The organism is Acinetobacter minutum, assembly GCF_035916735.1.
GTDB lineage: Bacteria > Pseudomonadota > Gammaproteobacteria > Pseudomonadales > Moraxellaceae > Acinetobacter.
In genome coordinates this window covers 1-57,671 of sequence record NZ_JAQIHG010000006.1, presented here as the reverse complement: position 1 = coordinate 57,671, position 57,671 = coordinate 1, and the positions used below count along the sequence as shown (strand labels likewise).

Below are 57,671 nucleotides of genomic sequence, written 5' to 3'. Positions count from 1 at the left end.
GGCCAGGTTTCTTTCACCCCACGCCAGCCATCCATGATCGCCATAATCCAGAACAGCACAATTGGCACCATAAACGGCAACTGACGGCCGACCATCTGGCTGATTTCCATGGTCTCCACACCGGACACCTGCCCCGCCACAATAATCGGAATCCCCATGGCACCAAAGGCCACCGGTGCGGTATTCACAATCAGACACAGACCTGCTGCATACAGCGGTTTAAAGCCTAAACCAACCAACAATGCGGCGGTAATCGCCACCGGTGCACCAAAACCTGCCGCGCCTTCCAAAAATGTTCCGAAAGCAAAGCCCACCAACAGCATTTGCAAACGCTGGTCTTCGGTAATCGATAAAATCGAGGAACGAATAATGTCAAACTGTCCGGTTTTTACCGAAATCTTGTAGAGAAATACCGCACCGATAATGATCCAGGCGATTGGCCATAGCCCATAAAAGAAGCCATAGATCAGGGAAGCAAAGGCCATCATCGATGGCATCTGGTAAGCAAAGAGTGAAACCAGCAAGGCCAGTACCACGGTAATCGTCCCTGCCACGCTGCCTTTTAAGCGAAAAACGGCCAGCGCCAGAAAGAAAAAGATAATCGGAATCAGGGCGACCAAACTGGAAATCCAGATATTGCCCATCGGATCATAAATCTGCTGCCAATGTTGAAGCATTGTCATCTCCTTGAAATGCTCACTAAGACGGTGATAGTGGTCTGCGCCTTCATAGAAATCGCCATTTTGGTCAGACCAATATAAGTTTTGATTTGAATTAAACCTGTTGGAAACGTTTTTATAGTAGAATTAGCCAAATAAAAGATCAATATTGGTCTGATTAATTTATTATTGGTCTTACCGATTATCAAGAAATTATTCATATAAAATCTTGCAGCAGTCGAAAAACCTTGAAAATTAATTCTTGTTTTTATTTGTTTTTTTCGCTGATCAATCTTCATAGATCGGCAAATTACAACTTTAGTCGAATAAACCTCAGTATTCGATCTTTTCAAATCAACCTTTGTGAAATTAAGTCCTAAACATTTCTTCTAGCAATTGTGCTTATGTGAGTGAATTCTCATTTCGAGTGACTGGTTTTCTTCTTTTTATTTGAGTTTCATAAGCCGATCTGGATTTCAGCGTATACTTGGCACCCCCACAAATCGTGCCTTTGAATGGCACACTATCCTTTGTGGCTTCGACTGTTCGTTTGCTTGAGAATTACTATGCTCATCCGTTTTGCACTTAAACTCAGCCTGGCTACGTTGATTTGTCTCTCCCCTGAACTATTTGCAAATACGACGGTCAATCAGGCAACACTCAGCAGTTATGACTATGACAATGAGATTTTCCACCCAGTTCGGGCTGAACATGGCATGGTGGCCTCCGAACATGAAATCGCCAGCCAGGTCGGCCTGGACATTCTGAAACGCGGTGGCAATGCGGTCGATGCCGCCGTTGCCGTTGGCTTTGCCCTGGCAGTGGTCTTACCGCATGCTGGTAATCTGGGCGGTGGCGGTTTTCTGGTGCTGCATGATGTCAAGTCTGGTCAAAATATTGCGCTGGATTTTCGTGAAATGGCTCCGCGTCATGCGTCACGGAATATGTTTCTCGATGAAAATGGCAATATTATTGCCGGAAAATCGCTGTATTCACATGACGCCATTGGCGTACCTGGTACAGTCGCGGGCCTGGAATATGCCCTGAAAAAATGGGGTAGTCTGCCCCTCTCGGAAGTGATCTCCCCAGCAATTCAACTGGCAGAACATGGCATTCCGGTCAGCCATTCTTTGGCCAAAATGCTGAATGCAGCTCAAGAGAAATTAGGCAAATGGCCCAGTTCACGCGCTATTTTCTTTCAGGAGGATCGGCCTTTACACTATGGCGAACGTTTAGTTCAGCAGGATTTGGCGCATTCCTTGCGATTGATTAGCCAACAGGGTAGCCGTGTGTTTTATCGCGGAGAAATTGGCGGCAAAATCATTGCACAAATCCAAGACCATCAGGGCATCATGCAAAAAAGTGACCTGCGTGCCTATAAAGTGGTCGAACGTCAGCCCATCATGGGCAATTATAAAGGCTATCAAATTGTCACCATGCCGCCGCCAAGTTCCGGCGGTATACATGTAGTGCAGATGCTGAACATTCTGGAACAGTTTCCGCTACAGCAATGGGGTGCAAATAGTGCCCAGACCCTGCATTATCAGACCGAAAGCATGAAACTGGCCTATGCCGACCGGTCTCAATATCTGGGAGACCCTGATTTTGTGCATGTGCCTGTGAAAGGCCTCAGTTCAAAGCGCTATGCCCAGACTTTAGCGAAACGCATTTCAGCTGAATATGCCACACCATCGAGTCGCATTCGCCCGGCCAATCCTCTGCCTTATGAAAGTGACCAAACCACCCATTATTCTGTGGTCGATCAACAAGGCAATGCGGTTTCGGTGACCTATACCCTGAATTTTAATTTTGGCAGTGGCATTGTCGCGGCCGGTACCGGCATTTTACTCAACAATGAAATGGATGATTTTTCAGCCAAAAATGGTGAGCCAAATGCCTTTGGCCTGATTGGCGGAGATGCCAATGCAATTGCACCACGTAAACGTCCACTGTCTTCAATGACCCCCACCATCGTGTTAAAAGACCAAAAAGCCTGGCTGGTCACCGGCAGTCCGGGAGGCTCCCGAATTATCAGTACCGTGTTACAAACCCTGATCAATACGATTGATTTTCAGATGAATCCGGCTGAAGCAGCAGCTACACCTCGGATTCATCATCAGTGGTTACCTGATGAAATTCGTGTGGAAAAAGGCATCAGTGCCGACACCCTCGAATTATTAAAACAAAAAGGTCATAAGATTGTGCAGAAGTCCACCATGGGCAGAACCCAGACCATCCAAATTCTGCCAGATGGCATCTATGGCTATTCTGATCCGCGTAATCCGGATGGGGCAACACTCGGATATTAAGGCTGAACAGTAACAAACCTCATTGGTTTGTTCTGAGCCAAAAATATATTCACAGAAATTTGACTGCTCCCTTTCTAAGATGCGAACCTGCATAAAAAATGGAAGGGTTAGATCATCATGCGCTTTGGTTTAATTCTCGGTGATCAACTCAGTCATCAACTGGCGACCTTAAAACATCTGGACCGCAGTCAGGATGTGATTTTAATGGCCGAGGTGCTGGAAGAAGCGAGTTACGTACCACACCATCCGCAAAAAATCGCCCTGATTTTTAGTGTAATGCGCCATTTTGCCAAGGAACTCAGAGCACAAGGCTGGAAAATCCGTTATCAGGTCTTTAACCGACAAAGTCCAATACAAAGCCTGCTGGATTTTGTCCAGCATCAACAGCAACGCTATGCCGCTGATGCCTTGCTGATCACCCACAGCGGAGAATACCGTTTACAACAACAGATCGAACAGCACTGGAGCAAGACTTTAGGCATTCCGGTGCACTGCCTAGAGGATGATCGTTTTTTTTGCAGCTTGCAGCAATTCCAAACTTGGGCCAGCAAATATAAAAGCCTGCGCATGGAATACTTTTACCGTGAGATGCGCAAGCAGAGCGGCTATCTGATGCAGAATGGTCAGCCGATCGGAGAAAAATGGAACTATGACAGTGAAAATCGCAAACGCTGGTCGGGTCAACCCGCTCTCCCACCATCACTGACCTTTATACAAGACCAGATTGATCGTGACGTGATGCAGTTGGTCAAAACAGAATTTTCCCATCATCCCGGGCAGATCGAAACTTTTCGTTGGGCCACCACGCGTGAACAGGCGTTGCAGGCACTGGCGCATTTTATTCAACACGCTTTACCTTCTTTTGGTGATCATCAGGATGCCATGGTTTACGGTGAGGACGATCTGTTCCATAGTCGCCTTTCGCCTTATCTGAATTGTGGTCTGCTCACCCCACGTGAAGTCTGTGATGCTGCTGAGACAGCGTATTTGCAGGGGCATGCGCCGTTAAATGCGGTTGAAGGTTTTATCCGGCAAATTTTAGGCTGGCGTGAATATGTGCGTGGCATTTACTGGCTGAAAATGCCGGAATACGCCCAGCTCAACGCGTTACAGTCTTCACGGTCTTTGCCTGGCTATTATTGGACTGGAAAAACCAAAATGGCCTGCATGGCAGAAGCTGTACGCAATACCTTGCAGCATGCCTATGCTCACCATATCCAGCGGCTGATGGTGACGGGTAATTTTGCCTTGCTCAGCGGATTGGATCCCGAAGAAGTCTGTCAATGGTATCTGTCTGTGTATGCCGATGCTTATGAATGGGTCGAGCTCCCCAATACTTTAGGCATGGTGCTCTATGCTGATGCGGGCGTGATGGCCAGTAAACCTTATGCTGCTTCTGGCAATTACATTCATAAAATGTCGGATTATTGCCGACATTGTCATTACAACGTAAAGACAAAGACAGCACAAGACAGTTGTCCTTTTAACAGCTTGTACTGGCATTTTCTGAACACCCATGCCGCACAACTGAATTCAAATCCGCGCATGCGCATGATTTACCAAGGTTTCGAGCGAATGCCACCCGAGGAAAAACAGGCCATTTTGCAGCATGCCGAACAGCTTTTAGCAAATCTTGAAGATTTATAGGCGACCACATTGCTTCCGGCATAAAAATGCCACCCGAAAAGGTGGCATATGATCTATTCTTTACCCATACGGTGCGCTAGGCTTTCACCGCCATAAAACCCTGATAGTTCATCACCTGCATATACGGCTGCACCCGATCAAATCCGGCTGCGCTGAGCTGCGCAGCATATTCTGCTGAAGAGACCAGCGCAAAATCATCTTCCAGACGTTCCAGCATTTTGCTGGTTTGTGCACTGGTTAAACCATTATGCTGACACAGTAACTGCAAGGCACGTAACTGGTCTTGATGCTCTACCTCAGTCAGATCATAGGTCATCAGCAGCGCATTTTTTTTCAGAGTTTTGGCAATATCCTGAAAAAATTTCGGCTTTTCTTGATGCGGAACAAAATGTGCGACCAGAATGGCAATCGCGGCGTCAAACTGCATGCCTTCGTGTAGCACGGAGGTATCGCCATGCAGAAAACGCACATGCTTCAGTTCATGCTGTTTGGCGATATCGTGTTTGGCTTTTTCCAGCATAGTGAGCGAAGGATCAATCGCAGTGAAACGCCAGCAAGGATGCTTTTGCAGCAAATACTGCAATTCATAACCGGTCCCACAGCCCACCACTAAAATATGCGGATGCATTTTATCTTCAAGGCGACTTTCCAAAATCGCGTTGACCTGCTGGTGAATCAGTTCATAGCCTGGGATCAGTTTACGGATATGCTCATCATAGCTGTCCACCACTTTAGGATTCACAAAATCTTTTGCCATTTTTATTGCTCTGTTGCATGGGTGTTTTTAGATAAGTGTTTAAAAAATAATATCTTGTATCTAAGCCATGGCGTCAACAGCAAGCTGAGAAATGGTCGTTCTAGCTTTTTCTACTTGCAATCCTAATTTTTTGAATAATTGCTGGTCCTGGCCTGCACCACTGTTTGGTGTGGTTAGCAGTTTTTCTCCCGAAAATAGAGAATTGGCACCGGCCATAAAGGCCAGGGCCTGATCTGAATCACTCAGGGATTCACGCCCAGCCGATAAGCGGATATAACTCTGCGGCATCAGGATACGCGCTACAGCAATGGTACGAATCCATTCTGTCACATCGAGTTTTTCAACATCGGCCAATGGTGTGCCTTCAATCGGAACCAGCATGTTGATCGGCACGGACTCCGGATGAATCGGCAGTGTTGCAAGTTCATGTAACAGACCAATACGGTCCTGACGGTTTTCACCCAAGCCCACAATGCCACCACTACAAACTTTCAGTCCAGCCTGACGCACATGTTCCAAAGTATTGAGGCGGTCATCAAAACTGCGGGTACTGATGATATGGGAATAATACTCACGCGAAGTATCCAGATTATGGTTGTAATAATCCAGTCCGGCATCTTTCAGGCGCTCAGCCTGTGAGGCATTCAGCATACCCAGGGTCATGCAGGTTTCCAGTCCAAGGGCTTTGACCTCTTTGACCATTTCCAGCACATACGGCATATCACGTTCATGCGGATTGCGCCAGGCTGCACCCATACAAAAACGCGATGAACCGGAAGCTTTGGCGGCCTGGGCTTCTTGAATAACTTTTTCCACCGCAATACGTTTTTCAGCTTCTAGCTGGGAGTCATAATGCGCAGATTGCGAACAGTATTTGCAGTCTTCCGGGCATTTTCCGGTTTTAATGGAAAGCAAGGTGCTGACCTGGATCTGATTGGGCTGGAAATGTGCACGATGGATTGTTTGGGCCTGAAACACCAGGTCCAGAAAAGGCTGTTCATATAACTGCTGGATTTCATCACGTGTCCAGTCATTTTTTTGCTGCATATTCTTTCCTTGAATATCTATGGTGCTGATTAAAATTTGGACTCCCCCTTTATTCTGTAGCGGTCACTACAAAAATAAAGGGATCGTTCAAGAACGCTGGAGGCCGAGTTATGCAACCTCTTCCAGATTCAGTTCCTTGCGCATCAATTCACGTAATTTGAATTTTTGTGCCTTACCGGAAGTGGTCATTGGAAACTCGGTAAAGAAACGTACATAGCGTGGTACCTTGTTGTGTGAGATATGCTCGGCACAATAACGGCGGATGCTTTCTTCAGTGCAGTTATGATGTTCATGCAAGATAATGCAGGCACAGAGTTCTTCTCCATAACGTGCATCTGGTACACCCACGACCTGTACATCGCTGACATCCGGATGGGTATAGAGGAAATCTTCGATTTCTTTCGGGAACAGGTTTTCACCGCCACGAATCACAATATCCTTGATCCGCCCTTTGATTTTGACAAAGCCTGCTTCATCCATTTCAGCGATATCACCGGTATGCATCCATTTCGCAACGTCGATAACTTCTTTGGTTTTGTCTTCGTCTTCCCAGTAACCCAACATCACCGAATAGCCACGTACACAGAGTTCGCCGAGTGTGCCCCGTGGCACCACTTTACCCTGCTCATCCACAATCTTGATTTCCAGATGCGGATGAACCCGTCCGACCGTACCGACACGACATTCTACTGAATCATCGATATGCGTCTGTGCACTCACTGGCGCGGTTTCAGTCATGCCATAGCAGATAGTAATTTCTGACATATGCATGCGTTCCATCACGCGCTGCATGATTTCACGTGGGCATGGGCTACCGGCCATAATACCGGTACGCAGGCTGGACAGATCGAACTCGTCAAAGCGTTCCTGCTCCAAAATGGCAATAAACATGGTCGGAACGCCATAGGCCGCCGTACATTTTTCCTGCTGAATGGTTTTCAGGGTTTCCAACGGATTAAACACTGCCGCTGGATAGACCATGGTCGAACCATGGGTCAGACAAGCCAAGTTGCCCATCACCATACCAAAGCAGTGGAATAGCGGCACAGAAATACAGACACGATCCTGTGGGCTAAGATGGATCGCTTCACCGACAAAATAACCATTATTCAAAATGTTATTGTGGGTGAGCATGGTGCCTTTCGGATTACCAGTGGTGCCGGAAGTGAACTGGATATTGATGGTTTCATCAAATTGCAATTCATCGGCAATACTGGCCAGATCATCAAGCTGCTTCTGGTTTGGGGTGACCAGCAGGTCATCAAAGCGATGGATACCTGGATGTTCCTGCTGGTCAATCTTGATCACATGTTTGAGATGCGGAAGGCGTTCTGAAAACAGTACTTTATTGGCTGCATGTGGCAACTCGGGTGCCAGTTTGGTCAGAATCGCCTGATAATCGGTGCTTTTAAATTGCGAATCAATGACCAGGCCTTTACACGACACTTTGTTCAGCACATATTCCAGCTCATTGCTTTTATAAGCCGGATTCAGGTTGACCAAAATAATACCGGCTTTGAAAGCCGCAAACTGGGTAATCGTCCATTCCACACAATTGGGAGACCAAATCGCCAGACGGTCTCCTTTACGTAGTCCTAATTTAAGCAGACTACAAGCAAAGGCATTCACCTGTGCCTGCAACTCCTGATAGGTCAAACGCTTATTCTGGTGCACGCTCACCACTGCATCGTTTTGCGCGTACTGCTGACAAGCCTGATCGAACTTCTCACCAATGGTCATACCCAATAAAGGCTGACTGCTTGCACCGTAGGCGTAACTTAAGCGTAATTGTGTCATTGAATCACTCTCCTTGATTCTTTGTAATTCTGTTTTTTTACTGCACTTTAATTTTTTTGTTGTCGTGACTATCTTCCAAACAGTCGCAAATCCCTTTTGTGCTGGTTAAATCGAATTTTCCTCCTGTACGCTGACTGCATTTACACAAAAATCGGCGATCTGTTTTACAAAATAATCCCTGTAAGACGGATCAAACATGACATTACGAGAAGGATTTAAAGGTTCAATCACCACAAAAGTCATGGCACCGACCACGCATAAAGCTGCGGTGTTTAAATCCTCAAATCCGAACTCACCGGTCACTTTCCCTTCGGCAAGAATCTCTTTAATGCTCTGCTTAATGATCTGCTTACTACGAAAACGCTCATGTTCAATTGCCGGATCAACTGGCTCGAACATGAGTGAATACGATAGTTGAGGGCTATTCAATGCACGTTTCACAAACGCCGTTACTGCCTTGTGCAATTTTTGTTTCGGTGCCAGCGGCCCCGTCGCGATAGCATTAATAATCTGCACCTCGAGGGTAATCGCATCCGATAACACTTCAATCAGCACTTGGCTTTTGTTTTCAAAGTAACGGTATACCAAACCACTGGAGACTCCAGCACGTTCAGCAATCGCTTGGATCTGTGCATCCTTGAATCCTCCTTGAGCAATCAATTCACGCGCAGACTGCAAAATAGCTTTGCGATTCTGCTCCATTCTTTCTTGCATCAATGACGATCGTTTATAGCTGCTCATAGCTTATTCTCAACTAGCTAAAATGAATTGTAAATCATTTTGTGAATTTTAGTTCACTTTTTCAAAAAAAATATGTATTGTAAAAATCAAGCACAACAAAAATGCTTATGGACAACAAATATAACCCCCAGGATGAATCAAGAAATGAATCTAAAAAGCTTAAATTTCGGTCTCGATGAAACATTAATCGCGCTTCGTGATTCGGTTTCTGCTTTCTGCGCAAAGGAAATTGCACCGATCGCCCGCCAAGTGGATCATGACAACCTGTTCCCGGCTCACCTCTGGAAAAAATTTGGTGACATGGGATTACTCGGTATGACTGTCAGCGAAGAGTATGGTGGCACCAACCTAGGTTATTTGGCCCATATTATTGTGATGCAGGAAATTTCCCGTGCATCTGCTGCGATTGCCTTGTCTTACGGTGCGCATTCTAACCTATGTGTGAACCAAATTAACCGAAATGGTAATGAAGAACAGAAACAACGTTTCCTGCCGAAACTGGTTTCTGGTGAATACGTGGGTGCACTTGCGATGTCTGAACCGAATGCCGGTTCAGATGTGGTCAGCATGAAACTGCGTGCCGAGCAAAAAGGCGACAAATTTATCCTTAACGGCTCAAAAATGTGGATCACCAATGGCGGTGATGCCGATGTATTGGTGGTGTATGCGAAAACTGACATCAATGCGGGACCGAAAGGCATTACTGCCTTCCTGATCGAAAAAGACATGCCGGGCTTTAGCCACGGTTCACACCTCGACAAACTCGGCATGCGTGGTTCGAATACCTATCCCCTGTTCTTCGATAATGTTGAAGTGCCAATGGAAAACGTCCTTGGTGGTATCGGTAATGGCGTGAAAGTGCTGATGAGTGGTCTGGATTATGAACGTGCCGTATTAAGTGCAGGTCCACTGGGCATCATGGATGCCTGTATGGATGAAGTGATTCCGTACATTCATGACCGCAAACAGTTTGGTCAAGCCCTCGGTGAATTCCAGTTGATGCAAGGCAAGATTGCCGACATGTACTCGACCTGGTTGGCGTGTAAAGCCTTGGTTTATGCGGTGGGTGCAGCCTGTGACCAGGTCGATCATGACCGTGGTCTGCGTAAAGATGCGGCCAGTGCCATCTTGTATGCAGCTGAAAAAGCCACTTGGATGGCAGGTGAAGCGATTCAGACCTTGGGCGGTAATGGTTATATCAATGAATACAATACCGGCCGTCTCTGGCGTGATGCCAAACTGTACGAAATTGGTGCCGGCACTTCCGAGATTCGTCGTATGCTGATTGGCCGTGAAATTTTCAATGAAACTGCTTAATTCCAGATAATAACGAACATAACAAGGAAGTTTCTCTATGAATCAATTACAAAGCAAAATAAATATTCGAAGCGAAGACTTCAAAACCAACCAGCAGGCCATGCAGACGCTGGTGGATGATCTGAAAAATGTCGCGCAAAAAGTCGCTTTAGGTGGTGGCGAAGTCGCGCGTGAAAAACATCTAGCACGTGGCAAACTGTTACCGCGTGAGCGTATTGATCATTTAATCGACCCAGGCACGGCATTTCTGGAAATTGGTCAACTGGCGGCTTATAAAGTGTATCAGGATGATGTGCCTGCTGCTGGCGTAATCGCCGGTGTCGGACAAGTGCACGGGATCACCTGCATGATCGTAGCGAATGATGCCACGGTTAAAGGCGGTACTTACTACCCGATGACCGTAAAAAAGCATTTACGTGCGCAAGAAATTGCCGAACAGAACCACCTACCCTGTATTTATCTGGTGGATTCGGGCGGTGCTTACCTGCCACTGCAGGACGAAGTATTCCCGGATCGTGATCACTTCGGCCGCATTTTCTACAATCAGGCGCGCATGTCAAGCCAAGGCATCGCTCAGATTGCTGTCGTAATGGGCAGCTGTACCGCGGGTGGCGCTTATGTTCCTGCAATGTCGGACGAAACCATTATTGTGCGCAATCAGGGCACGATTTTCCTTGGTGGCCCGCCTTTGGTAAAAGCCGCGACCGGTGAAGTGGTGAGCAGTGAAGACCTCGGTGGTGGCGATGTACATACCCGTCTGTCCGGTGTAGCGGATTATCTGGCGGAAAATGACCAACATGCGATTGCGATTGCGCGTAATGTGGTGGCCAATCTGAATAAGAAACGTCAGCAACTGGATGAAAACATCGAAGCACCGCTTTATGATGCCAAAGAATTGTATGGTGTGGTGCCAAGCGATGCCCGTAAACCGTTTGATGTACGTGAAGTGATTGCCCGTATTGTGGATGGTTCACGATTTGACGAATTTAAGGCACGCTTTGGCTCAACCCTAGTGACTGGCTTTGCCTCTTTATATGGCATGCCGGTGGGGATTATTGCCAACAATGGCATCCTGTTCGCGGAATCGGCACAAAAAGGCGCGCATTTTATTGAACTGTGCACCCAGCGCAATATTCCATTGCTATTCATTCAGAACATTACCGGCTTTATGGTCGGACGCCAGTACGAAAATGAAGGCATCGCCAAGCATGGCGCCAAACTGGTGATGGCCGTCGCTAATGCTAATGTGCCAAAGCTGACCCTAATCATTGGTGGTTCGTTTGGTGCCGGAAACTATGGCATGTGCGGTCGCGCCTACTCTCCACGTTTCTTGTGGACCTGGCCAAACTCGCGTATTTCGGTGATGGGGGGCGAACAGGCGGCGAGCGTACTGTCCACCTTAAAACGCGATCAGATTGAGCAGCGCGGTGAAAGCTGGTCGGCTGAGCAAGAAGACCAGTTTAAACAGCCGTTCCGTGACCAGTTTGAAAAGCAAGGCCATCCGTATTATGCCTCTGCCCGCCTGTGGGATGACGGCGTGATCGACCCGGCACAAACCCGTCAGGTACTCGGTTTAAGTCTGGCAGCAGCCTTGAATGCGCCAATCCAGCCAACCAAATTCGGCGTGTTCCGCATGTAAGAGGTGCAAGATGAGCTATCAATTTTTACAACTCGAACAGCGCGACCAAGTAGTCTATGTCTGGCTGAACCGTCCGGAACTGCACAATGCCTTCAATACCCAGGTAATTGAAGAACTATATGACTGTTTTACCCAGTTGAATGAGCGTGATGATGTGCGTGTGGTGATTCTGGCGGGTCGTGGTAAAAGTTTCTCTGCGGGCGCTGATCTGAACTGGATGAAACAAGCCGGCCAAGCCTCACAGGCAGAAAATGAAGCGGATGCCTTAAAACTGGCCAACATGCTGCACAGTTTGGCGACCCTGAAACAGCCGACCATCGCCCGCGTGCAAGGTATTGCCTTTGGTGGTGGCATGGGTTTGGCTTCTGCCTGTGATATCTGTATCGCCAGTAGCGATGTCAAGTTTGCCACGTCAGAAGTACGCTTAGGTCTAGCGCCTTCAACTATCAGCCCGTATGTGATCCGTGCCATTGGTGCGCGTCAGGCCTCGCGTTATTTCCTGACAGCTGAACGTATTTCAGCACAACAGGCACTGAATATCGGTTTGGCACATGAAATCGCGCCAGCGGAAGAGCTGGACCAGAAAGTCGATGAAATGGTGCAGGCATTGCTACTGGGTGGCCCGGATGCACAGGCAGCTTCAAAACAGCTGATCCAGCTGGTTGATCAAAACGAATTGACACCGGAACTGCGTCTACAGACTGCACAACATATTGCCCATGTACGCCAAGGATCTGAGGCGAAAGATGGCTTGAATGCCTTTTTAAACAAACACAGCCCGGCGTGGATTCGTCCATCGGCATAACAACAATAAGGAATAAGGATATGTTTGAGAAAATTTTAATTGCCAACCGTGGTGAAATTGCCTGCCGTGTCATCCGTACCGCGAAAAAGCTCGGCATTGCTACAGTGGCTGTGTATTCCGATGCCGATGTGCAATCACAACATGTCAAACTGGCCGATGAAGCCGTGCATATTGGACAGGCACCTGCGGCACAAAGTTACCTGCAAATGGATCGCATCATTCAGGCCGCACTGGATACCGGTGCCCAAGCGATCCATCCGGGTTACGGCTTTCTGTCTGAAAATGACCAGTTCGCTTTGGCTTGTGAAAAGAACAACATTGTCTTTATTGGCCCACCTGTAGAAGCCATTTTGGCCATGGGTCTGAAAGCCACTTCCAAAGCCCTGATGGAAAAAGCCGGTGTGCCGTTAACCCCAGGTTATCACGGCGAAAATCAGGATACAGCTTTCCTGAAAGCACAGGCGGATCAGATCGGCTATCCGGTTCTGATCAAAGCCAGTGCCGGTGGTGGTGGTAAAGGCATGCGTCTGGTCGAACGCGCCGAAGATTTTCTCAGCTCCCTGTCCTCTTGTAAGAGTGAAGCAAAATCCAGCTTTGGTAATGATGACGTTTTAATTGAACGTTATGTGATTCAGCCACGCCATATTGAAGTACAGGTGTTTGGTGACACGCACGGCAACTATGTGCATCTGTTTGAACGTGATTGTTCTGTGCAGCGCCGTCACCAGAAAGTGCTGGAAGAAGCCCCTGCACCACAAATGCCCGCGCATAAACTAGACGCCATGCGTCAGGCCGCGATTGATGCTGCGCGTGCGGTGAATTATGTCGGTGCCGGTACGGTCGAATTTATTGTCGAGCAAGATGGCACTGCTTATTTCATGGAAATGAATACCCGCTTGCAAGTCGAGCATCCAGTGACTGAAATGATCACTGGTGAGGATTTGGTAGAGTGGCAATTGCGTGTGGCCTTTGGTGAACCATTACCAAAACAGCAGGATGAATTGCAGATTCACGGCCATGCCATTGAAGCGCGGGTCTATGCCGAAGAACCGGAAAAAGGTTTCTTGCCAGCCATTGGCAAAATCAGTTATCTGCACTATCCGGCTCAGAATGCTGCGGTGCGTGTCGATAGCGGCATTGTTGAAGGGGATGAAATCAGCACCTATTATGACCCGATGATTGCCAAGTTGATTGTCTGGGGCAAAAACCGTGAAGCTGCACTGGTTCAGATGCACCATGCGCTAGGCCAGTTCCATGTCGAAGGTTTGGGCAATAACATTGCCTTCCTGGATCGTCTGGTGCTTTGCGATTCATTCAAACAGGCCAAACTTGATACCAATCTGATCCAGCGCGAACATGATTTCCTGTTCCAGAGCGAACAGCAGCTGGATGCCAAACTGGTGGTGTCTGCGGCGTTTATCGAACTATTGACCCTGCTTAAGAAAAATACCCAGCAAGTTTCCGCAGTTTGGCAGGCACAACCGCTATGGCGTTTGAATATTCGCAGCCAGTACAGTATCGAGCTGACATATGGTGCCGAGCTGCTCAAGGTACAGTTCACCGCTGAAGAATACGGCTTTAGCGCCCAGTATCAGGAAAAGACCTATCGTGTTGCAGGCGAGTTGCTGGATCAAAATACCGCACATGTCCATCTGGATGCACAGCAGCAGAAACTGGCCTTCAGCCAGCAGCAACAGCGCATTACCCTGTTCCAGTCTGGGCAAAGCTACAAGTTTGACTATATCGATCCAGACTACGCTCAGGAAGACAGCAGCGCTGCCGACAGCAACCTGAAAGCGCCAATGCCGGGCGTGATCACCCAAGTGCTGTTTGCGCCAAACGCCCAAGTGAAAAAAGATGAAGTGTTGATGACCCTGGAAGCCATGAAAATCGAATACTCGATTCGTGCACCGAGTGACGGCATCATCGCTTCTTCTTACTTCCAGGCCGGTGACCAGGTCAAAGCCGGTGATGAACTGGTGGAATTCCAGCCTTTTGAGGAGGCGGTGGCATGAGTGAATTTGTCAAAATTGTCGAAGTCGGGCCACGTGATGGCCTGCAAAATGAAAAACAGCCGTTGACCATCAGTCAGCGCCGTGACCTGATTCTGGACTTGATGAAAACCGGTCTGCGTTCCATTGAAGTCGGCTCCTGTGTTTCTGCCAAATGGGTACCGCAGATGGCACACAGTGATGAACTGTATGCCATGTTGCCGAAAGACCCGGAAATCAGCTTTAGCCTGCTCACACCGAATATCAAGGGCTTCGAGGCAGCCAAAGCGGTCGGCTGTCAGGAAGTTGCGGTATTTACTGCAGCTTCCGAAAGCTTTACCCGTAAAAATATCAACTGTTCCATTGCGGAAAGTTTTGACAAGTTTGCCGATGTGTTACAGGAAGCCAAAGCCAGCAATATCCGCGTACGTGGCTATGTGTCCTGTATTGTTGATTGTCCTTATGAGGGCGCGATTGATCCTCGTCAGGTTGCACAGGTGGTAAAAAAACTCTATGAGATGGGCTGTTATGAAGTCTCTCTCGGCGAAACCATTGGCACAGCCACCCCAGACCGGGTTAAAAAGGTATGGCAGGCTTGTCTGGCTGAACTCGATCCTTCTGTATTGGCCGGCCATTTCCATAATACCTATGGCATGGCGATCGCCAACATTTATCAATCCTTGCAGCATGGCATCCGGGTGTTTGATTCCTCGATTGCCGGACTGGGCGGCTGTCCTTATGCCAAAGGTGCGTCAGGCAATGTCTCTACTGAAGACCTGTATTACCTGCTCTCGCATATGGGTTTTGCAACCGGTCTGAATCTGGATGCGCTAATGCAGGCCAGCCAGAACATTAGCCAGATCCTGCAACGTGACAATCCGTCCAATTATGCCAATGCCTACTGGCAAACCCGCTGTGCATAAACCCGATGGCTCGCTGATCAGCTGAATCAGCCGCCATCATAAAACATGACCAGCCTCCTGATGGAACGACAGAATAAATAGAGAGAACAGCATGTCCAATAAAGTATTTCAAAGTGCAGCCGATGCACTGCAAGACATTGTGAAAGATGGCCAAACCCTCGCCGTGGGAGGATTTGGACTCTGCGGTATTCCTGAAGCCCTGATTGCCGCCTTAAAAGAGATCGGTGTCAAACAACTGACCTGTATTTCCAATAATGCCGGTGTCGATGGTTTTGGTTTGGGACTGTTGCTGGAAACCAAACAGATTAAAAAAATGATCTCGTCTTATGTCGGTGAGAATAAAGAGTTTGAACGTCAATATTTAAGCGGCGAACTTGAAGTCGAACTGACACCACAAGGCACCTTGGCAGAAAAACTGCGTGCCGGCGGTGCGGGCATCCCGGCCTTTTTTACCCAAACCGGTGTAGGCACATTGATTGCCGAAGGCAAAGAAGTGCGTGAATTCGAGGGTAAAGACTATATTCTGGAAAATTCACTGACCGCTGATGTTGCACTGGTGAAAGCCTATAAAGCAGACAAAGCCGGCAATCTGGTATTCCGTAAAACTGCACGTAACTTCAATCCAATGTGTGCCATGGCCGGCAAAGTGACGGTGGCTGAAGTCGAGCAGCTGGTCGAAATTGGTGAACTGGATCCAGATGACATCCATTTACCGGGCATTTATGTCAATCGCATCATCGTGAATGCGCATCCTGAAAAACGCATCGAACAAATGACTTTAAAAGCGGAGGTTGTGTAATTATGGCTTGGACTCGTAATGAAATGGCGCAACGTGCCGCACAAGAATTGCAAGACGGTTTCTATGTCAATCTGGGCATTGGCCTGCCAACGCTGGTCGCCAACTATATCCCGGAAAATATCAATGTCTGGTTGCAATCAGAAAATGGTTTACTCGGTATTGGCGAGTTCCCGACTGCCGAAACCGTGGATGCTGACCTGATCAATGCCGGCAAACAAACTGTGACGGCGCGTCCGGGCGCTGCATTTTTCTCAAGTGCTGAATCTTTCGCCATGATTCGTGGTGGCCATGTCAATATTGCCATTTTAGGGGCTATGGAAGTCTCTGAAACTGGTGATCTGGCCAACTGGATGATTCCCGGTAAAAAGGTCAAAGGCATGGGTGGCGCGATGGATCTGGTTGCCGGCGTACAGAAAGTCGTGGTGCTGATGGAACACTGTGCCAAAGATGGTACACCAAAGATCGTCCCGCAATGCAGCCTGCCACTCACGGGTAAGGCTGTAGTGAATCGAATCATTACCGACTTGGGTGTGATGGATATTACGCCTCAAGGTGTGGAGCTGATTGAGCTGGCGGATGGTGTCAGCTTTGAACAGATTCAGCAGGTGACTGGCGTACCATTGATCAATAAATGTCATGTACAGCAAGCACATGCACAGGCTGTCTGTGTTTAAATGATTGCTGTAACAAAAAATTATAAAATGCTGGAAAGCCATCTTCAGATGGCTTTTTACAGCACAACAAACAACTAAAATAATTAGGGACAGAAAATGCAGAATATTGTGATCGTTGCCGGTAGCCGTACCCCGATGGGTGGTTTTCAAGGCAGTTTATCCGACCTAACAGCACCTGAACTTGGCGCGGTGGTGATCCGTGAAACTGTCAAACGTGCAGGTGTAGCACCGGAACAGGTCGATGAAGTGATTATGGGCTGTGTTTTACCTGCCGGCCTGAAGCAGGGGCCGGCACGTCAGGCCATGCGTCAGGCGGGTTTGCCAGATTCTACCGGGGCCGTCACCATCAACAAACTCTGCGGTTCCGCCATGAAAGCGGTGTTGCAGGCGTCCGATGCCCTCAAAGCCGGCAGTGCCAATATAATCGTTGCGGGTGGTATGGAATCCATGAGCAATGCCCCTTACCTGTTGCCAAAAGCACGCGGTGGCTACCGCATGGGACATGGTGACATCAAGGATCATATGTTCCTCGATGGCTTGGAAGATGCGGAAACCGGCCGTTTGATGGGCAGCTTCGCGCAGGATGCAGCTAATCAGAAAGGCTTTAGCCGTGAACAGATGGACAATTTTGCCATCAATTCGCTGAAAAAAGCCCAAACCGCCATTACCGAAGGCTATTTTATTGATGAAATTGCACCGGTTGAAATTCAGGGACGCAAAGGCACTGAAATAGTCAGTCAAGACGAACAGCCCCTAAAGGCCAATCTGGACAAGATTCCCACCCTGCGCCCTGCTTTTGCCAAAGATGGCACCATCACCGCAGCCAATTCGAGTTCAATTTCAGACGGTGCAGCCGCCTTATTACTTAGCACTGAACAGCATGCACAGCAGATGGGCTTGCCGGTTCTAGCTAAAATTGTCGCGACTTCTTGCCATTCACAACATCCAAGCGAATTTACCATTGCACCGATTGGGGCAATTAAAAAAGTGTTAGATCGAGCGGGCTGGCTGGTCGAGGAAGTCGATTTGTGGGAAATCAATGAAGCTTTCGCTATGGTGGCGATGGCTCCGATCCATGATTTGGGTATTGATGAAGCCAAAGTTAATATTCACGGCGGCGCTTGTGCCCTCGGTCATCCGATTGGTGCCACGGGAGCACGGATTATTCTGTCTTTGATTTATGCCCTAAAACGTCTTGGAAAAACCAAAGGAGTTGCCACCTTGTGTATTGGCGGTGGTGAAGCAACTGCGGTAGCGATCGAAATATAGTCTGGATTAGACAGCGATTGTATTGGGTAAAACCGTGATTGAGTCACGGTTTTTTTATTGGCTTTAGTTCACTGATATTGCCATTTTCAACTCACATACTTTTATGAACGATAGGTAAAAAAGACGTATTTAGATTCTCATTCAATGATGAAATTTTCATAACCTTATGAAATAAAATGCTAAGGAAAAATTACTTACAAAAAAACTCGCAAAATCATAAGGATACTTGATTATTCAACTATTTGGTTTTTCTTGAGTGAATTCATCAGATTACAGAAGCATTTCAATGCCCGGATGCCGAATCTCTTATAATGGCGCGGTGAAAAATAAAGGGGGCCAGAATGAATAAACCAAGCGAAATTCTCGAAATGAGAGCAGCCGCCGACCAGGTTGTTGGGGTGTTAAAGGCAATGGCGAATACAGATCGTTTGCTTATTCTTTGTCATCTGGCACTCGAAGAACTGAATGTTTCCGAGATCGAACAAAAAACCGGAATTTTGCAGCCGACCTTATCCCAGCAACTGATGATGCTGCGTAAAAGTGATGTGGTAAATACCCGTCGTGATGGCAAACAGATTTTTTATTCAATTAAAGACCCCCATCTGACCTCAGTACTCAGCTTGATGTACGAACTCTATTGCCCGAAGACGTCTGACTGAACTTCTCTTAAATCGAGATAACCTGACTGGATTCAGGCTATTTGCACAGGAATTAACTTCGCATTTTCTGCATAATAGCTCAGAAATGATTTAAAACATGTGATGCCTGTGTCCCGCATAAACCTGAAACAGCTGATCCCCGCCAGCCAATGGTTGCGTCATTATGATGCACAAAGCTTTAGGGCTGATTTACTTTCGGCCCTGATCGTGATCGCCATGCTGGTGCCGCAAGGCATGGCTTATGCCATGTTGGCGGGACTTCCTCCGGTCATGGGCTTATATGCCAGTGTTTTCCCAATGCTGGTTTACGCCTTGTTTGGCGGTAGCCCGACCTTGTCGATTGGTCCGGTTGCCCTGATTTCCATGATGACCTATGCAGCGCTGAGTCCTTTTTATAGTGTTGGTTCCGTGGCCTATATTGAAGCAGCAATGCTGCTGGCCCTACTGACCGGTGGCATTTCAGTATTATTGGGTGTATTGCGTTTTGGTTTTTTGATTCAACTGATCAGCCATCCCGTAATTAAAAGTTTTGTGATCGCCTCAGCCGTACTGATTGCGTTGGGACAGCTCAAGTTTCTGTTTGATATCCCCTTACAGGGTGACAATCTGATCAAATTTGCCATGAGTGCTTGGCAACATTGGCCAGCGACGAACATAGAAAGCGTATTGTCCAGCTTGGCCGGCCTGACCTTTTTATTATTTACTCCGCTATTGTTACGCCGTTTTCTGCCATTTTCCGGACACACGCTTGACTTCATGATCAAGTCATTGCCCCTCGTTATGGTGTTATTGTCGATTGCGGTGGTTCAGTTCCACTGGATTGACTTGCAACAACTCAAAACCGTAGGTCCTATTCCTCAAGGCTTTCCGCCGTTGCACATGCCAGAATGGTCTTTATCCATGCTGCTACAACTGCTGCCAGGTGCATTTATGATTGCCATGATCAGCTTTGTCGAGTCTTTATCGATTGCACAGGCCACGGCTTTACAAAAACGTAGCAACCTGAATAACAATCAGGAGTTAATCGCCTTGGGACTGGCCAATCTCAGTGCGGGGATCAGTTCAGCATTCCCGGTCACCGGCAGTTTGTCGCGGACTGTGGTGAATGCTGAAGCAGGTGCCAAAACACCCATGGCCGGTGTTCTATCTTCGCTGTTTATTGTCATTGTCGGACTGTTTTTCACCAGTATTTTTACTCACTTGCCGCTGGCTATTTTGGCAGCGACCATTCTGGTCTCGATTTGGAAACTGGTGCAATTTCAGACTTTTTTTGATACTTGGCGTTATTCCAAAGCTGATGGTCTGGCCATGTGGATCACTTTTTTTGCGGTATTGTTGATTGATCTAAGCACCGGTTTGCTGCTCGGCATCATTTCCACTTTTATCCTTATGCTCTGGCGTATTAGTCGTCCCCACGTCGCTACACTGGGGCTGGTGGAAGGCACCCAGCATTTTCGTAATATTTCCCGTCATGAAGTACGGACGAGCCCCAAAATTTTTTCCATGCGGATTGATGAGAACCTGAATTTTCTCAATGCCAACAGCATTAAAGGCTATATTATTACCGAAGTGAGCCAAAACCCTGAGCTGCAGCATGTGATTATTAACTGTTCCAGTATATCTGCGATTGATCTGAGCGCTCTTGAAATGCTGGAAGAAGTCAATGATGAACTGGAGAAACTCGGTATCCAACTGCATTTATCCGAGGTTAAAGGACCAGTGATTGACAAGCTCAACAGTGCAGAATTTCCCCAGCATTTATCCGGACAGATTTTTCTTTCGCATTATTTGGCTGTCCAGGCGCTGGATCCTGAAATATATGGACTGCAGCCAAAAGTCCGCTGATTACAGCGATGGCATTTCGCTAAAAGCATTTTGACTTTAGACTTCTTGGTATAAAATGCCGCCTTTGTTTTTCTCCCTCAGGGCCTCGTTATGTCTGCTCTCTTCTCCCGATTGGGTCTGGTGCAACGCATTATGCTTGCGATTGTGCTCGGTATTGCGGTTGCATGGCTGTTTCCACAATTCACACCTTACCTCAGCTTATTGGGCGACATTTTTATCAAGGCCTTAAAATCGGTCGCACCGATTCTGGTTTTTGTATTGGTGATGTCTTCCATCGCTAATTTTAAAGTTGGTCATGGTACACACATCAGACCCGTGCTCATACTGTATGTGATTGGCATGTTACTGGCCGCCATCAGTGCGGTCTCTGCCAGTATTTTATTTCCAAGTACCCTGTTTTTAGACATTCCGGCACAAAGTAACCTGCAACCGCCAGAAAACCTGAGTGAAATCCTGAAGAACTTGTTACTCAGCTTTGTAACTAATCCCATCACCGCGCTTTCTGAAGCAAACTTTATTGGCATTTTGGCTTGGGCTGTGGGTTTAGGTATTGGTTTACGTCATGCCAGTGATCAGACCAAAACGACTTTACAAGATTTTGCTTTGGCGATTAATCAGGTTATCCGTTGGGTGATTGCTTTTGCACCTGTGGGAATTTTTGGTCTGGTAGCCGTGACATTTGCCGATGCTGGACTGGCAACCCTGAGTAGCTATGCTCATCTTCTTGCTGTTTTGCTGGGCACCATGCTATTTGTTGCACTGGTGATCAACCCGCTCATTGTCTGGATCACGATCCGTCAAAATCCCTATCCACTGGTTTTCACCTGCTTGCGTGAAAGTGGCCTCACTGCCTTTTTTACCCGTAGTTCGGCAGCCAATATTCCGGTCAATCTGGATTTGGCCAAACGTCTGGGGGTAAATCCATCCCTGTCTGGGATTGCGATTCCACTCGGTGCAACCGTAAATATGGGAGGCGCGGCCGTGACCATTACTGTACTCACCTTGGCTGCTGCACATACTTTAGCTATTGAAGTGAGTCTGGTGAGTATGCTGATCCTTTCAGTAGTGGCGACTATTTCTGCCTGTGGTGCATCAGGGGTAGCCGGGGGTTCCTTACTGCTGATTCCGGTCGCATGTGGCCTGTTTGGCATTCCGTCTGAAATCGCCATGCAGGTCGTTGCGATTGGTATGGTCATTTCAATTTTACAAGACTCAACAGAAACTGCCATTAACTCCTCAACTGATGTATTATTCACCTGTGCTGTTGATTTGATTAGCAAAAAATAATTTACGCGACATCAGTGAGTTGCTTATGCCATTACAACATTTGCCGAAATGGGTTCAGGCGGGAGCCTTCATGCTTGCTTTAAATGCGGGCATGGTCAATGTAATGGGCTTATTAACGGTATTGCATCAGTCCATTTCGCATATGACTGGTAATGTCAGCAATATCGCGATGGCGTTGATCAAGGCCGATTATGCTCATGTGCTCTATCTGGCATTGGTATTGTTCTGTTATGTACTTGGATCTTTCTATAGCGGAGTGATCCTGGGCAATAGCCATTTTCAGTTTGGGCACCGCTACGGAATTCCGTTGACACTGGTGGGGCTATTCCTGTTGTTCTGCTGGGTTTTTGTGCCCTATTTCCCCGCCTACTCCCTGCTTTGGGCCAGTGCTGCAATGGGGGTACAAAATGCCATGGTCAGCCACTATAAAGGCACCATTATTCGAACCACGCATTTATCCGGCGTACTGACCGACTTGGGACTGGCCTTTGGCTATCTGGCGCGTGGTTTACATGTAGATCATCGCAGGATTATTTTACATTTTCTGATTTTACTGGGCTTCTTGGTGGGCGGTATCATTGCGGCAGTGCTCTATCCCCTTCTCGGCCTAGATTCGTTTTTAGTGCCTGTGGCGTTAAGCATGTTGCTGAGCCTTGGCTATTGGGCTGTTTATTATTTCTATTTTCACTATCGTTCGGATGTTTAGAGAGTTGTTATGGTTAAAAATGCGCTTCAGGCTCAACTGTTAAAAGCTGGTTTAGTGGACAATAAAAAAGCAAAAAAACTGAGCAAACAGGCTCAACATGAACAACGCACTGGACAAAACAATGAAGCCGAACTGAAAGCCGAGCTGGAAAAGGCCCAGCAGGAAAAACTGGCCAAAGATCAGGCTCTCAACCAGGAAAAACAGCGCCAACTTGAAGAAAAAGCGCTCAAGGCCTCAATTGTGCAAATGATTAACCAGCACAAAATTCGGGATACCGATGGTGAGATCAGCTATCAGTTTATCGATGAAGATAAAATCAAAAAAGTGTATATCAACCAGCAAATTTACAATGCACTGGTCGCTGGCAGTCTAGTGATTGCAAAAGATCAGGATCGTTATGCCTGCTTGCCTAAAGCATTGGCTGAACGCATCAATGAAAAAATGCAGGGTTTTATTATCGTCGACAATTCTGAAAAGAATGAGCAGACCACAGATGAAGAAGACCCATATGCGGCTTATGTCATTCCGGATGATTTAATGTGGTAAAAAGTAGTTCATTATTCTGATGATTTTTTTCTAAGCATTGAAAAGTCGAGAAAACGAACGGTTTGGGTATCTGCTTAAACCGTTTCATTCGTTTTTATACATGAGTTTGGATTGTTCTATACTGAAAAATAAGGCTTTTTAGATCAATCACTTTTGTCTATCTGCTATTTTTAGCAGAGAATTGAGTATTGCATGATGGCTAAAAGGTAAGCCATACCGACGTTTACTTGTTGCAAGACTGAGACAATTCTCTGATTCAGGATAAGAACATACGTTGTTTCTGATTCGATGTACAACAGCCGTTTATTCATCCATCAATGATGCCGCATCCGGCGGAATTCTTGAATACTTTTTATATTGTGAGTTTATTATGCTGAAATGGTTCGAAAAGCGAGTTGATGCGTATCCCTCGAAACGTCTTTACGAACCCTTACCTAAGCGTTTTTTTGCGTTTATTTGGCAAGCAGCCGAGGGGGTTCGCCCGTATCTGCTGGCCTTAGTGATTTGTACTGCGGGTGCGGCAGCCTTTGAAGCCATCCTGTTTTCTCAGATCGGACAACTGGTGGACTGGCTCAATACTTCCAAGCCCGAGCATTTCTATGAAAATCACCGGCTCAACCTGATAATGCTCAGCGTGATTTTGTTTGCCAATATTTTCTTTGCCAGTTTGCAGTCCATCGTCAAGCATCAGATTCTGTACAGCACTTTTCCCATGCGTTTACGCTGGCGCTTTCATAATTTGTTGCTGCGTCAGAGCCTGGATTTTTTCCATAATGATTTTGCCGGACGTCTGTCGGCCAAAGTCATGCAAACCGCTCTTGCCGTACGCGAATTCTGGGTCATCTTGGGGGATATCTTTGCCTATGTGATTGTGTATTTCATTACCATTTCTGTGGTCTTGGGCGCAATTTCTACGCAACTGATCTTGCCCCTGCTCATCTGGTTAGCGCTGTTTATTGTGGCCGCGACCTATTTTATTCCACGTTTGGGCAAAGTTTCTCAGGAACAGGCTGATGCGCGCGCCGTAATGACGGGTCGTGTAACCGATTCTTATACCAATATCCAGACTGTTAAACTGTTTGCCCACGCTGGACGTGAAAGCCAATATGCCAAACAATCCATGAAAGAATTCATGGTAACGGTGTACAAGCAAATGCGTTTGGGTACGCAGTTTGACATCAGCATCCACATCCTCAGCGCGGTTTTGTTTATCGGTGTAATTGGCGTGGCAATTCATCTCTGGGTCAATGGACAGGTGGGTGTTGGTGTTATTGCCGCAACTACAGCCATGATTTTAAAACTCAACAGTATGGCTTTTTTCATCATGTGGCAGATTGCAGCCCTGTTTGAAAATATTGGAACCATTCAGGATGGCATGCACACGCTAGCCAAGCCTATTACAATTACGGACAAGCCTGAAGCAAAACCATTACAGGTTTCACATGGTGAGATTGAGTTTCGTAATTTGCAGTTTGCTTACAATACAAAACCTGTCATTGAGAACTTCAACCTGCATATTCGTCCGGGTGAAAAAATTGGCATTGTCGGCCGTTCGGGTGCAGGAAAATCCACGCTGATTCAGTTACTACTGCATTTCTATGAATTGAAACAGGGTGAAATCCTGATTGATGGACAGAATATTGCAGACGTTACGCAAGACAGCTTACGCGCCAACATTGCTTTAGTCACTCAGGACACCTCTCTGTTGCATCGTACCGTGGCAGAAAATATTAAATATGGCCGTCCCGATGCAACCGATGAAGAGATGCAAATTGCCGTAGCCAAGGCCAAAGCGGATGAATTTATTCCACAATTGTTGGATGGCCGAGGACAGAGCGGTTATGATGCTTATGTGGGAGAACGTGGTGTGAAATTGTCCGGTGGTCAGCGTCAGCGTATCGCAATTGCCCGGGTATTCCTGAAAGATGCACCGATTCTGATTCTGGATGAAGCAACCAGTGCACTGGACTCAGAAGTTGAAGCGGCCATTCAATCCAGTTTAAATGGTTTAATGCAGGACAAAACAGTGATTGCAATTGCTCACCGCTTATCGACGATTGCGCAGATGGACCGATTGATCGTACTCGACCAGGGTCAAATTGCCGAGCAAGGCACACACGAACAACTGATCGCACAAAATGGAATTTATGCCCAGCTTTGGCAACGTCAAACGGGTGGTTTTTTGCTAGAACAATAATCAAGGGGACATAAAATGCTGTATCTGGAAGATTTACAGGTGGGTGATCGCTTTGTCAGCCGCAAATATGAAATGAAACTGGACGAAATTCTGCAATTCGCTCAGATGTATGATCCTCAACCTTTCCATCTTGATGAAGAGGAAGCTCAGCAGCACCCTATTTTTCAGGGGCTTGCTGCTAGCGGCTGGCATACATCCGCTGTCGTGATGCGATTATGGACGGAATGTTTTCCTGTCGTGCATGGCCTGATCGGTGCTGAATCTAGTGTGCGCTGGCCTCGACCGACACGCCCAGGAGATCAGATCCATGTAGAAGTGGAAATTAGTGAAATCCAGCCGTCCAAAAACAAAGCTGACCGAGGTTTGGTTAGCTATAACAGTCAGGCATTTAACCAGAATGGTGAAATCCTGATGAATTCAACCACCAAAATTCTGGTGTTCCGACGTGGCTTGGCTGAAACGGTAAATTGATATGCCTTTCGCCGTCAGACACTTGCAGGAAAGCAAGTCACTGGCAAGGTCAAGTAAAGTCATAATAGAACTTTTGTTTTAAGACAAAACCATGTATAAAACAATGCAAAAATTGTGGAATGCTTTTAAGGAGTCCTCATGCATCATCCTTCAGATTTGAAGTATGCAAATACACATGAATGGGTAAAAATTGAAGGTGATCTTGTGATTACGGGTATCTCAGACCACGCGCAGGATGCTTTAGGTGATCTGGTCTATGTTGAAACCCCGGAAGTCGGTAGCCGTGTGACTGCAGGTGAACAGGCCGGTGTTGTGGAATCTGTTAAAACGGCTTCTGATATTCATGCACCGGTATCTGGTGTCGTGGTTGAGGTCAATACTGCGCTTGAAGATGACCCGGATTTTGTCAATGAAGATCCGTATGGCAAGGGCTGGATTTATAAAATTAAAGCAGACAACCTGGCAGATATTGAACAGCTACTTTCAAACCAGGATTATGAAGCGGGCTTATAATTCAGCTGCAACATAATTCAAAAGGCATATCAATAGATATGCCTTTTTTGTGCTCATGAAATGATTAGCCAAATGATCAGGAAATCAGTGCGGAATGACCACTGTTTGGATCACGGAAATAACGTAGCCAGAACGCTTCACGACAACTTGAGTTAAATTGAATCCGCTTCGGTCGAATGTCAGGTAATGTTTGGTTCTGCTGCATCACCATATACATAATCCAGCCTTCAGCACAATTTTCCAACTCGACAGGTTCATGGTTTTGCTCTACCACCCGCTTGATTACTGCGCCGTTAGTAAAATGATAAGTGGAAATCTCTTGTGTGACTTCCACTTCATCTTCATTCCACTGTTTAACGCGGGTTTTGACATCATCGATCACATAATCACAATTGAGTTCAGGATGCAAAATGGCCTCGACATATTTTGATAAATGCGACATTTCCCGGCGCTCCAGAGAACAAAATCGCATAAATCCTATCATTTTTCTGCATCTTTGCGGAATTTTTATTGTGAACAGATCAACGTCTCACACGATTAATCACGCAGTCTTAGTCCTTGAATATTTTATAAAGTCTAGCTTTTAAACAGATGAATCCACTTAAAACAGCAAAAATAATTTTTTGTAGTGCGTGCTGTTGCAAGCAAATATGCTAGCCTTAAAAATGATAGGAATAACACGCTAGATTCCATAACAATAAGGAGAACATCATGACCTTTCAACATATCCTTGTACCTGTAGATGATTCAGATATTTCTCAGGCAGCAATCAAACAGGCCATTCAGATGGCGAAAGCCTTTAACAGTAAAATTACGGCTGTGTGTGTCATTGCAGTGGATCCATTTGTAGGTGTCGATTTTTATAATGTCACCCCTGTCATTACAGAATATTTTATTCAGGCTGAAGCTCATGCCAAAAAAGTGCTAGCCCGAATTGAAAGTATTTGTGCGCAAGCTGGAATTGCTTCAGAGATCCGAATTATTAAAGGTGAGCCGACTGAAACCGGTATTGTGCATGTTGCGCATGAGATTGGTGCCGATTTGATCGTGATTGGTTCACATGGTCGTACGGGCTTGAAAAAATTAATGTTGGGTAGTGTTGCTCAGGATGTTTTAAATAAAACGCATATTCCGGTTTTAGTTGTTAAATAATTTCTTTTTTTGCTTAGGCTATTTTAATAGTGAAATAAAATATACCGGAAATGACCCTAAAGATCGTTGTTTTTTATTAAAAAACCGGATGGAATCATCCGGTTTTTTTCTTTTGCTACGGTTACGCTGACATCTTTCTCAAGGTAAGGATTTGTTCACTGCGTCCAAAGGGTCCATGCACATCATGCAGCACGGCGCTCGTCAGACCAATACCATCTTGTCCATATTGCTGTACAGCTTGAATACCCAGCCATTCACCTTGTGGCCAGCGATAAAGATGAATCTGTAGATCCAAATTCGGGAACATCCATTCAAATTCGTTTTGTTGTCTTGGTACAACCCCATTTGCCGTATCCACCAAGCCCATCAGGCGGACAAAATCACTAGTTTGCTGCCCTTCAATCATTTGGGTTTGAGTATGTAACCATACAATTCCCTTACCCGGCCGGTGCTGGTCAGTTCTTGCTTCAACGCTTTGAATAAAACCGCCTGGCCAGCGTTTAATCCCCTGCCATACTGGCAGGTTTTCCGGATGTTCGACAGGATGGTCTTCCAGACCGGCAATACTGGTCGAGTCTTGAATCAACATACGCCATGCGCGTGCGATAATGCAGGTTTTTCCATTCGCCTGCATCTCAGCTTCAATCAATTCAATGGTTTTACCGGGGCGAATAATTCGCGTCTGGATGCTAAAATCACCAAAGGCAATCAGACCAAAAATATCCAGACTGATCCGGCCAATGCGCATATCCGAACGTGGCATAAATTGTTCCAGCTCAGCACAAACAATGCCGGTGGCTGGAGCCATATGCTGTTCATGGGTATTCCATGCACCTTGTGCATGAAGAGTGGAACGGTAATGGGCGGTCACTTGACCGTTGCTGTCTTGATCACGTTGGATCAGTTGATAATATGCTGACATAAATTCCCTGGTCTTTTTTTCATTAGCGTGCTGCAAACACTTTTTTAAATTTCCTGATTTAATACTTAATATTCATGCAGGATGAACGCTCAATGTCCGATTCTATCTAACCTGTTTAAATTGCGGTTGCATCCGTTGCTGAATCACAACATTTTTAAATCTGTTTTACGTAAGATAAAATCGGAACTCCGATCAAAACTGTTTTCATTTTTCATAGATTTAGACCCTCTGCGTCAATGAAATTAACTGACTGAATCGTCGCTTTTCTTTTATGATCACAATCGATTTTGAAGCAGTTCACTTCAACCAAGCATTAAGTGATTTGATTACTCCTGGTTTTTCTCTTCTGCCTATAAGCACAGCACAACTGATGTATCTTATTGTCATTCAGTTATTTTTTGATATTTGAGCAATCATTTTCATTGATTCAGATGCAAGATATGCTAAGTTAAAATCTCTATGCAATCCTGAGCCTGGATGACTGGATATGGCACATAACTCTATGATTCGCGTGAATGATGACCTGTCGGTGGCAACGATTGTACATGCTCGCCAACAACCGTGGATCGATAGTCCTGCACAAGGTGTGAAACGCCGAATTCTCTATCGGGTAGGTAATGAAAAAGCGCGTGCCACCTCGATCGTTGAATATGCAGCAGGCAGCCAATTCCCTCAACATATTCATAGTGGAGGTGAGGAGTTTTTGGTATTAAAAGGGATTTTTCAGGATGAACATGGAGATTATCCCGCAGGCAGTTATGTACGAAATCCTCCAGGTTCAATGCATACACCACGCTCGGATCAAGGCTGCACTATTTTAGTCAAATTATGGCAATTTCGGCAGGATGATCATCAGCGTATAAGCATCCTCCCTTCAAATGACATGATTTTCTCCACGCAACACGACCACTCCATGGTGCTTTTTAACCAGTTTGATGAAGAAGTACGTCTGGAAAGCTGGTGTGCGAATACCACACGTACAATTATCAATCCATCGGGCTTAGAAGTGTTTGTGGTCTCTGGCTCATTTCAGTCCGGTCCGGAAATCATGGAAACCTGGTCATGGATCCGTCTACCCGCAGGAATGCCACTGGAGTTAAAAGTCGGCGCACAAGGGGCTTGTGTCTGGATTAAAAGCGCACCTTTAGAACATATCAATGTATGCCGCTTTGAAATTGAATAATGCAATGGTTTTAAATCATTCTTCGATTTAATCCAAAAAAGAAATGCTATCTAAGCGGATAAACTCTGATATATCTCATATTGGCAAGCTTTCATTCGTCTAAAGCAGGCTAGCTTAATCATCGAAAAATCATTACATTATTCATATAACAATATGCATCTGTTATTTCTTGACCACTGATGAGAGAGCGCTGAACCGATCATGTAAAAAAGTAAATTTATCCGGCTTGGATGCGACCTTGGTACCGCCAATAAAATCTTAGATTTCAGAGCGAATATGCTGCAAAAGAACAAATCGATTTTCGTCTTTCTTTTTCTTACCGTCGCGATCATGAATATTTTTATGATCGCTCTGTTAGTCTATACCCTTCAGACTTCACGTGAACGCAAAGAAAGTGAGATTCGTACCAGCGTTGAAAATCTAACCTTGCTGCTGGAAAAAAGTGTTAGCAGCAGCGCTAGAGAAATCGATTTATCTTTACATATTTTGCAGACTTTTTTAGATAAAGAATTACGTGAAAAACAACAGCTGAATCCTGTAGAGATTAATCAGCTCATTCAAAAACAAGAAAACTGGATTCATTCCATTGCAAACATTCATGTCACAGATGCTCAAGGTCAGATCAGATATGGAAATAGCAGTTTAGCCAATACTTTCAGTTATGCTCACTATCCTTTCTTTAAAAAAGCTCAACAAGCTAAAGACCCGTTATTGGTGACCAAACTGATTCAGGAGCCAAATGGTAAAGATTGGGTCAATGTATTTGCTCGGCCTTATCATGATGCAAATGGAAATTTTGCGGGGATAATAACCGCTACATTGCCTGCCAGTTACTTTAATACCCTCATTTCAGATTTGGATGTCGGCCCTAAAGGTGTAGTTCTGGTTCAGGATCTGAATTTCCGGATTATCGCCCGTCATCCTACTCTGCAAACACCGAATGGCAGGGTCGGTTATGTGGGCGGCCCACCGGAACTGATTCAGCTGGTTCGTGCTGGCGCCCAGTCGGGTACCCTTTACACGCGAAAAACAACCGATAAAATTCCACGAATTGGCAACTTTCGCCGGCTCAGCAGTATGCCGGTGTTTGTCATTGTGGGGTTGGGTGAAGATGACTATCTTGCTCAATGGTACGATGACATTACCAAAGCCATATTGCTGGAATTACTCTTTCTGATCGTGACCAGCGTTGCTGCTTGGCAACTCTGGCGGCAGATCCAGGCGAGTGTCTTAGCCAACCGTCGCAGCCAGATGTTGTTACGCAATGCAAAAGACGGCATTCATGTACTTGATATGCAAGGTAAGCTTCTGGAAGCGAGCGACTCATTTTTTCAGATGATTGGTCACCCTCCCGAAGATGTCATTGGGAAAACCCCATGTTATTGGGACGTCTGTTATAACAAACAAGAAATTCAGGACCTGATCAAGGAGAACATTCACAAACCTGAAGGTATCCGTTTTGAAACGCTTTATCAAAATGCTCAAGGTGAACGCTATCCGGTAGAAGTCAGTTCTGTGATGGTTCATCTTGATGACTATCAAGTTTTCTTCGGTTCAGCACGTGATATTACGGAACGAAAAAAGGCTGAAGAGAACCAGCGGATTGCAGCGACAGCATTTGAATCTCAGGTCGGGATGTTAATTACAGATCCCAATCTGGTGATTTTACGTATCAACAAAGCATTTTCCGAAATCACCGGTTATAGCCAGCAAGAACTGATTGGACATACGCCTCACATCCTGCAATCCGGCATGCACGATAAAAATTTTTATGCCACCATGTGGGACCACATTCGTACCACAGGCTCCTGGCAAGGAGAAATCTGGAATAAACGCAAAAATGGAGATCTCTACCCGCAACACATCTCAATTGCCAGTGTTCGCGATGAAAATGGTCAAATCACCCATTATGTTGCCTCGATTACAGATCTCTCTGCCTATAAAGCCTCGGAAGAAAAAGTCCGTTTGCTTGCCTTTTATGATTCTTTAACTAAATTACCTAATCGCCGCTTATTTTTAGAACGTCTTGAACAGAGCATACGCGATGCAGAATCTAACAAGCAAACTGGCGTAATTCTGTGTATTGATCTAGATAACTTCAAGGCTTTGAACGATACAGAAGGTCACGAAACTGGTGATCGTTTACTTCAGCAAGTAGCCACTCGCCTATTAGAATGTGTTGGCACAAATCATATGATTGCCCGTCTCGGCAGTGATGAATTTGTTGTATTACTGGATCCGCTAAGCACGTCCGAAGCCAGCGCAATCCAGCAGGCTGAGAGTACGGCGAAGCGTATTCTACAAGCTCTAACTCAACCCTATTTCTTTGGAAATTCGGAATATCGTAGTTCAGCGAGTATTGGGATTAGCCTGTTCGGCTTACAAGCCGATGAGAATGTACAAGATCCGATTAAAAGAGCGGATATCGCCATGAGTGATGCCAAAACTTATGGTCGTAATACCTATCGTTTTTTTGATCCGCAAATCCAATCCCAGGTGCAACAGCGTGCTGATATTGATGCGGGCTTACGTCAAGCACTGGAAAAAAATCAGTTCATCCTGTACTACCAACCTCAAGTGAACGGAGCAAAACAGGTCACGGGTGTGGAAGCACTGTTACGTTGGCAGCATCCAACGCAAGGGATGATTTCACCGGCCCGCTTTATCCCGGTAGCAGAAGAAAATGGTCTGATTATTTCATTGGGGCGTTGGGTATTGGAAACGGCCTGTCGCCAGTTAACGGTATGGTCCAAACAGCCACAAACAGCCAATCTTAGTATTGCTGTAAATGTGAGTGCCAGTCAGTTTGCACGTGATGAGTTTGTACAAGACATCCTTGATATTCTAGAACGTACTCAAGCTCCAGCACATCTCTTGAAATTGGAACTCACTGAAAGTGCATTGGTGATGAAGATTGAAGACATCATTGAAAAAATGACGGTGCTGAAACGTTATGGTGTCATGTTTTCGCTGGATGATTTTGGTACGGGATATTCTTCGCTTACCTACCTGAAACGGATTCCGATTGATCAGCTCAAAATTGACCAAGGTTTTGTCCGCGATATTGAGGTGAGTACGAATGATGCAGAAATCGCAAAAATGATTATTGTACTGGCAAAAACTCTCGGTATTTCCGTTTTGGCAGAAGGTGTAGAAACTGAAGCTCAACGCGATATATTAGAAAAACAGGGTTGTTATCATTATCAAGGTTATTTATTTGCTAAGCCAATGCCGATTGATGAATTGGAGCATTATTTATTTCTGCAACAGACCCCTCGGAAGGTATTGAAAACTCATTTATGAGTTCAATTATATTTAAATATTTGGATTACTTAGGCTATTTTTTTTAATACGCTTCCGAAATAAAAAGCCCACTGCGAAACTCAATGGGCTTTTTTGTTGTCTAAACTTGAGTGATTAAGGTGCAGATTTATATTTCCCGTGGACCGGATCAAAGCGTAAATTCTCGCTATAGTTCACATGCCGAATCGTGTCATCTGCCATCGGTTTCTCACCTGTATAAGTCACACGAACTGGGTAATAAGCTGTACCATTCGGAATTATTTTTAAAGTACTCGTATAATTGTAAAATAACGGCGAATCGGGCTCATAATTGCCGGCATTATCTGCACCACCATCCGCAATTTCATAACTGCGAATATAGTCATTCTCGGATAAAAATAAGGCTTGCCAGCTACTCATGGTTGTTCCGGTACTGGTATAACCAATTTTGAAATAACTTCCAGTAAGCTGTTTACCGAAGGGCTGGAGATTCTGTTGAATCTGTTTAAGATCCAGATCAACTCGTCCCCATGAGCCACCAAATTGTGCTTTAGGAGCACTCCGGCTGACCAGCTGGAATCGCCCATTCGGCAATTGTTTAAACAGATAAAGATCTGCATCAGCACTACAAGCATGACAACTTTGTACTGCTCCATCACTGACTTGCAGCTTTTCAATCATCACCAGATAGCGCTTCTGTTGTGAGGTATTTGGATAGCCGAGCACGGGATGCATCACGGCAACCGTTTGATTATTGTCACGGTCGGGTCTTTCTAATCCAATGTGGGGCATCTGCGCAATGCTCTCATCCTGCACATCAACATTGACCATTTGTCCTGGATATAAAGTGCGCATCAGGTTTTTAAAACTTAATGATTCGAGCTGAGTCTTGGCGATTGTAGTCGCATTAAATACAACTGCTTTTGCTAAAACCATCGGCGAGAACATGAAGCTACAAGCCAATACACCGCACAACATTATTTTTTTCATTGTTACCCTTCTATCAATTTTTCAGGTCAAAATTTAAAGCGAGTTTGCTGTTTATTTCAGCTATTCATAAGTAGTGAATATCTTAACAAAATGTGATTTAAATCACATTTAAACCTTTTATACAAAAATTTTCATGTGCCAGTCAGCGCTCTGGCTTCACCGTCAATTACCTTTCATTGCTTAATTTTTTCTATTAAAACAGTTGTGAAGTTAAATATAAGAGGAATCATTCTAAATGCACAAAAATAGAGCATTTTCTATCATGTAGTAAAAGTACACAATCTCTGGATATTTCACATTTCTGTCATATAAATTTTATAATTCTGTCACGATTGCGAAATTTAAATTAAAAGTAAAACTAAGTTTATATTTTATATTCATTTTTCTTATATATTTAAAAATTTAATGTAACATTACTGTCATATATAAAACCTAGCATGGCTATACATTAAAAATCTTTCTCCCCTCTTGTATAGTGAATTTCCACGATATGGACGATTTTCAGCACTCCTCAAAAACCTATTTTAACCGTGAACTTTCATTATTCGAGTTTAACCGTCGTGTCCTCGCACAAGCCAAAAATCTGGAATTACCTTTATTGGAAAGACTCAATTTCTTGATGATTTTTTCACGAAATCTGGATGAATTTTTTGAAATCCGCGTTGCGGGTTTAATGAAACAATTTGATTTAAATAATGCTACCCGAACACCAGATGGTCTTCCGACAGAACGTGTGCTGAGTGAGCTTTCACAGAATGTGCATCAAGCGGTGCAGGAACAGTACAATATTTTGAATTATGCCATTCTGCCGCAATTGCAGGGTTTAGGCATTCATTTTATTCAACACAAAGATATTCTGGCTAAGCATAAAAACTGGATCGCAGCTTACTTCGCTAAACAGGTTCAACCGGTTGTTACGCCTATTAGCCTGGACCCTTCTCATCCTTTTCCACGCTTAGTGAACAAAAGCCTGAACTTTATTGTCAGTCTAGAAGGTAAAGATGCATTCGGAAGGGAAATCAGTATGGCGATTGTACCTGCTCCACGCTCATTACCACGATTGATCAAATTACCCCCAGACGTTGCAGGTGGAGCCGAAGAACATATTTTCCTTTCGGCGATCATTCAAGAGCATATCAATGACCTGTTCCCTGGCATGAAAGCAACGGGATGTTATGCTTTCCGGGTGACACGTAATGCTGACTTGACTCTCGCAGAAGATATTGATGATTTAGCTGTTGCCTTGAAAGATGAATTGTCTTCACGGCGTTTTGGACGTGCGGTACGTCTGGAAGTCAATCAGGAATGTCCAAAGGAAATTGTTGCTTACTTACTGGATCAATTCGATCTGGATGAGCAACAGCTTTATCTGATTGATGGCCCGATTAATTTGTCGCGCTTGACGACTGATTTTCCCTATCCAGAGCTGAAGCACACAAAGTTTACTCCCACGATTCCTAAAGCCATCTATAAGGCCAAATCGATTTTTGAATTGCTAAAAAAAGAAGATGTCCTGCTGCATCATCCTTTTGACTCTTTTAACCCAGTTATTAACCTGTTAAAAGAAGCAGCCAAAGATCCGAATGTTCTAGCCATCAAACAAACCCTGTATCGTAGCGGACCGGATTCGGAAATTGTTCAGGTCTTGGCAGAAGCAGCACGCAATGGAAAAGAAGTCACTGCCGTGATTGAGCTACGCGCACGTTTTGATGAAGAATCCAATATTACTGTCGCGAACATTTTGCAGGAAGCGGGAGCCGTTGTCGTGTATGGCATTGTCGGTTATAAGACACATGCCAAAATGATCCTGATCGTGCGTCGCGAAGAACATCATTTGGCGCGTTATGTCCATCTTGGCACCGGAAACTATCACGCCGGTAATGCCAAAATGTATACGGATTATGGCCTGATGACGACAGAAGCCGACATTTGTGAAGATGTGCATAAGATGTTCCAGGAACTGACCGGTATGGGGCGCATGGCAAAACTCAATAAATTGTTCCATGCCCCATTTACGCTGCACAATGAGCTGCTTAAGCTGATTGAACAGGAAATTGCTTTTGCACAGGCTGGTGAAAGTGCTCACATTATTATTAAAGTCAATGCCTTAACGGAACCACAACTGATCACAGCGTTATATAAGGCGTCCAATGCAGGTGTCAAAATTGACCTGATCATCCGCTCGATTTGCTGCCTGATCCCGCAAGTCAAAGGTCTATCAGAAAATATTCATGTGCGTTCAATTGTCGGGCGTTTTTTAGAACATACCCGGGTTTATTATTTTAAGCATGGCGGTGAAGATAAACTGTTTTGTGCCAGTGCAGACTGGATGGGACGTAACCTGTTTTCTCGGGTGGAAACCTGTTTTCCAATCCTCAACAAGAAGGTCAAGAAAAAAATCTTTGAAGATGGCCTGATTAATTATCTGCATGATAACCAAGGTGCATGGGAACTCAGTGCAACAGGAGAATGGCATGAAGCCCAGCCTGTCGCAGGACAGAGTCCTCACAGCGCCCAGCAATATTTACTCAATCAGAAGTTGCTGAAAATATAATTCTAGGGCGTTAAACAGCATCTGCTCAAAGTAAAAAAGTCTGCCCGATGGCAGACTTTTTTACTTTACCTATATTTATCCATAACTGTTATGCGATTAATTGCAGTACAGCTTTGATCAGCATATATAGCGCAACACCAATCACCGTAAAGGCAAAGATTTTTTGTACCAAACCTGCAGGAATTTTACTGATCGCCACACGTCCGATTAACATCCCGGTCACACAAGCTGCGACAAAGGTCAGTGTAACCGATACCGGATAATCAAACCCTTCGAGCACGTTAATCGCGATACTCATGCCCCCGATCAGGAAAATGATCATCAACGAAGTCGCCACGATACTGTGCATACTCAAATTGGTGGCTTTACGTAAGGCGGGTACAATCACAAATCCACCACCCACTCCGAGCATCCCGGTCAGTAACCCGGCAATGACACCAATCATACCCAGCACACCTGCTGTTTTCACATTCCAGATCAGCTTACCGGTTTCAGGGTTGATCTTGCACGGCGGATTGGAAAACTCCGAACTGCCATGAGCGAACAATCGGTAAGCCACAATAAACATCACGCCACTGAATGCCAAAGCCAGCCAGACTGCAGGAATCTGCTGGGCCAAACGCACCCCAACATAAGCCATCGGTGATGAAATCAGCGCAATCCACATGGCTGCACGATAACGTACAATTCTCTTCATCAGGCCCTGTATGGTTCCGATCAGTGCTGAAAACGTTACAGCCAGCAAACCTACTGGCGCCGCCTGAGAAACAGTCCAGCCCTGGCTAACCATCAAGGCAGGTACAGCCAGAATTCCGCCGCCTGCTCCAGTCAAACCTAGCAGTAAACCAATGAGAATGCCTTCAATCACCAATAGCATCATGAAAATTCTTCCTAAGCCTGGTGACTCTCCTGAGAGAAACCACCGTCTTATTGAATTGGCTACAGAGCGCCAAGTTGTATTGCAAAAACAGCAGATTAAACAGTTTCAACCTGTTTTTTGGGCTTGACCATCCACTCGCGGCCTTTAAGCATCCCTTGCCAGTAAATTGGTGGCAGGATTTGCTCTTTCAGCAGCCAAGCCATTCGTGATGGCTGAGTCCCATCGATGAACCATTTTGGAAAACTTGGTAACAACTTGCCACCATAACCGAATTCAGCCAATACGATCTTGCCACGCTCTACCGTAAGTGGACATGAACCATAACCGTTATATTCAAAGAATTTCTGACGGCCCTGAAGCTGGGCCAAAACATTTTCAGCCACAATCGGAGCCTGTGCACGCGCAGCAGCAGCTGTTTTCGCATTCGGGGTATTGCTGACATCCCCCAACGCAAAAATGTCTGGATAACGGGTGTGCTGTAAAGTTGCAGGATTCACACTGACCCAGCCTGCCTCATCGGTTAAGGTACTGGCACGAATAAAATCAGGTGCCTGCTGTGGTGGAACCACATGCAAGAAATCAAAATCAGTTTCAACAGTAGAAATCTGATCACCATCCGTCACTTTAAACCAGGCTTTTTTATTCGGACCATCCACTTTCACCAGTTGATGATTAAAATGCAGATTGGCCTGATAACGTTTTACGTATTCCATTAATGCCGGGACATACTCTTTCACACCAAACAGCACGGCACCCGTATTATAGAAATCGATGGAAATGTCTTTCAAAACCCCTTGTTTTAACCAGTAATCCGCAGACAGATACATTGCCTTTTGTGGTGCACCGGCACATTTGATCGGCATCGGCGGTTGGGTAAAGATCGCTTTACCCTTTTTCAGGTTTTGTACTAACTTCCAAGTATAAGGTGCCAGATCATAACGATAATTTGAAGTGACTCCATTTTGACCCAGCGTTTCGACCAGACCATCAATACCATGCCAGTTCAGTTTTAATCCTGGACACACCACCAAGGTACGGTAATTAAGCGGCATGCAACCTTCCAGAATCACTTGGCGTTGTTCAGGATCAAACGCAGCGACTGCAGCCTGAATCCACTTCACCTGTTTCGGCAACACACTCTGCATTGGTCGTGCGGTTGTCTGAGGAGAAAATATCCCTCCACCCACCATGGTCCAGCCTGGCTGATAATAATGCACGTCAGCCGGATCAATAATGGCAATATCCAGATTCGGTTGGCGGCTAAGCAGACTGGCCGCAACCGAAATCCCCGCGGCTCCCGCCCCAACAATCACCACCGAATAACAGGCAATTTCTTGACTTGGAAAATTCTTTTTCATCAAACGCGGTACAATGGCACGTAAGTCATAACCTGCTGCACTACTACGAGCCAACATCTCGTCATAAGATTGCGGCTGTACCTCAGATAAAGCCCACAATGAAATCGAGCGTGTTCCCGAACGGCAATAGGCCAATACGGGTTTCTCTGCAGTACGATAATTTGCAGCAAATTCCTGTGCCTGTGTATCGGTAATTTTGCCACTCAGCACTGGCTGATATTGAATCGCGATACCATATTGCTCAGCCATTTTCTGAATTTCGATAAAGTTTGGCTGATCACTACCTTCACCATCCGGGCGGTTACAGAAAATGGTTTTAATCCCTTTTTCTGCGAGCTCAGCAACATCTTGAATGCTAATTTGGTCTGCGACCCAAAACTCAGCGTTGATCTGTTTCAATTTCATCGATTTACTCCTAATCGCTTACTTGCTTGCGCCACACGCTTTATTTGCAGGTAAGGCAATATCAATCTTGGCTGGATACGGTAGATTCAGGTTATTCATAATTTCAATGAATTCTTCACGGCTGCGATGCTGTCCCAAACGTGAATTGTATTGACGCTCATGGCCAATCGTAGACGATAAACGCCCTTTATAATCATGTCCTGGATAAACGATCGTTTCGTCAGGCAAAGTAAACAGCTGTTGATGAATACTGTCATATAGAGTATTGGCATTGCCTTCCTGAAAATCGGTACGGCCACAACCATCAATTAACAGCGCATCTCCAGTAAACACCATGTTATCGACCACATAACTGGTACAGGCATTGGTATGGCCTGGGGTATAACGTGCTTCAATCAGGAACGTGCCCACCCGTACTGCACTGCGATCTGTAATATAGATATCCCCACACTCAACGCCACTGTTACGATGCAAGATTGAACGTGAACCACAAATCTCTCTTAACGCATTCGCAGCCGTCACGTGGTCAGCATGTACATGGGTATCCAAGGTATAGAGCAGCTTTAATCCATGCTGTTCCAGCTCAGCCAAATAATGCTCGACTTCCGAAGTAACCGGATCAATCAGTACAGCTTCTTTCGTCTGTTCACATGCCAGTAAATAGGTATATGTTGAACTTTCCTTTTCAAAAAATTGCTTAAATAACATTGTCTTGAATCCATTTAATTTGAAAACCTACTCTTATAATGCAAAGGATGTGCCATATTTTTAATAATATAATTTATTTTTATATTTCAATATCTTATAAATTTTAGAAAGATATATTTGAAAGTAGCACCATGATTTTTGTTTCAATTAATGTTTCACCGATATACTATGAAACAATAGTTGAAACATTAATCACATTTTATATGACAAAACTCCTTTTAACCTCATTAGCACAACTCAAAGAACGCTCTGCACAAAATCTGCAATTATTTCCCCAAAGCATCCTGTTGCTTTGTGATCTCACGCATCAGGTCATTTGGCTGACACAAGGGGCTGATTCCCCAACAATAGACGTGCAAAATCTGCTTGATCAGCTCAAATCTGAATCGCCCTTATCTCCTGTCATTCAACTACAGGATAAACAACAGCATGTTATGCAGTTATTACACTATCGGCAGCAAGTGCAGCTTATTCAAGAAAAACAAGAAGGCTGGCTGTATCTGATTTTGCCCTACACCCCACCAGCAAAACAGACTGTCTCTACGACGTCATCAGTCCAAGTGAGTGAACAATTTGCTCAACGCTTCCATAGTAGCTCACCCAAAATGCAACAGATGTTTTCTATCATCCAACGTGTTGCGGTTACAGAGTTTCCGGTACTTGTACGTGGAGAATCTGGTAGTGGCAAAGAACTGGTGGCAAAAGCAATTCATGATTTTAGCCTGCGTAAGGATCGGGTTTTTATCGCGATCAACTGTGCAGCACTCAATGTGAATATTCTAGAAAGTGAGTTATTTGGCCATGTAAAAGGTGCATTCACAGGGGCTATTCGTGATCATAAAGGCGTATTTGAGCAAGCTGCAGGCGGCACACTCTTTCTAGATGAAATTGCAGAAATTCCACTTGAGTTGCAAGCCAAGCTATTAAGGGTGCTGGAAACTGGGGAATTCACGCCTTTAGGGGGGGAAAAACCCATTCGTGCCAATGTACGAATTATCGCCGCCACCCATCGTGCCTTACGTGAAGAAGCGCGTCAGGGACGCTTCCGCCAAGACCTATTATACCGTTTACGTGTGATTCCTATTTTTATCCCACCGTTAAGAGAACGTAAAGAAGATCTTCCTTTACTCACTCAATTTATCCTTTCAGAAAATACCGCTGCAGAACGTACAAATCCGATCAGGATTTCTAAAGCCGCCATGCAAAGCCTGATGGCTTATGACTGGCCGGGAAATGTACGAGAACTCAGAAACACCCTGCTGTATGCCCTGATTATGGCACATGATAAAGAACAGATTGATCTTGAGGATTTACCCCAGGAAATTATGGAAAATGTCCCTCTTCAGAATCCGAATGTAACAAATACATCCGTGATTACCGCAGAAAAGCTGCGCTTAGTCTTAGCAAAATATCACAATGATCAACAACAGGCTGCCGATGAATTAGGCATCAGCCGAACCACTTTATGGCGTTATCGCAAAAAGTATCATTTATAAATGTTTTAACTACAGCTCAGGCTAAACAGCTATTTGAAAGATTGCTCAACACTGCAAAATATAGATAAAAAAATACCCATTCGGGGGGATGGGTATTAGCTGCACCTTACTGCAGTGTGGAGGGAGCTTTTCGCTCTTCTTGTTGTTTAATTAATATACACACATCAACTTCACTTAATCAATAAATCCCACACAAAAAATAAGGATTTACTCCTATAAAATGTATCAAAATATATATCAATCAATTAATATTGATATTTTTTCTTTATATTATTCATGAATTAAGCATTAATTTAAAGACCTTTAAAATCACTAATACATTATATTATTTTTTAAAATTTTAATTTTAATTAAACCTTAAAGAAATAAATTTTATTTTTAAATAAAAATAAAAACCCCTATAAATCATAAAGATAATTTAAAAAAAACACCAAAAATAAAAATCAAAAATTTCTTTAAAAAAATAGATTTTCAACATATAAATACTGTCAAAAAAGAGTGAAAATTCACTTTAAAAAATAAATTTTTCAATTATATGTTGATTTTTTTTACATATTTAACTGCATTTATTAAGCAAAAAACAAAATAGATCGCAGTTTTACCTTATAATAAAAATACCAAACAATAACTCATATAAATTTGGGTGATGCTTATGAATAAAAAATACGAAAAATTTTTGCCAAGCTATCAAGACTCTAAAAACACAGAAACTTTCCCTTATTTTTGGGTTACTCAAGTCTATGCACAATATGTTCATCAACTTGAAAAAGTGCTCAAAAAGTTAGGCTTAAATTATTCGGAAGGCAAATTTCTTCATGCGATCTATACGCATCCACATGCCAGTATTTCTGAACTTTCTGAACGCATGATTTCAAAAATGTCGACAACAGTTAAAATTTTGCAACGGTTGAAATCAGATGGTTTGATTGAAACCTACCCTTGCAAAAATGATGCACGAATTACCCGGGTGTACTTAACTGAAAAAGGCCAGAAAACAGTTCAGAAAGCTACAGAATTGACCTCTGCATTATTGGAAGATTCTTTTTCCGGGCTGACCCCATTACAAATTGATAAGTTGATTATGAATTTGAAAACGCTATTTCATAATCTAGCACCTGAAATGCGTTATCAGTCTTAAATGAACATAAAGCGGCCGGTTTAAAAGAACTGGCTGTTTTCATCTTCAAACTCTTCTTAAATTTTATAATCAGCCATAAAAATATAGCCCGCTTCTCGGACGCATATGATGAGAAACGGGCAGACCGTAAGTACAGCCAGTGAAAACTGCGCTGAATGATTGTTTATTATTATGTGAAGCAGTATGCGCGACGTTTATGACAGAATCATGGCATATTGTCGAATCCATAAACACCTGCACATTTTTTACTTTTCATCTATTCAGTGCATCTTAGATCGCGTATTTTGATGAGTCAGGTTTGTTTGCTTGGGAAATTTATGCTGAAGCAATGTTGTGATCTACTCGAACAAAAAAAGCTTAAAATCGCCTTCGTAGAAAGTGCCAGTTCCGGCTATTTGTGTAGCCAGTTTTCAATTTATAAAAATAGTGGTGCGAAAATCCTTTTGGGAAGCATGGTCTCTTATGACCCCAGTATTAAAGTGGAAATTCTCAAAATTGATCCTGCTTTAATTGCACAATACACAGCAGAATCACCTGAAGTCACGGCTGCCCTAGCAACCCAAGGTCAAATGCTGTTTCAGCATGCAGATTATGTCATTGCCTGTACCGGGCTGCTTAAACCGGGTGGAAGTGCCTGCGAGAACAAACCTGTCGGAACCTTCTTTGTCTGTATTCAGCATCAGCAAATGCAATATCATTTTCACTATCTACTTGCTGGCACACCGACTGAAAAACTGGATCAATTGACCGAATGTGTTGCCAGCGAACTAATCGAACTCATTAGTCACGAGTCAACCGACACTTATTGAGTCATTCATCCAATTTAAACGAATAGATGCGGAAATTTTGCTTATTTTTTCGGGTGATGAAATCAAATAAAAACGGGCACCCCTAAGGCTGCCCGTTTTTTGATTGGTAGAAAACCGATCAATTTTTATAAAAAATTAATCCATTGAAAATTACGGTGCAATCGGTGCAAATGGCACGACCACATCGGCATTTTGTGCACGATGTCGCATGAAATGATCCATCAGGACAATCGCGAGCATCGCTTCAGCAATTGGTGTGGCACGGACACCTACACAAGGATCATGGCGACCTTTGGTCAACACATCGGTATCTTCACGATCAATATTGATGGTTTTTCCAGGTGTTGTAATACTAGCAGTTGGCTTTAAGGCAATCGCCACACGAATGGTCTGCCCAGAAGAAATCCCGCCTAAAATGCCACCCGCATGGTTTGCCAGGAAACCATGTGTTGTCAATTCGTCACGTGTTTCGTGGCCAAACTGTTCTGCAACTGCGAAACCATCACCAATTTCAACGCCTTTGACTGCATTAATACCCATCATGGCATGTGCAATATCCGCATCCAGACGGTCAAAAACGGGTTCACCCCAACCAACCGGAACATTCTCAGCGAGAATTTCCAGCTTGGCACCACAACTGGTCCCCTGTTCACGCAATGAAGTCACCAATGCTTCAAAACGAGGAACTGCATCGACATCACCACAGAAAAATGGGTTCTGTGTAACCTGATCCCAATCTAACTTTGTTGCTTTCTCAGTACCAATCTGAGTCACATGGCCACGAATGACGATACCAAATTTCTCTGCCAAGTATTTCTTGGCAATCGCTCCCGCAGCGACACGCATCGCTGTTTCACGAGCGCTTGAACGACCACCACCACGGTAATCACGGAAACCGTATTTTTGTGTATAGGTGTAGTCGGCATGTCCTGGTCGGAAAGTCTGCGCAATATTGCCATAATCTTTCGATTTTTGGTCGGTATTACGGATCAGCAGACCAATCGGAGTTCCCGTTGTTTTTCCTTCAAAAACACCTGAAATGATTTCGACCTGATCCGGTTCTTTACGTTGTGTGGCAAATTTTGAAGTTCCAGGTTTACGGCGATCCAGATCTTTTTGCAAGTCTTCTTCGCACAGTTCAATTCCCGGTGGAACACCATCAACAATCGCCATCAAACCAGCGCCGTGAGATTCACCACAAGTCGTCACACGGAAGAGTTGTCCAATACTATTACCTGCCATGTTCACGACTCCTTATGCTTGAACAGATTCTTGAAATAGTTGTTGATAACGACGGCATTGCTCGGCTGTCAAGGCAAAGATGCCTGAACCGCCTTTCTGGAATTTCAACCAGTGGAAATCAACGGTATTGAAGTTTTGCTTCATCGCCCATTCACTGTTGCCGACTTCAATCACAATCAGACCATCTTCGGTTAAGTAATCTGCGGCCTGCGCCAACATTTTACGCACTAAATCCAAACCATCCTGACCCGCAGCAAGGGCCAACTCAGGTTCATGCAAAAACTCTTCTGGCAAATCAGCCATATCTTCTGCATCCACATAAGGTGGATTAGAGACAATCAGGTCGTACTGGTTTTCAGCCGGGATCTTCGCAAACAGATCTGACTCCAACAAAGCCACCTGATATTGCATGTTGTGATGTTCAACATTCAGTGCAGCCACTTCAAGTGCATCTTTCGAGATATCCGTCGCATCAACTTCTGCATCTGGGAAAGCATAGGCCAATGCTACTGCGATACAGCCCGAACCGGTACACATATCGAGAATACGGCGTGGCATTTGTGGATTTGGATTTTCTGGTAAGGCATTTAAAGCCTCGCGCATTTCACCATTTTCATCCAAGCAATACGGCGCAAAACGCTGCTCGATCAATTCGGCAATTGGAGAACGTGGAATTAACACACGCTCGTCCACGTAGAAGGGCTTGTTACAGAAATAAGCCAGATTTAATAAGTATGAAGTTGGAATACGCTCATTGATCCGGCGCTGCAATAAATCTAAAAATTCTGCTTTTTCACTCGGCAATAGTTTTGCATCAAGAATTTCAGCATCGGCATTCCATTCCAAAGCCAGTGTTTGCAACACGAGAGCAGAGCTTTCTGCAAAATAATCCTCAGTCCCTTGCCCTAAATGTGCATCATATTGGCGTAATGCCGATACACCAAAACGAATAAAATCACGAATTGTACTTAGATGCTCCGCGGCTTCTTGTAAGCTTTCAGGGCTAATAGTCGGTCGCTCCACTCAGCGCTCTCCAAAGGTATCATTGCAAAAAACGCTCTATTCTACCTTGTTTTTCCCGCACATAGCAGCTTTTGTCGAGTAAGAGCTTATCGTAAGCACGAAAAACCCTTTAGAGAAACAACCGAACTTTAATTCATTAGATTTGAGCATGCCATTTACCTAGAATTAGGTTGTGCTGAATTTGCTTTAATTATGAACATAAAAAAACCCATGCTAGGCATGGGTAAAGACAAAACTACAACAAGACCACTTGAAAACACATTTAAGTATTGATTATTTTTTAATCTATTTGCAATACAAATTATCTTATTTTTATCCTTTTTAGACTAAAGTCGACATCTGGAATATCCGGTTAATTTTTAGCGTTTAAAATGGTCGATAACCTTATTGCTCTACATAAGGTATCAGGTCAATCATGATGTCTTGCTTGGTCTTATTCTTTTTCAAGGACAAGTTATACATCACTTGCCTCACCGCACAATTCAATACTTCATTTTCTATTTCTACGTATAAAATTTCACCTGTACGTGGAACAGTGTGTAATTTGATGTCATAAACAAAATTACTTAGCTCGCCAAATGCTTCACATGCGGCAAAATGTAATTGGACTTTGATTTTTTTACTCATGGCTTTACCTTGATGTTATTGTTATTTCATTCTGCTTAAAGTTATAACGTGTGATGCTTATTTAATCAATCTAATCAAGAGAGCAGATCTCTAAAAGATTGAGATTTTTCGCCCTGACCTCATATAGAAAACGTTCACTCAAGATATAAATTTATGAGCTATAAACATAACAATCTTCTCGCCATGCGCGAGCGTTACTGGAATGATCAGCACTCAGAGGAAGTTCAGCAAGAAAAACTGTTTTTGCGAGACACTTTAATACGTTATGAAGTCTTTCCAAATCCAGACCTAGAGGATGTCAAATACGTATTTTTCGCACTCCCAAGTATTGTGATTGTCAAAGGCTATGCTCTGGGCTTTCAACATGTACAAGTGCAGTCCATGATTGAACAATTTATTGCAGAGAATAAAAACCGCCTAGCTCAGCGTGAACCTGTCAAAATCCAATTTAGGATGTAAATTCGAGCCGATCCTCTGATTTTGCTGAAACCCAACGGTAACAGAAACAAAACTGTTGTATTAATTTGCAAAATCACCCGCACATTCAGCCAACTCAACTGTTTAAATAAGCCAGGAACATGTAAAATTCTTTATGTTTCATCCTCTGCTCGATTCGCTTAAAGGACTTTATCTTCATGTCAGATCAGAACGATAAGCTTAAACAGTTAAAAACTTCCTCCATGGATCGACGCTTATCGATCGCAAAAGCTTCCCTTCTTGCCGGCACGCGCTGGGCTGCTTCTAATGCAACGTCCATTTTTTCGAGTGAAGCAGATAAAGAAAAAAAGCGTAAACAAGCCATGAAAGAACAGGCGGATTATCTGGTCTCAGAAATCGGCAAATTAAAAGGTTCTATTGTCAAAATCGGGCAAATGATGGCGCTGTATGGCGAACACTTCCTGCCCGAAGAAATTACCCAAGCCCTGAATACCTTAAACAACCAGACGGTTGCCCTCGCCTGGCCAGCGATTAAAGAACAACTTAAAGATCAACTTGGTCACAAGCTTGATGATCTGATCATTGATCACGAACCGATTGGTACCGCATCCTTAGGTCAAGTCCATCGTGCAACACGCAAGTCGGACGGACTTGAACTAGTATTAAAAGTACAATATCCAGGTGTAGCCGATGCGATTGATTCGGATATGAATCTGTTTAAAAATATGCTCAAGCTGACACGGATGGTGCCACAAACACGCGAGTTTGATCAGTGGTTTGATGAAGTTCGTGAAATGATGCATCGGGAAGTGAACTACCATCTCGAAGCCACAACCACACGCCGTTTTGCAGAACGACTCAAAGACGATCACCGTTACATTGTGCCAAAAATCATTGATGAGTATTGTACCAATCGGATTTTGTGCATGACCTTCGAGCGTGGTGTTCCAATCAATAGCCCTGCGATGCTATCCCTTCCACAGGAACGCCGCAACCTGTTAGGTGAAGCCTCCTTAGAAGTCACCGTCCGTGAAATCTTTGAATGGGGTGAAATGCAAACCGATCCGAACTTTGGTAACTATCTGGTTCGACTGGGCAATGGTGCGGATGTACAAGATAAAATTGTCCTGCTTGATTTCGGTGCAATCCGTCAATTTGATGATCACCTCCTGCAACTTGCGCGCCAGTTGATTAAAGCCGGTTATCATCATGATCCACAAGCGATGGTCAATGCCATGACCGGTTATGATTTCTTTGACTCAATTCCACAAAGCATCAAACCTGATATGGCCAAGGTTTTTTTACTCGCCACCGAAGCCTTTAGTGACCCACGAAATAACCGTGAAATGCCTGCGGGTCTTATGGATGAACATGAACGTTATGACTGGAAAAACAGCCAGTTGCATACACGCGTCATGCAACAAGCCAGCAAATCTATGGCATCGCGTTTCTTTAGTGTGCCACCCAAGGAGTTCATGTTTATCAGCCGAAAATTTATCGGTGCTTATACCTTTATGACGGTGATTGACGCGAAAACTAATGTGCGTGCCATGATTCGCCAATACGCTTAATATTTAGAATATAAACCCCAGGAAAGATGTACATAATATGCTTAGGCTATTTACAAGTTAACAGCTCTTCGTTTCAAAATTTAATGTTCAATTAAAAAGAAAATTTCAAATCTATAAAAAAAGCGCCGAAGCGCTTTTTTTATTTCATGCAGTTATTTAATTTTGGCATGAGACTTCAAATATTGGGTGTAGTCATCCAACTCTTGCTGTCCGCGTAATTGCTGATAGAGTTTTCTTAATTCCTGAGCCTGTTCAGGTGCCAGAGCAGCTGCGGCACTCTTGTTAACATTCGATACTGCAACCACAACCAACTCATTTGGCAAAGCGGCTGTTGTAACAGACCAATAACCCGCTTTAGGTGCTGTTAAGCTAAAAGCAGCTCGCTCAATTTCTCGTTTTAAGCCTTGTGAACGTACAAAAGTACCTGCATTTTCAAAAGCCACGCCATATTTCGCCACCACTTCAGCAGCTGGCTTGCTATTAAAATCTTTAAGCATGGCAGCCAATTTTGCTTTTGCTGCATTAAAGGCTTTTTGATCTGTCAATTTTGCTTTAATGACAGGAGTTGCTTGAGCTAAAGACATCACCCCACTTGGTGTATAGTGACTAACTTTAACCCAGATGGTATCGCCATTGGCCAATTGGATACTGCTTGAGGCATTGCGATCACCGTTCTTGACTTCATCATTAAACAGCTTGGCTTTAACGTTCGCATCACTTAGATAAGGATGAACAGTCGAAAGGGTCATACCTTTCACACGTTCAACCCGGGTACCTTTCACTTCTTGTGTAACTACATCCAAGGAATCACTGCCTACCACCATTTCATTCAGACTATTTACGGCATCTGCATAAGCATTCGCAGCTTTTGCTTTCTGAATTTCGGCAGTCAACCGTGCTTTTTCTGTCACTAAACTTGGAACAGTGGTCCCCAAAGTCTTGCTTTGGATCAAATGATAACCATATTGAGTTTTCACTGGTGCAGTTACGGTATTGGCCTGAGCTGATGCCACCGCCTGATCGAATGCAGTACCAAATACGCCTACCGCGTAGCCTTCGATCAGACCACCTTTGCTCTTAGAGTCAGGATCTTCAGAATATTGTGCTGCTGCCTGTGCAAATGGCAAACCTGCTTTGATTTTTGCAAAGACCTGTTGAGCTAATTTTTGTGCTTCTGCATCCCCACGACTCTCTGCAGTGATCAAAATATGTTTCACTTCACGTTTAGCATTTTTACCCTGAGTTTCGACAAACTTGGCATATGCCTGTTGTAATTCAGTTTCTGTCACAGGTGCTGTGGTCGTGGACATTTGTGCAGGTGACAATACGATATAGTCAACATCGACACTCGCGATCTGCTTCAAGCTGTTTTTGTGTTTGTTGTAATAATCACTGATTTCTTGCGCACTAACTTTAATATTTTGCTTATCAGCGTCCAATGAGATGCTAGATAAATGCAGCGTACGCTGTTCAGTCTGTAAATTTGCCACCTGCTGAACATCAACCGGACTCACTAAAGCGTAATCGAGTACGGTGCTAGTCAACATTTTTAATGCATGATCAGCACGCAAGTTCGCGATTAAAGCTTGGCTGGTCATACCTACAGAACGCAGGTAATTTTCATATAAAGCATTTGAGAATTTACCATTTTCCTGGAAACTTGGCTGTTGAGCTAGCATTTGCTCAATTTGGGCATCACTCAAGGAAATTCCCAATTTTTCTGCCTGCTGGATCAATAAAGTACGCGCTGTCAGGCTGTTCAACGCCGCTTTTTCAATAAACGGCTGGTTCAATAGCGTTTCATCACCATTCACCATAGGTAAATACTGCTGTTTATAGTTTTTAATCGTCGCTTCTAATTCTTTTTTCGAGATGTCTTGTCCGTTAACCGTCTGAGCGACATCAGCCTTATTTTTCCCGCTGAAATATCCTTCAATACCTACAAGCGCTAAAGGGGTTAAAAACAAAATAAGAAGAACTTTGCCCAACCAACCCCTAATGACTTTACGAAACGATTCCATAAGTATTCCAATATTTTACTTCGAGCGCATTTTAACTGAAAAGCCCGCATGAATGAACGCATTCAGCCCGGCATTTTGAGCTTTTAATAAAAAAACGCGCCTGTTGGCGCGTTTATAAGTTCAGCCAAATTAGGCAACTGAATCTTTTAAACCTTTACCCGCTTTAAAGCTTGGGACTTTGCTTGCTTTAATTTGTAGTTCTTCGCCAGTTTTTGGGTTACGACCTGTGCGCGCAGCACGCTCTTTCACACCGAAAGTACCAAAGCCAACTAAAGTTACTGTGTCACCAGATTTAAGTGCGTCAGTAATTGAAGCAATTGTCGCGTCCAATGCTTTACCTGCATCAGTCTTAGACAATCCCCCTTTCTCTGCAATTGCATCGATTAATTCTGATTTATTCATGAAACTCGTATCCTCTTAATATCGTTTATTTAAGATCCAAAACTGTCATTGAAACTACTATGATGCCTTTATAGCAATGCTTTAGGGGGAAACGCAATACTTGCCTAAAGCTTTTCAGAAAAATAAATCTCAAAAAATCATTGAAAAATAGTGAAAGTATTAAATTATTTTTATCACTGCACAATCTGGTGCAGCATGTCCATGATGAGGCAATCATGGATAAAATTTGCACTATTTTAACACTTGCAAAAGCCAGCTATTACTTTATTGAAAATTTAATTGATTTTTCATGAATTCATAAAGCAGAAGTGAGGTTTTAGCTATCCCAAAGTAAACGTCCAATTCATCACAGACTAGCCCAACAGACAATTTAGACACTGCTATTTCTCTTTGGAAAAGTTGCCGATTCGTTGAATTACTGGGATAGCAAAGCATTAAATGGGCGATTTTTCTTCAAAACGTGCACTTCACTCGTACCATTATATTGTTTACTGTTGGTTTTATCGGCAAGCCGCAACAGTAACCAACAAAAATATCTTTATAATATCAAGATTAAAGCTTGAACCTTTTGCTAAAGTGGTCTACAAAGCTGTTTAATTTATTTACAGGCCACGTTTTGGCGCCGTAAAACGATGAATAAAGACTATAAAATCTTTATTGTAGACATGTAGGGTAAATCTAAATGAGTGAAGCGAACCAAAGCAAAGATCAACAGCATATTTTGCTCAATATGCTGATCATTGCTTTAGAAACTGTATTCTCGTTCGTATTGAAATACGATCGAGTGGTTCGTCTACAAACAAAAAAATGGGTAGAACAAAAAGTTTCCGTCAAAATTAACAGCTATATTCCCTATTTTGATTTTTATGTGCAATTTACGCCAAAAGGTATTCTATTCGATTTAACTCCACCAGAAAAAATTGATCTAGAAGTAAATACCACCCTGCTTGACCTGATTCGAATTTTCGTTTTTGCCAACCGTCGCAGTGTAAAACATATGCGGATTCAGGGTGATAGTACGCTAAAAGATGAGTTTTACGATTTAGTCTTACATTTCAGTTTGCCTAAATTGTTGTCTGATTGGAGAGAGTGGCTCAAACAACCGGCCGACGAACAAAATATTGTGGCATCCAAAAAACGTATCCTGCCTTTATTAGAAAAAATTGATCAGCAACGTTCGCAAATCAACAGCCTGCAAGTTGAGGTTAAACAATATAAAAACCGTTTACGCCGTATGCAGCAAAAACAACGCTGGATCAACCTGATTTTCGCCTCTATCACACTGCTATTACTGGCAATCTTACTGTATACTTGGCTCGCAAATTAAGCGCTTACACTGCATTAGAATAAATCAAGCATACTAATATTAAAAAAACTTGACTATTTTAGTCAGGATTCATAAAATCAAATCATCTAGTCTAAACATGTGTATCGAATCATGCGTCTTACTACTCGCGGTCGCTACGCGGTGACTGCTCTACTTGATTTAGCTTTGCAGCCAACTGAACAAACGATCACGCTCGCAGAAATCGCAGCTCGCCAAACTATTTCAGTTGCCTATCTTGAGCAATTATTTGCCAAACTTAAGCGTCATGGTTTAGTTTCCAGCATTCGTGGTGCAAATGGAGGCTACCATTTAGCACGTAAGCCTGAAGACATCACTGTTTTAGAGATTATTGAAGCTGTAAATGAAACAGTCGATGCCACCCGTTGTGACCATAAAGGCAATTGCCAAAATGGTGCAATGTGCTTGACTCACGATTTATGGCACGAACTCTCCCACCACATTGCCGATTATCTCGCCAAAATCACCCTAGCTGATCTGGTTGCACGTGACCACGTACAAACCGTCGCCATTCGCCAAAACACTTCAGCTTACGATTCCGCCCTTTTATCGGTTACAGGTATTTGACATGAAACGTCCGATCTATCTTGACTACGCAGCAACCACCCCAGTTGATCCTCAAGTCGCTGAACGTATGATGGAATGTTTAACCTTTGATGGTACATTCGGTAATGCTGCTTCTCGCTCGCACGCTTATGGTTGGCAAGCGGAAGAAAAAGTCGAATATGCGCGTGAACAAGTCGCTAATTTGGTGAAAGCGGATCCTCGTGAAATTGTCTGGACCTCAGGTGCAACAGAGTCAGACAACCTTGCACTTAAAGGTGTAGCACAGTTCTACGCTTCTAAAGGCAAGCACATCATTACGAGCCAAATTGAACACAAAGCGATTTTGGACACTTGCCGTGAGCTTGAATCAGAAGGTTTTGAAATTACCTATCTTGAGCCACAACCACAAACCGGTTTGATCACACCTGAAATGGTAGCGGCTGCCCTTCGTCCTGATACCATTCTTGTTTCATTAATGATGGTGAACAACGAACTTGGAACTGTGACTGATGTTGCGGCGATCGGTGAATTGACACGTGCCAACAAGACCTTCTTCCACGTAGATGCTGCACAGGCCGCCGGTAAGGTTGAAATTGATCTTTCAACTTTAAAAGTAGACTTGATGAGCTTCTCTGCCCATAAAGCATATGGTCCTAAAGGTATTGGTGCTCTCTTTGTACGCCGTAGCCCACGTGTGCGTTTAAAAGCTCAAATGCATGGTGGCGGTCACGAACGTGGTATGCGTTCAGGCACATTAGCAACTCATCAAATTGTAGGTATGGGTGAAGCGTTTGAACTCGCTGGGAAAAATCTGCAAGCTGAACAAGCACGTTTGCGTATTTTACGTGACAAACTTTGGAATGGCTTACAAGAGCTTGAACAAGTATTCCTGAATGGTCACCCAATCCAAAACGTACCGAACTTCCTGAATGTCAGCTTCAACTTTGTTGAAGGTGAGTCATTAATGATGGCATTGAAAGATGTAGCGGTATCTAGTGGTTCAGCATGTACATCAGCGACACTAGAACCTTCTTATGTATTACGTGCATTGGGTCTTTCTGATGAACTTGCCCATAGTTCAATCCGTTTCAGTTTTGGTAAATATACCACTGAAGAAGATATCGATTATGTCATCGAAATCTCAAAAACAGCTGTAAATAAATTACGTGAACTTTCACCGCTTTGGGATATGTACAAAGACGGGATTGATCTTTCTAAAGTTGAATGGACAGAACACTAATTCGTTGAAATTAGTGTTTTACCCCTCATATTAATATTAGGCTGACCCCGAGGTTTGGAGAAGCAACATGGCTTATAGTGATAAAGTAATTGATCATTACGAAAACCCTCGTAATGTGGGCGTTCTAGACAAAAATGCTGAAAACGTAGGCACAGGTATGGTCGGTGCACCGGCTTGTGGTGACGTGATGCGTTTGCAAATCCAAGTCAATGATGAAGGTGTGATTGAAGAAGCACGCTTTAAGACTTATGGTTGCGGTTCAGCCATTGCATCTAGCTCGTTAGTAACCGAATGGTTAAAAGGAAAAACTCTAGACGAAGCACAGGCAATTAAGAATATCGATATCGCGAAAGAACTTGCGTTACCTCCTGTAAAAGTACACTGTTCTGTACTTGCAGAAGATGCAATTAAAGCTGCGATTGAAGATTACCGTAGCAAAAAAACGTAAGCTTAATTGTAGTGTGACCTGGATAAATTAACGGAGTTTTCATGATCCATTTAACTGAAAATGCTGCAACTCATATCAGCAATTACTTAAAAAATCGCGGTAAGGGTGAAGGCATTCGCGTTGGAGTGAAAACTTCAGGCTGTTCAGGCTTGGCCTATGTGCTTGAGTTTGTTGATGACATCGATGCACATGACCAAGTATTTGAACAGTTTGGTGTTAAAGTGTTCGTAGACCCAAAAAGTTTAGTCTATCTTGATGGTATGGAGATGGACTACGTGAAAAATGGGTTAAATGAAGGCTTCGAATTTAATAATCCAAATAAAAAAGGTGAATGTGGTTGCGGTGAATCCTTCACTGTTTAATCCACCTCTCTTCACTGAGCATTAAAACAGTGTATATTACACTGTTTTAATTGCATTTAATTATCGTGGAAATCATCTCCCATGAATCATTTTGAGTTGTTCGACCTTCCTGTAGCACTCGATATTGATTTAGCAGCTTTAAAATCACAGTTTTTAAAATTGCAGCAACAATATCATCCTGATAAAGCAACCGACAAAGAGCAGGCATTGATTCAATCGAGTGAGATTAATCAGGCCTATAAAGTCCTGTCTGCGGTTGATAGTCGTGCAGCTTATCTGTTGAGCTTAAAAAAACAGGATCATCACCTCGACCAATCCATTCATGATTTTGAGTTTCTACAATCTGCTCTCGAAATCCGTGAACAACTGGATGAAGCCCAGGATTCCACGCAACTTCAAACCCTAAAAGACGAAGTTAAACAGTGGATTGATGGACTCATCAGAGAATTCAAGATTGATTATCAAGATGAAGACTGGTCTGAAGCACGTGATACCGTACGCAAATTGCGTTTCTTCCAACGTGTTATGAATGATATTGAAAAAGCTGAAGATCAACTACTTGATGATGACAGCTTTGACCTCGATGATGACTTCTAAACCAAACCTATCATGATTTGTTTTCAAGGGATTTAACACATGGCACTCTTGCAAATTGCAGAACCAGGTCAATCAAGTGCGCCGCATGAACACCGTATTGCGATTGGTATTGATTTGGGAACTACCCACTCGCTTGTAGCAACAGTGCTTTCAGGTAAAGCCAAAGTCCTTAATGATGAACAAGGTCGTGTATTACTTCCTTCTATTGTTCATTATTCGGAAAACTCGACTGAATATGGCGATGAAGCCAAACCGTTCATTACTAGCGATCCGAAAAACACCATTGTATCTGTAAAACGTTTTATGGGACGTTCACAAGCAGACATAAAATTCCAGCATCCTTATGATCTGGTAGGTGAAGCGAATGAAATGCCTGCTTTTGAAACACGTGCAGGACGAAAAACTCCAGTTGAAATTTCTGCCGAGATTCTTAAGCAGTTAAAAGAACGTGCTGAAAAAAGCCTGCAAAATCCGATCAATGGTGCAGTCATTACCGTTCCTGCCTATTTTGATGAAGCACAGCGCCAAGCAACACGAGATGCAGCCCAGTTAGCCGGTTTAAACGTATTACGTCTACTCAATGAACCTACTGCTGCTGCTGTGGCCTACGGTTTAGATCAAGAAACCAATCTGGAAACCGACCGCAACTATGTCATTTATGACTTGGGGGGCGGCACTTTTGACGTTTCTATTTTGCGTTTTTCACAAGGCGTTTTCGAAGTTTTAGCAACAGGTGGCCATACTGCACTCGGTGGTGATGACTTAGACCGCCTGATTGTAAAATGGGCCAAGAAACAGCTAAATCTGGACATCCTGGATGATCAGCAATATGCCCATGCGATTGTCGCTGCACGTCAAGCTAAAGAAGCTCTCACAGATCATCACTCGGTCTCTCTAGAGATGGTTGGGCAAACTTTACAGCTCGACCGTGCAACCTTTGAAGAGATCATCCAAGTTGCTTTGGACAAAACCATCAGTGTATGTAAACGTGTAATGCGCGATGCCAAGCTTGAACTGGATGAGATTCAAAATGTCGTATTAGTAGGTGGCTCAACACGCTCCTATGCTGTACAGAAAGTTGTTGCTGAAGTTTTCCAGCAAACACCTCTTTGTACAATCAATCCAGATGAAGTCGTTGCGATTGGTGCAGCCATTACCGCCAACCAATTAATTGGTAATAGCCAAGATGGCTCATTACTTTTGGATGTTACTCCACTGTCTCTAGGTTTGGAGACGATGGGCGGATTAGTTGAACGTCTGATTTCACGCAATACCGCGATTCCAGTGGCACGTCGTCAAGAATTCACCACCTATCAGGATGGTCAGACAGCAATGCTGATTCATGTGGTACAAGGTGAACGTGATCTCGTCGAGCACTGCCGCTCACTTGGCCGTTTTGTATTGCGTGGTATTCCACCTATGACCGCGGGCCAAGCCCGTATTGAAGTCACTTTCCAGGTGGATGCAGATGGTTTGCTTACTGTAACTGCCAAAGAAACCACTTCAGGTGTACAAGCCCATATCGACATTAAGCCATCCTATGGTTTATCGGAAACCGATACCGAACGCTTATTACTTGAAGGTTTCAAGTTTGCGGAAGAAGACAAACAGTTACGTCATCTTCAAGAAACCAAAGTGGAAGCTCAACGGGAACTAGAAGCTTTGGAACAAGCCCTGAAAGCCGATGCTCATTTGTTGACTGAGCAACAACTAACAGCGCTACAAGAAGCAAAACTTCAGTTAGAACTACAACTCAATCATGCTGATATCAAATCGATTGAAAATGCAGTACAACAACTGAAAGTTCACAGTGATGCTTTTGCTGCATTACGTATGAATCAACATGTTGATCAGGCCTTAAAAGGCACCAAGCTGGATGACTGGTCAAACTCAAACCAACCATAGGTGAAGATTATGCCACGTATTAAAGTTCTACCGCATGCACAAATTTGCCCCGAAGGTGCTGAGTTTGAAGTTGAAAAAGATGCCAATCTTTGCCAAAGCCTGCTCGATCACAATATCAAGATTGAACATGCCTGTGATATGTCATGTGCATGTACAACCTGCCATGTGATTGTACGTAAAGGTTTTGACAGTCTGGAAGAAATGAACGATGTTGAAGCAGACCTACTTGATCGCGCATGGGGCTTAGAACCAGATTCACGTCTCTCCTGTCAGGTGATTGTTGAAGATGAAGATCTAGAAATTGAGATTCCGAAATACACCATCAATCATGCCTCAGAAAGTCACTAAACTTGTAAGCGTCCGCTGAACCCCATGCCTATTTTTTAATTTGAGTTGGATTTCCAGCGATGTGGCAGTAATTCTTCTATT

At 44.2% G+C, this 57,671-nt stretch carries 51 protein-coding genes (1 of these 51 running past the window's edge); 35 read left to right on the top strand and 16 right to left on the bottom strand.

The annotated features are described in order from the left end of the window. A protein-coding gene (gene lldP, locus PAE54_RS04345) for an L-lactate permease (protein ID WP_326518571.1) crosses the window boundary here: on the bottom strand, positions 1-683 show its 5' portion. The gene continues 988 nt to the left of window position 1, outside the view; 683 of the gene's 1,671 nt are visible here — the first part of the coding sequence; its start codon is at positions 681-683; its stop codon lies beyond the left edge, outside the window. Between the two features lie 542 nt (positions 684-1,225). Here lldP and ggt point away from each other — a divergent pair. Beyond that, the gene (gene ggt, locus PAE54_RS04340; RefSeq protein ID WP_326518570.1) at positions 1,226-2,968 is read left to right on the top strand and encodes a gamma-glutamyltransferase; all 1,743 of its coding nucleotides are present in this window, start codon (positions 1,226-1,228) and stop codon (positions 2,966-2,968) included. A gap of 117 nt (positions 2,969-3,085) precedes the next feature. Then, positions 3,086-4,615, top strand: coding sequence for a cryptochrome/photolyase family protein (locus PAE54_RS04335; RefSeq protein ID WP_326518569.1), 1,530 nt, complete (start codon positions 3,086-3,088; stop codon positions 4,613-4,615). Positions 4,616-4,691: 76 nt separating this feature from the next. On the opposite strand, the gene PAE54_RS04330 is transcribed toward PAE54_RS04335, so the two are convergent. The 4 genes from PAE54_RS04330 to PAE54_RS04315 form a co-directional block, all read right to left on the bottom strand. Then, positions 4,692-5,372 carry a class I SAM-dependent methyltransferase gene (locus tag PAE54_RS04330; protein ID WP_326518568.1) on the bottom strand — a complete coding sequence of 227 codons (681 nt, stop codon included), beginning with the start codon at positions 5,370-5,372 and terminating at the stop codon, positions 4,692-4,694. Positions 5,373-5,432: 60 nt separating this feature from the next. Then, positions 5,433-6,419, bottom strand: a complete 987-nt coding sequence (bioB, locus tag PAE54_RS04325; RefSeq protein WP_326518567.1) for a biotin synthase BioB — start codon at positions 6,417-6,419, stop codon at positions 5,433-5,435. Positions 6,420-6,527: 108 nt separating this feature from the next. Continuing rightward, positions 6,528-8,216, bottom strand: a complete 1,689-nt coding sequence (locus PAE54_RS04320; RefSeq protein ID WP_326518566.1) for an AMP-binding protein — start codon at positions 8,214-8,216, stop codon at positions 6,528-6,530. Between the two features lie 105 nt (positions 8,217-8,321). Continuing rightward, positions 8,322-8,957 carry a TetR/AcrR family transcriptional regulator gene (locus tag PAE54_RS04315; RefSeq protein ID WP_273779247.1) on the bottom strand — a complete coding sequence of 212 codons (636 nt, stop codon included), beginning with the start codon at positions 8,955-8,957 and terminating at the stop codon, positions 8,322-8,324. A gap of 144 nt (positions 8,958-9,101) precedes the next feature. Here PAE54_RS04315 and PAE54_RS04310 point away from each other — a divergent pair, with 144 nt between their 5' ends. The 16 genes from PAE54_RS04310 to gcvH all read left to right on the top strand — a co-directional run bounded on the left by PAE54_RS04310 (position 9,102) and on the right by gcvH (position 26,598). Next, complete coding sequence (locus tag PAE54_RS04310) at positions 9,102-10,274, top strand: isovaleryl-CoA dehydrogenase (RefSeq protein WP_273779248.1); 1,173 nt, start codon at positions 9,102-9,104, stop codon at positions 10,272-10,274. A 37-nt stretch (positions 10,275-10,311) separates the two neighbouring features. Then, the gene (locus PAE54_RS04305) at positions 10,312-11,913 is read left to right on the top strand and encodes a carboxyl transferase domain-containing protein (protein ID WP_326518565.1); all 1,602 of its coding nucleotides are present in this window, start codon (positions 10,312-10,314) and stop codon (positions 11,911-11,913) included. A gap of 10 nt (positions 11,914-11,923) precedes the next feature. Next, positions 11,924-12,718: an enoyl-CoA hydratase/isomerase family protein gene (locus PAE54_RS04300; protein ID WP_326518564.1), complete on the top strand. Its 795-nt coding sequence runs from the start codon at positions 11,924-11,926 to the stop codon at positions 12,716-12,718. A 20-nt stretch (positions 12,719-12,738) separates the two neighbouring features. Next, positions 12,739-14,733: an acetyl/propionyl/methylcrotonyl-CoA carboxylase subunit alpha gene (locus tag PAE54_RS04295; RefSeq protein ID WP_326518563.1), complete on the top strand. Its 1,995-nt coding sequence runs from the start codon at positions 12,739-12,741 to the stop codon at positions 14,731-14,733. After that, a complete protein-coding gene (locus tag PAE54_RS04290) occupies positions 14,730-15,632 on the top strand; it encodes a hydroxymethylglutaryl-CoA lyase (protein ID WP_326518562.1) in 903 nt (300 codons plus the stop codon). Before PAE54_RS04295 ends, PAE54_RS04290 begins: the two co-directional genes overlap by 4 nt. Positions 15,633-15,723: 91 nt before the next feature. Then, complete coding sequence (locus PAE54_RS04285; RefSeq protein ID WP_326518561.1) at positions 15,724-16,431, top strand: CoA transferase subunit A; 708 nt, start codon at positions 15,724-15,726, stop codon at positions 16,429-16,431. Between the two features lie 2 nt (positions 16,432-16,433). Next, on the top strand, positions 16,434-17,105 hold the full coding sequence (locus PAE54_RS04280) for a CoA transferase subunit B (RefSeq protein ID WP_273779255.1): 672 nt from the start codon (positions 16,434-16,436) through the stop codon (positions 17,103-17,105). A gap of 96 nt (positions 17,106-17,201) precedes the next feature. Next, entirely contained in the window at positions 17,202-18,374 is a 1,173-nt protein-coding gene (locus PAE54_RS04275) for a thiolase family protein (RefSeq protein ID WP_326518560.1), read from the top strand. A gap of 341 nt (positions 18,375-18,715) precedes the next feature. Further along, positions 18,716-19,033, top strand: a complete 318-nt coding sequence (locus PAE54_RS04270; RefSeq protein ID WP_326518559.1) for a metalloregulator ArsR/SmtB family transcription factor — start codon at positions 18,716-18,718, stop codon at positions 19,031-19,033. A 102-nt stretch (positions 19,034-19,135) separates the two neighbouring features. Beyond that, positions 19,136-20,878 carry a SulP family inorganic anion transporter gene (locus tag PAE54_RS04265; RefSeq protein WP_326518592.1) on the top strand — a complete coding sequence of 581 codons (1,743 nt, stop codon included), beginning with the start codon at positions 19,136-19,138 and terminating at the stop codon, positions 20,876-20,878. A gap of 90 nt (positions 20,879-20,968) precedes the next feature. Further along, positions 20,969-22,165 (top strand): serine/threonine transporter SstT, encoded by a 1,197-nt coding sequence (gene sstT, locus PAE54_RS04260; RefSeq protein ID WP_326518558.1) that lies wholly within the window; start codon positions 20,969-20,971, stop codon positions 22,163-22,165. 25 nt (positions 22,166-22,190) lie between these two features. Further along, positions 22,191-22,871 (top strand): YoaK family protein, encoded by a 681-nt coding sequence (locus PAE54_RS04255; protein ID WP_273779261.1) that lies wholly within the window; start codon positions 22,191-22,193, stop codon positions 22,869-22,871. Positions 22,872-22,880: 9 nt separating this feature from the next. Then, positions 22,881-23,417 (top strand): DUF2058 domain-containing protein, encoded by a 537-nt coding sequence (locus PAE54_RS04250; RefSeq protein ID WP_326518557.1) that lies wholly within the window; start codon positions 22,881-22,883, stop codon positions 23,415-23,417. 370 nt (positions 23,418-23,787) lie between these two features. Next, positions 23,788-25,614 carry an ABC transporter ATP-binding protein gene (locus PAE54_RS04245; RefSeq protein WP_326518556.1) on the top strand — a complete coding sequence of 609 codons (1,827 nt, stop codon included), beginning with the start codon at positions 23,788-23,790 and terminating at the stop codon, positions 25,612-25,614. Between the two features lie 15 nt (positions 25,615-25,629). Beyond that, positions 25,630-26,085: a MaoC family dehydratase gene (locus PAE54_RS04240; protein ID WP_326518555.1), complete on the top strand. Its 456-nt coding sequence runs from the start codon at positions 25,630-25,632 to the stop codon at positions 26,083-26,085. 138 nt (positions 26,086-26,223) lie between these two features. Further along, positions 26,224-26,598, top strand: coding sequence for a glycine cleavage system protein GcvH (gene gcvH, locus PAE54_RS04235; RefSeq protein ID WP_273779267.1), 375 nt, complete (start codon positions 26,224-26,226; stop codon positions 26,596-26,598). A 76-nt stretch (positions 26,599-26,674) separates the two neighbouring features. On the opposite strand, the gene PAE54_RS04230 is transcribed toward gcvH, so the two are convergent. Continuing rightward, positions 26,675-27,040: a hypothetical protein gene (locus PAE54_RS04230; protein ID WP_273779268.1), complete on the bottom strand. Its 366-nt coding sequence runs from the start codon at positions 27,038-27,040 to the stop codon at positions 26,675-26,677. A gap of 269 nt (positions 27,041-27,309) precedes the next feature. Between PAE54_RS04230 and PAE54_RS04225 the strand changes: the two genes are divergently transcribed. Next, complete coding sequence (locus tag PAE54_RS04225) at positions 27,310-27,750, top strand: universal stress protein (RefSeq protein WP_326518554.1); 441 nt, start codon at positions 27,310-27,312, stop codon at positions 27,748-27,750. Positions 27,751-27,871: 121 nt separating this feature from the next. On the opposite strand, the gene PAE54_RS04220 is transcribed toward PAE54_RS04225, so the two are convergent. Further along, a complete protein-coding gene (locus PAE54_RS04220; protein WP_326518553.1) occupies positions 27,872-28,672 on the bottom strand; it encodes a thioesterase family protein in 801 nt (266 codons plus the stop codon). Positions 28,673-29,159: 487 nt separating this feature from the next. On the opposite strand from PAE54_RS04220, the gene PAE54_RS04215 reads away from it, so the two are divergent. Together PAE54_RS04215 and PAE54_RS04210 are read left to right on the top strand one after the other, a co-directional pair. Continuing rightward, complete coding sequence (locus PAE54_RS04215) at positions 29,160-29,855, top strand: cupin domain-containing protein (protein ID WP_326518552.1); 696 nt, start codon at positions 29,160-29,162, stop codon at positions 29,853-29,855. 342 nt (positions 29,856-30,197) lie between these two features. Next, positions 30,198-33,158, top strand: coding sequence for a bifunctional diguanylate cyclase/phosphodiesterase (locus tag PAE54_RS04210; protein WP_326518551.1), 2,961 nt, complete (start codon positions 30,198-30,200; stop codon positions 33,156-33,158). Between the two features lie 114 nt (positions 33,159-33,272). Here PAE54_RS04210 and PAE54_RS04205 read toward each other — a convergent pair whose 3' ends face one another. Then, complete coding sequence (locus PAE54_RS04205) at positions 33,273-34,127, bottom strand: hypothetical protein (RefSeq protein WP_326518550.1); 855 nt, start codon at positions 34,125-34,127, stop codon at positions 33,273-33,275. Between the two features lie 490 nt (positions 34,128-34,617). On the opposite strand from PAE54_RS04205, the gene ppk1 reads away from it, so the two are divergent. Next, positions 34,618-36,681: a polyphosphate kinase 1 gene (ppk1, locus tag PAE54_RS04200; protein WP_326518549.1), complete on the top strand. Its 2,064-nt coding sequence runs from the start codon at positions 34,618-34,620 to the stop codon at positions 36,679-36,681. Positions 36,682-36,769: 88 nt separating this feature from the next. Here ppk1 and PAE54_RS04195 read toward each other — a convergent pair whose 3' ends face one another. The 3 genes from PAE54_RS04195 to PAE54_RS04185 form a co-directional block, all read right to left on the bottom strand. Further along, positions 36,770-37,561 carry a sulfite exporter TauE/SafE family protein gene (locus PAE54_RS04195; RefSeq protein ID WP_326518548.1) on the bottom strand — a complete coding sequence of 264 codons (792 nt, stop codon included), beginning with the start codon at positions 37,559-37,561 and terminating at the stop codon, positions 36,770-36,772. Between the two features lie 95 nt (positions 37,562-37,656). Further along, entirely contained in the window at positions 37,657-39,324 is a 1,668-nt protein-coding gene (locus PAE54_RS04190; protein ID WP_326518547.1) for a bifunctional protein tyrosine phosphatase family protein/NAD(P)/FAD-dependent oxidoreductase, read from the bottom strand. Positions 39,325-39,342: 18 nt separating this feature from the next. Further along, positions 39,343-40,032 (bottom strand): MBL fold metallo-hydrolase, encoded by a 690-nt coding sequence (locus PAE54_RS04185; protein WP_273779201.1) that lies wholly within the window; start codon positions 40,030-40,032, stop codon positions 39,343-39,345. 203 nt (positions 40,033-40,235) lie between these two features. Between PAE54_RS04185 and PAE54_RS04180 the strand changes: the two genes are divergently transcribed. From PAE54_RS04180 to PAE54_RS04170, 3 genes are all read left to right on the top strand, one after another. After that, positions 40,236-41,528 (top strand): sigma-54 interaction domain-containing protein, encoded by a 1,293-nt coding sequence (locus tag PAE54_RS04180; RefSeq protein ID WP_326518546.1) that lies wholly within the window; start codon positions 40,236-40,238, stop codon positions 41,526-41,528. 652 nt (positions 41,529-42,180) lie between these two features. Further along, the gene (locus tag PAE54_RS04175; protein WP_273779199.1) at positions 42,181-42,666 is read left to right on the top strand and encodes a MarR family winged helix-turn-helix transcriptional regulator; all 486 of its coding nucleotides are present in this window, start codon (positions 42,181-42,183) and stop codon (positions 42,664-42,666) included. Between the two features lie 317 nt (positions 42,667-42,983). Then, the gene (locus PAE54_RS04170) at positions 42,984-43,475 is read left to right on the top strand and encodes a CinA family protein (RefSeq protein ID WP_326518545.1); all 492 of its coding nucleotides are present in this window, start codon (positions 42,984-42,986) and stop codon (positions 43,473-43,475) included. Between the two features lie 150 nt (positions 43,476-43,625). On the opposite strand, the gene aroC is transcribed toward PAE54_RS04170, so the two are convergent. From aroC to PAE54_RS04155, 3 genes are all read right to left on the bottom strand, one after another. Next, entirely contained in the window at positions 43,626-44,717 is a 1,092-nt protein-coding gene (gene aroC, locus PAE54_RS04165; RefSeq protein WP_326518544.1) for a chorismate synthase, read from the bottom strand. Positions 44,718-44,729: 12 nt separating this feature from the next. Beyond that, a complete protein-coding gene (gene prmB / locus PAE54_RS04160; RefSeq protein ID WP_326518543.1) occupies positions 44,730-45,740 on the bottom strand; it encodes a 50S ribosomal protein L3 N(5)-glutamine methyltransferase in 1,011 nt (336 codons plus the stop codon). A gap of 384 nt (positions 45,741-46,124) precedes the next feature. Next, positions 46,125-46,367: a hypothetical protein gene (locus PAE54_RS04155; protein ID WP_326518542.1), complete on the bottom strand. Its 243-nt coding sequence runs from the start codon at positions 46,365-46,367 to the stop codon at positions 46,125-46,127. A gap of 153 nt (positions 46,368-46,520) precedes the next feature. Between PAE54_RS04155 and PAE54_RS04150 the strand changes: the two genes are divergently transcribed. Together PAE54_RS04150 and PAE54_RS04145 are read left to right on the top strand one after the other, a co-directional pair. After that, on the top strand, positions 46,521-46,826 hold the full coding sequence (locus tag PAE54_RS04150) for a hypothetical protein (protein WP_273779193.1): 306 nt from the start codon (positions 46,521-46,523) through the stop codon (positions 46,824-46,826). A gap of 176 nt (positions 46,827-47,002) precedes the next feature. Next, positions 47,003-48,376 (top strand): ABC1 kinase family protein, encoded by a 1,374-nt coding sequence (locus tag PAE54_RS04145; RefSeq protein ID WP_273779192.1) that lies wholly within the window; start codon positions 47,003-47,005, stop codon positions 48,374-48,376. A gap of 152 nt (positions 48,377-48,528) precedes the next feature. On the opposite strand, the gene PAE54_RS04140 is transcribed toward PAE54_RS04145, so the two are convergent. Together PAE54_RS04140 and hbs are read right to left on the bottom strand one after the other, a co-directional pair. Next, positions 48,529-50,397, bottom strand: a complete 1,869-nt coding sequence (locus PAE54_RS04140; RefSeq protein WP_326518541.1) for a peptidylprolyl isomerase — start codon at positions 50,395-50,397, stop codon at positions 48,529-48,531. Positions 50,398-50,526: 129 nt separating this feature from the next. Continuing rightward, the gene (hbs, locus tag PAE54_RS04135) at positions 50,527-50,799 is read right to left on the bottom strand and encodes a non-specific DNA-binding protein Hbs (RefSeq protein WP_273779190.1); all 273 of its coding nucleotides are present in this window, start codon (positions 50,797-50,799) and stop codon (positions 50,527-50,529) included. A 682-nt stretch (positions 50,800-51,481) separates the two neighbouring features. Between hbs and PAE54_RS04130 the strand changes: the two genes are divergently transcribed. The 8 genes from PAE54_RS04130 to fdx all read left to right on the top strand — a co-directional run bounded on the left by PAE54_RS04130 (position 51,482) and on the right by fdx (position 57,590). Next, positions 51,482-52,126, top strand: coding sequence for a hypothetical protein (locus PAE54_RS04130; RefSeq protein ID WP_326518540.1), 645 nt, complete (start codon positions 51,482-51,484; stop codon positions 52,124-52,126). A gap of 111 nt (positions 52,127-52,237) precedes the next feature. Continuing rightward, positions 52,238-52,711: an Rrf2 family transcriptional regulator gene (locus PAE54_RS04125; protein ID WP_273779187.1), complete on the top strand. Its 474-nt coding sequence runs from the start codon at positions 52,238-52,240 to the stop codon at positions 52,709-52,711. 1 nt (position 52,712) lies between these two features. Next, on the top strand, positions 52,713-53,930 hold the full coding sequence (locus PAE54_RS04120; protein WP_326518539.1) for an IscS subfamily cysteine desulfurase: 1,218 nt from the start codon (positions 52,713-52,715) through the stop codon (positions 53,928-53,930). Between the two features lie 67 nt (positions 53,931-53,997). Then, entirely contained in the window at positions 53,998-54,378 is a 381-nt protein-coding gene (iscU, locus tag PAE54_RS04115) for a Fe-S cluster assembly scaffold IscU (protein ID WP_326518538.1), read from the top strand. Positions 54,379-54,419: 41 nt separating this feature from the next. Next, positions 54,420-54,740 carry an iron-sulfur cluster assembly protein IscA gene (gene iscA / locus PAE54_RS04110; protein WP_273779182.1) on the top strand — a complete coding sequence of 107 codons (321 nt, stop codon included), beginning with the start codon at positions 54,420-54,422 and terminating at the stop codon, positions 54,738-54,740. Positions 54,741-54,821: 81 nt separating this feature from the next. Next, complete coding sequence (gene hscB, locus PAE54_RS04105) at positions 54,822-55,337, top strand: Fe-S protein assembly co-chaperone HscB (RefSeq protein ID WP_326518537.1); 516 nt, start codon at positions 54,822-54,824, stop codon at positions 55,335-55,337. A gap of 39 nt (positions 55,338-55,376) precedes the next feature. Further along, positions 55,377-57,242 carry a Fe-S protein assembly chaperone HscA gene (hscA, locus tag PAE54_RS04100; protein WP_326518536.1) on the top strand — a complete coding sequence of 622 codons (1,866 nt, stop codon included), beginning with the start codon at positions 55,377-55,379 and terminating at the stop codon, positions 57,240-57,242. A gap of 9 nt (positions 57,243-57,251) precedes the next feature. Then, positions 57,252-57,590 carry an ISC system 2Fe-2S type ferredoxin gene (fdx, locus tag PAE54_RS04095; protein WP_273779178.1) on the top strand — a complete coding sequence of 113 codons (339 nt, stop codon included), beginning with the start codon at positions 57,252-57,254 and terminating at the stop codon, positions 57,588-57,590. The last annotated feature ends 81 nt before the right edge of the window (positions 57,591-57,671 follow it).

Bases quoted from the DNA above. Each gene is read 5' to 3' on its own strand.
- iscA (WP_273779182.1), top strand. From the start codon at position 54,420: ATGATCCATTTAACTGAAAATGCTGCAACTCATATCAGCAATTACTTA.
- PAE54_RS04300 (WP_326518564.1), top strand. From the start codon at position 11,924: ATGAGCTATCAATTTTTACAACTCGAACAGCGCGACCAAGTAGTCTAT.
- iscU (WP_326518538.1), top strand. From the start codon at position 53,998: ATGGCTTATAGTGATAAAGTAATTGATCATTACGAAAACCCTCGTAAT.
- PAE54_RS04310 (WP_273779248.1), top strand. From the start codon at position 9,102: ATGAATCTAAAAAGCTTAAATTTCGGTCTCGATGAAACATTAATCGCG.
- PAE54_RS04270 (WP_326518559.1), top strand. From the start codon at position 18,716: ATGAATAAACCAAGCGAAATTCTCGAAATGAGAGCAGCCGCCGACCAG.
- PAE54_RS04335 (WP_326518569.1), top strand. From the start codon at position 3,086: ATGCGCTTTGGTTTAATTCTCGGTGATCAACTCAGTCATCAACTGGCG.
- PAE54_RS04190 (WP_326518547.1), bottom strand. From the start codon at position 39,324: ATGAAATTGAAACAGATCAACGCTGAGTTTTGGGTCGCAGACCAAATT.
- PAE54_RS04230 (WP_273779268.1), bottom strand. From the start codon at position 27,040: ATGTCGCATTTATCAAAATATGTCGAGGCCATTTTGCATCCTGAACTC.
- PAE54_RS04215 (WP_326518552.1), top strand. From the start codon at position 29,160: ATGGCACATAACTCTATGATTCGCGTGAATGATGACCTGTCGGTGGCA.
- hscB (WP_326518537.1), top strand. From the start codon at position 54,822: ATGAATCATTTTGAGTTGTTCGACCTTCCTGTAGCACTCGATATTGAT.
- PAE54_RS04120 (WP_326518539.1), top strand. From the start codon at position 52,713: ATGAAACGTCCGATCTATCTTGACTACGCAGCAACCACCCCAGTTGAT.
- PAE54_RS04175 (WP_273779199.1), top strand. From the start codon at position 42,181: ATGAATAAAAAATACGAAAAATTTTTGCCAAGCTATCAAGACTCTAAA.
- sstT (WP_326518558.1), top strand. From the start codon at position 20,969: ATGTCTGCTCTCTTCTCCCGATTGGGTCTGGTGCAACGCATTATGCTT.
- PAE54_RS04210 (WP_326518551.1), top strand. From the start codon at position 30,198: ATGATCGCTCTGTTAGTCTATACCCTTCAGACTTCACGTGAACGCAAA.
- PAE54_RS04185 (WP_273779201.1), bottom strand. From the start codon at position 40,032: ATGTTATTTAAGCAATTTTTTGAAAAGGAAAGTTCAACATATACCTAT.
- PAE54_RS04250 (WP_326518557.1), top strand. From the start codon at position 22,881: ATGGTTAAAAATGCGCTTCAGGCTCAACTGTTAAAAGCTGGTTTAGTG.
- PAE54_RS04195 (WP_326518548.1), bottom strand. From the start codon at position 37,561: ATGATGCTATTGGTGATTGAAGGCATTCTCATTGGTTTACTGCTAGGT.
- PAE54_RS04320 (WP_326518566.1), bottom strand. From the start codon at position 8,216: ATGACACAATTACGCTTAAGTTACGCCTACGGTGCAAGCAGTCAGCCT.
- PAE54_RS04130 (WP_326518540.1), top strand. From the start codon at position 51,482: ATGAGTGAAGCGAACCAAAGCAAAGATCAACAGCATATTTTGCTCAAT.
- PAE54_RS04330 (WP_326518568.1), bottom strand. From the start codon at position 5,372: ATGGCAAAAGATTTTGTGAATCCTAAAGTGGTGGACAGCTATGATGAG.
- bioB (WP_326518567.1), bottom strand. From the start codon at position 6,419: ATGCAGCAAAAAAATGACTGGACACGTGATGAAATCCAGCAGTTATAT.
- PAE54_RS04290 (WP_326518562.1), top strand. From the start codon at position 14,730: ATGAGTGAATTTGTCAAAATTGTCGAAGTCGGGCCACGTGATGGCCTG.
- PAE54_RS04140 (WP_326518541.1), bottom strand. From the start codon at position 50,397: ATGGAATCGTTTCGTAAAGTCATTAGGGGTTGGTTGGGCAAAGTTCTT.
- ppk1 (WP_326518549.1), top strand. From the start codon at position 34,618: ATGGACGATTTTCAGCACTCCTCAAAAACCTATTTTAACCGTGAACTT.
- PAE54_RS04285 (WP_326518561.1), top strand. From the start codon at position 15,724: ATGTCCAATAAAGTATTTCAAAGTGCAGCCGATGCACTGCAAGACATT.
- PAE54_RS04170 (WP_326518545.1), top strand. From the start codon at position 42,984: ATGCTGAAGCAATGTTGTGATCTACTCGAACAAAAAAAGCTTAAAATC.
- PAE54_RS04245 (WP_326518556.1), top strand. From the start codon at position 23,788: ATGCTGAAATGGTTCGAAAAGCGAGTTGATGCGTATCCCTCGAAACGT.
- PAE54_RS04280 (WP_273779255.1), top strand. From the start codon at position 16,434: ATGGCTTGGACTCGTAATGAAATGGCGCAACGTGCCGCACAAGAATTG.
- fdx (WP_273779178.1), top strand. From the start codon at position 57,252: ATGCCACGTATTAAAGTTCTACCGCATGCACAAATTTGCCCCGAAGGT.
- PAE54_RS04225 (WP_326518554.1), top strand. From the start codon at position 27,310: ATGACCTTTCAACATATCCTTGTACCTGTAGATGATTCAGATATTTCT.
- PAE54_RS04275 (WP_326518560.1), top strand. From the start codon at position 17,202: ATGCAGAATATTGTGATCGTTGCCGGTAGCCGTACCCCGATGGGTGGT.
- ggt (WP_326518570.1), top strand. From the start codon at position 1,226: ATGCTCATCCGTTTTGCACTTAAACTCAGCCTGGCTACGTTGATTTGT.
- PAE54_RS04155 (WP_326518542.1), bottom strand. From the start codon at position 46,367: ATGAGTAAAAAAATCAAAGTCCAATTACATTTTGCCGCATGTGAAGCA.
- PAE54_RS04255 (WP_273779261.1), top strand. From the start codon at position 22,191: ATGCCATTACAACATTTGCCGAAATGGGTTCAGGCGGGAGCCTTCATG.
- PAE54_RS04145 (WP_273779192.1), top strand. From the start codon at position 47,003: ATGTCAGATCAGAACGATAAGCTTAAACAGTTAAAAACTTCCTCCATG.
- PAE54_RS04315 (WP_273779247.1), bottom strand. From the start codon at position 8,957: ATGAGCAGCTATAAACGATCGTCATTGATGCAAGAAAGAATGGAGCAG.
- PAE54_RS04295 (WP_326518563.1), top strand. From the start codon at position 12,739: ATGTTTGAGAAAATTTTAATTGCCAACCGTGGTGAAATTGCCTGCCGT.
- PAE54_RS04265 (WP_326518592.1), top strand. From the start codon at position 19,136: ATGCCTGTGTCCCGCATAAACCTGAAACAGCTGATCCCCGCCAGCCAA.
- PAE54_RS04240 (WP_326518555.1), top strand. From the start codon at position 25,630: ATGCTGTATCTGGAAGATTTACAGGTGGGTGATCGCTTTGTCAGCCGC.
- PAE54_RS04220 (WP_326518553.1), bottom strand. From the start codon at position 28,672: ATGTCAGCATATTATCAACTGATCCAACGTGATCAAGACAGCAACGGT.
- PAE54_RS04180 (WP_326518546.1), top strand. From the start codon at position 40,236: ATGACAAAACTCCTTTTAACCTCATTAGCACAACTCAAAGAACGCTCT.
- hscA (WP_326518536.1), top strand. From the start codon at position 55,377: ATGGCACTCTTGCAAATTGCAGAACCAGGTCAATCAAGTGCGCCGCAT.
- hbs (WP_273779190.1), bottom strand. From the start codon at position 50,799: ATGAATAAATCAGAATTAATCGATGCAATTGCAGAGAAAGGGGGATTG.
- PAE54_RS04305 (WP_326518565.1), top strand. From the start codon at position 10,312: ATGAATCAATTACAAAGCAAAATAAATATTCGAAGCGAAGACTTCAAA.
- PAE54_RS04150 (WP_273779193.1), top strand. From the start codon at position 46,521: ATGAGCTATAAACATAACAATCTTCTCGCCATGCGCGAGCGTTACTGG.
- PAE54_RS04125 (WP_273779187.1), top strand. From the start codon at position 52,238: ATGCGTCTTACTACTCGCGGTCGCTACGCGGTGACTGCTCTACTTGAT.
- PAE54_RS04205 (WP_326518550.1), bottom strand. From the start codon at position 34,127: ATGAAAAAAATAATGTTGTGCGGTGTATTGGCTTGTAGCTTCATGTTC.
- aroC (WP_326518544.1), bottom strand. From the start codon at position 44,717: ATGGCAGGTAATAGTATTGGACAACTCTTCCGTGTGACGACTTGTGGT.
- gcvH (WP_273779267.1), top strand. From the start codon at position 26,224: ATGCATCATCCTTCAGATTTGAAGTATGCAAATACACATGAATGGGTA.